Source organism: Arthrobacter sp. KUASC02, assembly GCF_059739395.1.
The window spans coordinates 1,815,592-1,872,895 of sequence record NZ_AP046053.1 but is presented as its reverse complement, the minus strand read 5'-3'; the positions used below and the strand labels follow the sequence as shown (position 1 = coordinate 1,872,895).

55 protein-coding genes, 1 other RNA gene and 1 riboswitch (2 of these 57 running past the window's edge) are annotated in these 57,304 nt (G+C 64.5%); of the genes, 29 read left to right on the top strand and 27 right to left on the bottom strand.

Annotated features, from left to right (window positions below; all coding sequences use genetic code 11):
* The 6 genes from AC6JAC_RS08565 to AC6JAC_RS08540 all read left to right on the top strand — a co-directional run.
* On the top strand, positions 1–1,050 hold the 3' portion of the coding sequence (locus AC6JAC_RS08565; protein ID WP_497964273.1) for a multifunctional oxoglutarate decarboxylase/oxoglutarate dehydrogenase thiamine pyrophosphate-binding subunit/dihydrolipoyllysine-residue succinyltransferase subunit. The gene continues 2,757 nt to the left of window position 1, outside the view; only the last 1,050 of its 3,807 coding nucleotides appear in the window; the start codon falls outside the window, past its left edge; the stop codon is at positions 1,048–1,050.
* 175 nt (positions 1,051–1,225) lie between these two features.
* Positions 1,226–1,825 carry a GDSL-type esterase/lipase family protein gene (locus tag AC6JAC_RS08560; RefSeq protein ID WP_028270134.1) on the top strand — a complete coding sequence of 200 codons (600 nt, stop codon included), beginning with the start codon at positions 1,226–1,228 and terminating at the stop codon, positions 1,823–1,825.
* 79 nt (positions 1,826–1,904) lie between these two features.
* Positions 1,905–3,194 (top strand): serine hydrolase domain-containing protein, encoded by a 1,290-nt coding sequence (locus tag AC6JAC_RS08555; RefSeq protein ID WP_497964271.1) that lies wholly within the window; start codon positions 1,905–1,907, stop codon positions 3,192–3,194.
* A gap of 100 nt (positions 3,195–3,294) precedes the next feature.
* Positions 3,295–4,122, top strand: coding sequence for a DUF4097 family beta strand repeat-containing protein (locus AC6JAC_RS08550; RefSeq protein ID WP_028270135.1), 828 nt, complete (start codon positions 3,295–3,297; stop codon positions 4,120–4,122).
* Positions 4,123–4,746, top strand: a complete 624-nt coding sequence (locus tag AC6JAC_RS08545) for a PadR family transcriptional regulator (RefSeq protein WP_497964269.1) — start codon at positions 4,123–4,125, stop codon at positions 4,744–4,746.
* A gap of 83 nt (positions 4,747–4,829) precedes the next feature.
* Positions 4,830–4,904, top strand: coding sequence for a 50S ribosomal protein bL37 (locus AC6JAC_RS08540; protein ID WP_369299106.1), 75 nt, complete (start codon positions 4,830–4,832; stop codon positions 4,902–4,904).
* Between the two features lie 135 nt (positions 4,905–5,039).
* On the opposite strand, the gene rsrA is transcribed toward AC6JAC_RS08540, so the two are convergent.
* Together rsrA and AC6JAC_RS08530 are read right to left on the bottom strand one after the other, a co-directional pair.
* Positions 5,040–5,300, bottom strand: a complete 261-nt coding sequence (gene rsrA, locus AC6JAC_RS08535) for a mycothiol system anti-sigma-R factor (RefSeq protein ID WP_028270137.1) — start codon at positions 5,298–5,300, stop codon at positions 5,040–5,042.
* The gene (locus AC6JAC_RS08530) at positions 5,297–6,106 is read right to left on the bottom strand and encodes a sigma-70 family RNA polymerase sigma factor (RefSeq protein WP_497964266.1); all 810 of its coding nucleotides are present in this window, start codon (positions 6,104–6,106) and stop codon (positions 5,297–5,299) included. The genes rsrA and AC6JAC_RS08530 overlap by 4 nt, the downstream gene beginning before the upstream one ends.
* A gap of 362 nt (positions 6,107–6,468) precedes the next feature.
* On the opposite strand from AC6JAC_RS08530, the gene AC6JAC_RS08525 reads away from it, so the two are divergent.
* The 11 genes from AC6JAC_RS08525 to AC6JAC_RS08475 all read left to right on the top strand — a co-directional run bounded on the left by AC6JAC_RS08525 (position 6,469) and on the right by AC6JAC_RS08475 (position 15,251).
* Entirely contained in the window at positions 6,469–7,017 is a 549-nt protein-coding gene (locus tag AC6JAC_RS08525) for a DoxX family protein (RefSeq protein ID WP_028270139.1), read from the top strand.
* A 6-nt stretch (positions 7,018–7,023) separates the two neighbouring features.
* On the top strand, positions 7,024–8,400 hold the full coding sequence (aroA, locus tag AC6JAC_RS08520) for a 3-phosphoshikimate 1-carboxyvinyltransferase (protein ID WP_497964264.1): 1,377 nt from the start codon (positions 7,024–7,026) through the stop codon (positions 8,398–8,400).
* Positions 8,390–9,505, top strand: coding sequence for a ribosome small subunit-dependent GTPase A (rsgA, locus tag AC6JAC_RS08515; protein ID WP_347895654.1), 1,116 nt, complete (start codon positions 8,390–8,392; stop codon positions 9,503–9,505). The genes aroA and rsgA overlap by 11 nt, the downstream gene beginning before the upstream one ends.
* A 64-nt stretch (positions 9,506–9,569) precedes the next feature.
* Positions 9,570–10,382, top strand: coding sequence for a histidinol-phosphatase (hisN, locus tag AC6JAC_RS08510; RefSeq protein ID WP_028270142.1), 813 nt, complete (start codon positions 9,570–9,572; stop codon positions 10,380–10,382).
* Between the two features lie 216 nt (positions 10,383–10,598).
* Positions 10,599–10,712: riboswitch (SAM riboswitch) on the top strand.
* A gap of 35 nt (positions 10,713–10,747) precedes the next feature.
* On the top strand, positions 10,748–12,160 hold the full coding sequence (locus tag AC6JAC_RS08505; protein WP_497964261.1) for an aminotransferase class V-fold PLP-dependent enzyme: 1,413 nt from the start codon (positions 10,748–10,750) through the stop codon (positions 12,158–12,160).
* A gap of 79 nt (positions 12,161–12,239) precedes the next feature.
* On the top strand, positions 12,240–13,028 hold the full coding sequence (locus tag AC6JAC_RS08500; RefSeq protein ID WP_497964259.1) for a class I SAM-dependent methyltransferase: 789 nt from the start codon (positions 12,240–12,242) through the stop codon (positions 13,026–13,028).
* Positions 13,029–13,059: 31 nt separating this feature from the next.
* Positions 13,060–13,773 carry a metal-dependent transcriptional regulator gene (locus AC6JAC_RS08495; protein WP_497964257.1) on the top strand — a complete coding sequence of 238 codons (714 nt, stop codon included), beginning with the start codon at positions 13,060–13,062 and terminating at the stop codon, positions 13,771–13,773.
* A gap of 15 nt (positions 13,774–13,788) precedes the next feature.
* The gene (locus AC6JAC_RS08490; RefSeq protein WP_497964255.1) at positions 13,789–14,205 is read left to right on the top strand and encodes a fluoride efflux transporter FluC; all 417 of its coding nucleotides are present in this window, start codon (positions 13,789–13,791) and stop codon (positions 14,203–14,205) included.
* Positions 14,202–14,570: a fluoride efflux transporter FluC gene (locus AC6JAC_RS08485; RefSeq protein WP_028270147.1), complete on the top strand. Its 369-nt coding sequence runs from the start codon at positions 14,202–14,204 to the stop codon at positions 14,568–14,570. Before AC6JAC_RS08490 ends, AC6JAC_RS08485 begins: the two co-directional genes overlap by 4 nt.
* Before the next feature lie 95 nt (positions 14,571–14,665).
* Entirely contained in the window at positions 14,666–15,037 is a 372-nt protein-coding gene (locus tag AC6JAC_RS08480; RefSeq protein ID WP_028270148.1) for a hypothetical protein, read from the top strand.
* A gap of 79 nt (positions 15,038–15,116) precedes the next feature.
* The gene (locus AC6JAC_RS08475) at positions 15,117–15,251 is read left to right on the top strand and encodes a hypothetical protein (protein ID WP_268760395.1); all 135 of its coding nucleotides are present in this window, start codon (positions 15,117–15,119) and stop codon (positions 15,249–15,251) included.
* A 114-nt stretch (positions 15,252–15,365) separates the two neighbouring features.
* On the opposite strand, the gene ssrA is transcribed toward AC6JAC_RS08475, so the two are convergent.
* The 13 genes from ssrA to AC6JAC_RS08410 form a co-directional block, all read right to left on the bottom strand.
* Positions 15,366–15,734: a transfer-messenger RNA gene (gene ssrA / locus AC6JAC_RS08470) on the bottom strand.
* 137 nt (positions 15,735–15,871) lie between these two features.
* Positions 15,872–16,342: an SsrA-binding protein SmpB gene (smpB, locus tag AC6JAC_RS08465; protein WP_028270149.1), complete on the bottom strand. Its 471-nt coding sequence runs from the start codon at positions 16,340–16,342 to the stop codon at positions 15,872–15,874.
* Positions 16,343–16,434: 92 nt separating this feature from the next.
* A complete protein-coding gene (locus AC6JAC_RS08460) occupies positions 16,435–17,823 on the bottom strand; it encodes a M23 family metallopeptidase (RefSeq protein ID WP_028270150.1) in 1,389 nt (462 codons plus the stop codon).
* Positions 17,824–17,850: 27 nt separating this feature from the next.
* Positions 17,851–18,765 carry a permease-like cell division protein FtsX gene (gene ftsX / locus AC6JAC_RS08455; RefSeq protein ID WP_028270151.1) on the bottom strand — a complete coding sequence of 305 codons (915 nt, stop codon included), beginning with the start codon at positions 18,763–18,765 and terminating at the stop codon, positions 17,851–17,853.
* Positions 18,762–19,559 carry a cell division ATP-binding protein FtsE gene (gene ftsE, locus AC6JAC_RS08450; RefSeq protein ID WP_028270152.1) on the bottom strand — a complete coding sequence of 266 codons (798 nt, stop codon included), beginning with the start codon at positions 19,557–19,559 and terminating at the stop codon, positions 18,762–18,764. Before ftsE ends, ftsX begins: the two co-directional genes overlap by 4 nt.
* Positions 19,560–19,746: 187 nt before the next feature.
* Positions 19,747–20,862: a peptide chain release factor 2 gene (gene prfB / locus AC6JAC_RS08445; protein WP_028270153.1), complete on the bottom strand. Its 1,116-nt coding sequence runs from the start codon at positions 20,860–20,862 to the stop codon at positions 19,747–19,749.
* A 54-nt stretch (positions 20,863–20,916) separates the two neighbouring features.
* Positions 20,917–21,330: a pilus assembly protein TadG-related protein gene (locus tag AC6JAC_RS08440; protein WP_028270154.1), complete on the bottom strand. Its 414-nt coding sequence runs from the start codon at positions 21,328–21,330 to the stop codon at positions 20,917–20,919.
* A gap of 44 nt (positions 21,331–21,374) precedes the next feature.
* Complete coding sequence (locus AC6JAC_RS08435) at positions 21,375–21,872, bottom strand: hypothetical protein (protein ID WP_028270155.1); 498 nt, start codon at positions 21,870–21,872, stop codon at positions 21,375–21,377.
* Positions 21,853–22,227, bottom strand: coding sequence for a TadE family protein (locus AC6JAC_RS08430; RefSeq protein ID WP_043437952.1), 375 nt, complete (start codon positions 22,225–22,227; stop codon positions 21,853–21,855). The genes AC6JAC_RS08435 and AC6JAC_RS08430 overlap by 20 nt, the downstream gene beginning before the upstream one ends.
* A gap of 75 nt (positions 22,228–22,302) precedes the next feature.
* Positions 22,303–22,554, bottom strand: a complete 252-nt coding sequence (locus AC6JAC_RS08425) for a hypothetical protein (RefSeq protein ID WP_028270157.1) — start codon at positions 22,552–22,554, stop codon at positions 22,303–22,305.
* A 95-nt stretch (positions 22,555–22,649) separates the two neighbouring features.
* Positions 22,650–23,591, bottom strand: a complete 942-nt coding sequence (locus AC6JAC_RS08420; RefSeq protein ID WP_028270158.1) for a type II secretion system F family protein — start codon at positions 23,589–23,591, stop codon at positions 22,650–22,652.
* On the bottom strand, positions 23,588–24,442 hold the full coding sequence (locus AC6JAC_RS08415; RefSeq protein WP_028270159.1) for a type II secretion system F family protein: 855 nt from the start codon (positions 24,440–24,442) through the stop codon (positions 23,588–23,590). The genes AC6JAC_RS08420 and AC6JAC_RS08415 overlap by 4 nt, the downstream gene beginning before the upstream one ends.
* A complete protein-coding gene (locus tag AC6JAC_RS08410; protein WP_028270160.1) occupies positions 24,442–25,665 on the bottom strand; it encodes a TadA family conjugal transfer-associated ATPase in 1,224 nt (407 codons plus the stop codon). Before AC6JAC_RS08410 ends, AC6JAC_RS08415 begins: the two co-directional genes overlap by 1 nt.
* A 589-nt stretch (positions 25,666–26,254) precedes the next feature.
* Here AC6JAC_RS08410 and AC6JAC_RS08405 point away from each other — a divergent pair.
* Both AC6JAC_RS08405 and AC6JAC_RS08400 read left to right on the top strand, forming a co-directional pair.
* Entirely contained in the window at positions 26,255–28,474 is a 2,220-nt protein-coding gene (locus AC6JAC_RS08405) for a lysozyme (RefSeq protein WP_442853336.1), read from the top strand.
* 119 nt (positions 28,475–28,593) lie between these two features.
* Complete coding sequence (locus AC6JAC_RS08400) at positions 28,594–29,856, top strand: lipopolysaccharide biosynthesis protein (RefSeq protein ID WP_156037077.1); 1,263 nt, start codon at positions 28,594–28,596, stop codon at positions 29,854–29,856.
* 8 nt (positions 29,857–29,864) lie between these two features.
* Here AC6JAC_RS08400 and AC6JAC_RS08395 read toward each other — a convergent pair whose 3' ends face one another.
* The 4 genes from AC6JAC_RS08395 to AC6JAC_RS08380 are packed head-to-tail and all read right to left on the bottom strand — an operon-like array spanning position 29,865 to position 34,116.
* Positions 29,865–30,857, bottom strand: a complete 993-nt coding sequence (locus tag AC6JAC_RS08395) for a glycosyltransferase (RefSeq protein ID WP_051628769.1) — start codon at positions 30,855–30,857, stop codon at positions 29,865–29,867.
* A gap of 11 nt (positions 30,858–30,868) precedes the next feature.
* A complete protein-coding gene (locus AC6JAC_RS08390; protein ID WP_028270163.1) occupies positions 30,869–32,293 on the bottom strand; it encodes a sugar nucleotide-binding protein in 1,425 nt (474 codons plus the stop codon).
* A gap of 3 nt (positions 32,294–32,296) precedes the next feature.
* Positions 32,297–33,295: a dTDP-glucose 4,6-dehydratase gene (gene rfbB / locus AC6JAC_RS08385; protein WP_028270164.1), complete on the bottom strand. Its 999-nt coding sequence runs from the start codon at positions 33,293–33,295 to the stop codon at positions 32,297–32,299.
* A 50-nt stretch (positions 33,296–33,345) separates the two neighbouring features.
* Entirely contained in the window at positions 33,346–34,116 is a 771-nt protein-coding gene (locus AC6JAC_RS08380; protein WP_028270165.1) for a glycosyltransferase, read from the bottom strand.
* A 146-nt stretch (positions 34,117–34,262) separates the two neighbouring features.
* Between AC6JAC_RS08380 and AC6JAC_RS08375 the strand changes: the two genes are divergently transcribed.
* The 6 genes from AC6JAC_RS08375 (at position 34,263) to AC6JAC_RS08350 (ending at position 40,459) form a co-directional block, all read left to right on the top strand.
* On the top strand, positions 34,263–35,012 hold the full coding sequence (locus AC6JAC_RS08375; protein WP_043437974.1) for a glycosyltransferase family 2 protein: 750 nt from the start codon (positions 34,263–34,265) through the stop codon (positions 35,010–35,012).
* Between the two features lie 3 nt (positions 35,013–35,015).
* A complete protein-coding gene (locus tag AC6JAC_RS08370; protein WP_028270166.1) occupies positions 35,016–35,459 on the top strand; it encodes a DUF2304 domain-containing protein in 444 nt (147 codons plus the stop codon).
* Positions 35,460–35,462: 3 nt separating this feature from the next.
* Positions 35,463–36,350, top strand: a complete 888-nt coding sequence (locus AC6JAC_RS08365) for a glycosyltransferase (RefSeq protein WP_347895688.1) — start codon at positions 35,463–35,465, stop codon at positions 36,348–36,350.
* A 25-nt stretch (positions 36,351–36,375) separates the two neighbouring features.
* Positions 36,376–37,470, top strand: coding sequence for an NAD-dependent epimerase/dehydratase family protein (locus AC6JAC_RS08360; protein ID WP_051628770.1), 1,095 nt, complete (start codon positions 36,376–36,378; stop codon positions 37,468–37,470).
* Positions 37,471–37,482: 12 nt separating this feature from the next.
* Positions 37,483–38,382: a glycosyltransferase gene (locus AC6JAC_RS08355; protein ID WP_028270169.1), complete on the top strand. Its 900-nt coding sequence runs from the start codon at positions 37,483–37,485 to the stop codon at positions 38,380–38,382.
* Positions 38,383–38,560: 178 nt separating this feature from the next.
* Positions 38,561–40,459: a hypothetical protein gene (locus AC6JAC_RS08350; RefSeq protein ID WP_028270170.1), complete on the top strand. Its 1,899-nt coding sequence runs from the start codon at positions 38,561–38,563 to the stop codon at positions 40,457–40,459.
* A 21-nt stretch (positions 40,460–40,480) separates the two neighbouring features.
* Here AC6JAC_RS08350 and AC6JAC_RS08345 read toward each other — a convergent pair whose 3' ends face one another.
* Positions 40,481–41,563 (bottom strand): acyltransferase family protein, encoded by a 1,083-nt coding sequence (locus AC6JAC_RS08345; RefSeq protein ID WP_051628771.1) that lies wholly within the window; start codon positions 41,561–41,563, stop codon positions 40,481–40,483.
* Positions 41,564–41,646: 83 nt separating this feature from the next.
* Between AC6JAC_RS08345 and rfbA the strand changes: the two genes are divergently transcribed.
* Both rfbA and AC6JAC_RS08335 read left to right on the top strand, forming a co-directional pair.
* On the top strand, positions 41,647–42,510 hold the full coding sequence (gene rfbA / locus AC6JAC_RS08340) for a glucose-1-phosphate thymidylyltransferase RfbA (RefSeq protein WP_028270172.1): 864 nt from the start codon (positions 41,647–41,649) through the stop codon (positions 42,508–42,510).
* 56 nt (positions 42,511–42,566) lie between these two features.
* Positions 42,567–44,564 (top strand): DUF6541 family protein, encoded by a 1,998-nt coding sequence (locus AC6JAC_RS08335; RefSeq protein WP_028270173.1) that lies wholly within the window; start codon positions 42,567–42,569, stop codon positions 44,562–44,564.
* Between the two features lie 4 nt (positions 44,565–44,568).
* Here the strand turns inward: AC6JAC_RS08335 and AC6JAC_RS08330 are convergent, their stop codons facing one another.
* From AC6JAC_RS08330 to glf, 5 genes are all read right to left on the bottom strand, one after another.
* Positions 44,569–46,713: an acyltransferase family protein gene (locus tag AC6JAC_RS08330; protein WP_028270174.1), complete on the bottom strand. Its 2,145-nt coding sequence runs from the start codon at positions 46,711–46,713 to the stop codon at positions 44,569–44,571.
* Between the two features lie 124 nt (positions 46,714–46,837).
* The gene (locus tag AC6JAC_RS08325; protein ID WP_028270175.1) at positions 46,838–47,563 is read right to left on the bottom strand and encodes an ABC transporter ATP-binding protein; all 726 of its coding nucleotides are present in this window, start codon (positions 47,561–47,563) and stop codon (positions 46,838–46,840) included.
* On the bottom strand, positions 47,564–48,445 hold the full coding sequence (locus AC6JAC_RS08320; RefSeq protein ID WP_028270176.1) for an ABC transporter permease: 882 nt from the start codon (positions 48,443–48,445) through the stop codon (positions 47,564–47,566).
* Positions 48,442–50,457, bottom strand: a complete 2,016-nt coding sequence (locus AC6JAC_RS08315) for a glycosyltransferase (protein WP_028270177.1) — start codon at positions 50,455–50,457, stop codon at positions 48,442–48,444. Before AC6JAC_RS08315 ends, AC6JAC_RS08320 begins: the two co-directional genes overlap by 4 nt.
* Positions 50,454–51,641: a UDP-galactopyranose mutase gene (gene glf, locus AC6JAC_RS08310; RefSeq protein ID WP_028270178.1), complete on the bottom strand. Its 1,188-nt coding sequence runs from the start codon at positions 51,639–51,641 to the stop codon at positions 50,454–50,456. The genes AC6JAC_RS08315 and glf overlap by 4 nt, the downstream gene beginning before the upstream one ends.
* 198 nt (positions 51,642–51,839) lie before the next feature.
* Between glf and AC6JAC_RS08305 the strand changes: the two genes are divergently transcribed.
* Entirely contained in the window at positions 51,840–55,898 is a 4,059-nt protein-coding gene (locus tag AC6JAC_RS08305; RefSeq protein WP_051628772.1) for an FtsK/SpoIIIE domain-containing protein, read from the top strand.
* On the opposite strand, the gene AC6JAC_RS08300 is transcribed toward AC6JAC_RS08305, so the two are convergent.
* Positions 55,855–56,250, bottom strand: coding sequence for a hypothetical protein (locus AC6JAC_RS08300; protein ID WP_028270179.1), 396 nt, complete (start codon positions 56,248–56,250; stop codon positions 55,855–55,857). The genes AC6JAC_RS08305 and AC6JAC_RS08300 overlap by 44 nt on opposite strands.
* 349 nt (positions 56,251–56,599) lie before the next feature.
* Between AC6JAC_RS08300 and AC6JAC_RS08295 the strand changes: the two genes are divergently transcribed.
* Positions 56,600–56,848 carry a WhiB family transcriptional regulator gene (locus AC6JAC_RS08295; protein WP_003804966.1) on the top strand — a complete coding sequence of 83 codons (249 nt, stop codon included), beginning with the start codon at positions 56,600–56,602 and terminating at the stop codon, positions 56,846–56,848.
* A 94-nt stretch (positions 56,849–56,942) separates the two neighbouring features.
* On the opposite strand, the gene AC6JAC_RS08290 is transcribed toward AC6JAC_RS08295, so the two are convergent.
* Positions 56,943–57,304 carry the 3' end of a sensor histidine kinase gene (locus AC6JAC_RS08290; RefSeq protein WP_028270180.1) on the bottom strand. Its footprint extends 1,108 nt past the window's final position, so only the last 362 of its 1,470 coding nucleotides appear in the window; its start codon lies beyond the right edge, outside the window; its stop codon occupies positions 56,943–56,945.

Below are 57,304 nucleotides of genomic sequence, written 5' to 3'. Positions count from 1 at the left end.
CGTGAACAGATGTCCCGCGAAGGCGGCATCGACTGGGGCTTTGGCGAGATCGCGGCCTTCGGCTCCCTCATCATGGAAGGCGTTCCGGTCCGGCTCGCCGGCCAGGACTCCCGCCGCGGCACCTTCGTGCAGCGCCACGCCGTGTTCCACGACCGTGCCAACGGCAATGAGTGGCTGCCCCTGGGCAACCTCTCCGATGACCAGGCCAAGCTGTGGATCTACGACTCCCTGCTGTCCGAATACGCTGCCATGGGCTTCGAATACGGCTACTCCGTCGAACGCCCTGACGCCCTGGTGCTGTGGGAAGCGCAGTTCGGTGACTTCGTCAACGGCGCGCAGACCATCATCGACGAGTTCATCTCTTCGGCCGAGCAGAAATGGGGCCAGCGCTCCTCGCTGGTGCTGATGCTGCCCCACGGCTATGAAGGCCAGGGCCCGGACCACTCATCCGCCCGGATCGAGCGGTTCCTGCAGATGTGCGCCGAAGAAAACATGATCGTGGCCAACCCCACGACGTCGGCCTCCCACTTCCACCTGCTGCGCCGCCAGGCATACAGCCGGCCGCGGAAGCCGCTCATCATCTTCACGCCGAAGCAGCTGCTCCGCCTGAAGGCCGCAGCGTCTTCCGTGGAGGACTTCACCACCGGCACCTTCAAGCCCGTCATCGGAGAGCACGAACAGCTGCAGGCGGACGCCGTCGAGCGTGTGCTGCTGGTGTCCGGCCGCCTGTACTACGATCTGCTGTCCACGCGGCAGAAGACCGGCGACAAGACGACGGCGATCGTCCGCGTCGAGCAGCTTTACCCGCTGCCCGCCGCTGAAATCGCCGCCGAGCTCGCCAAGTACCCCAACGCCGACGTGGTGTGGGCACAGGACGAACCGGCCAACCAGGGCCCGTGGCCGTTCATGGGCCTGAACCTGCCCGACGCCCTGGACCGCCGGGTGCGCCTGGTCTCGCGTCCGGCTTCGGCCTCCACGGCTGCCGGCTCCATGAAGCGGCACGCTGCGGAGCAGGACACCCTCCTCAAGCAGGCGTTTGCCCGGAAGTAGCCTGGACGCTGCCCGGCCGGAACTCGACATTTTCGTCTCCGGCCGGGCAGCGCTGCTTAATGGAAGGGGTGGCGCTGCCCGACGCACGTGTCGCCCGACGCCGGTCGCGGAGTTGGCTGGCAGCCCCTTTCCATGGAACGCTGAACCAATTGCATATTGAGGTAAAGAGGTAGTCGTGGAAGACAGGAAGCTGCGGATTGCGGCTGTTGGAGATGAACTGTTGGCCGGCCTGGGCGATCCCCGCGCGCTCGGCTGGCTGGGCCGTGTGCTGGCCCGCACTCCGCAGGACGGCATCACCGTTGAGTGCTACCCCCTCCCCTGTCCGCAGGAAGGCACCGAGGGCCTGGCCGCGCGCTGGCTCGATGAGGCGGGCCGCCGCTTCGGCAACAACCACGAAAACCGGCTTGTGATCGGCCTGAGCGGACGCGACGTCGAGTTTGGCCTCTCCACGGCCCGCAGCCGCCTGAACCTTGCCAATATCCTGGACTCCGCGTCCCAGAACAAGATCGAGGTCTTTGTGGTGGGTCCGCCGCCGTCCCTGGACCCCTCGCAGAACCGCCGGCTGGGCGAACTGAACACGGCCTTCGCCGACGTCACCACGCGGCGCAAGCACTTGTATGTGGACACCTTCTCCCCGTTGCTCAACCATGAGCAGTGGCGGCAGGATCTGGCAGCCAACGGCGGAACGCCGGGACAGGCCGGCTACGGGCTGATGGCCTGGCTGGTGCTGCACCGCGGCTGGTTCCAGTGGCTGGGTATCGCCGCCCCGGAGTAGATCCGGAGGTGCTTGACACCTCACGCCCGAACGTGACCCAATGGGGCCCATAACGCCGTCGACATAAGGTTGTGGGTCCATGAACGTTCCCGGAATCCCCACGGGCTCCCCCGCCCCGGCAGCGCTGGCCGCAGCGCTGATGCTTGCCGTGGCAGGTTGCAGTGCGGGCCCGGCGCCTGCCCCGTCTGCTTCCTCCCCCTCGTCCGCAGTCTCCTCCCCGGCAGCTTCGTCCCCCGCAGCCTCCTCCCCCGCCGCCTCGTCCGACGCTGCGCTGCAGGAGTTCGACCAGGCGGCGCTGGAACAGACCTTTAGGGATGCCGCCCAGGAACTGCGCGTCCCCGGCGCGGTGATGTTGCTGCGGACCCCCGGCGGGAACCTCACCTACACGTACGGAGTGAGAACCTTCGGCGGAACCGACCCCGTGACCCCCGCGGACCACGTCCGGATCGGCTCCATCACAAAGACCTGGACCACCACTGTGATCCTGCAGCTGGTCCAGGAAGGGAAGATCAAGCTCCAAGACGCGGTGGCGGACTACCGTCCGGACGTGCCCAACGGCGCCAACATCACCATCGAACAGTTGCTGACGATGCGCAGCGGCCTCTACAACTACACCGAGGCGCTGGACGTGAACCAGGTCCTCGATGCCGATCCCGGTAAGGCGTGGACTCCCGAAGAACTGCTCGCCGCCGCCTTCCGCCACCCGCCCTATTTCGCTCCCGGCGAGGGCTTCCACTATTCCAACACCAACACGGTGCTGCTCGGCCTGATCGCGGAAGCCCTGGACGGCAAACCGCTCACCGCAGCGTTCCGCGACAGGCTGTTCACCCCGCTCGGACTGACCGGATCCGTCTTTCCGGAGCAGGCATCCAACGCCATTCCGGAACCGCACCCGCAGGGGTACATGTACGGGAACAACGTGCTGACCCTCGACCACCCGGCCCTCCCCGAGGACATGCAAAAGTCCGCCGCCGACGGGACGCTCCAGCCCACCGACCAGACAGCCATGAACCCCTCGTGGGCCTGGGCCGCCGGGTCCGGAATCTCGACCGCGGAAGACCTGGCAACGTGGGCGGAGGCACTCGGCGGCGGAAAGGTCCTGAACCCCGCCCTGCAGAAGCAGCGCCTGGACAGTCCACAGCCCGTCAAGGCCGACGACCCCGGGGGCGCGCTCTACGGGCTGGGGATCGCAAAATTCGGGAAGCTCTTCGGGCACACCGGTGAACTGCCCGGCTTCAACAGCTTCGCCGGCCATGACCCCGCTGCCCAGGTCACCCTAGTCGTCTGGACGAATCTGGCCCCGACGCCGGATGGCCGGGATCCGGCCACCACGATTGCCCGGACGCTCATCGGAAAGATCTACCGCTAGCGGCCGCCGTGCATTGCTTTTGGGCACGACGTATTGCTTTTGGGCAAGACGCGATATAACGTCGGATCATAGTCACGATATATCGCAACTTGGAGGCGCAGTGGACGAGAACACCTGGACCGTCACCGGTCCGCAAACGATCGACGTCGACGGCGTCAGGTCACTCAAACTCGGAATCATCCGGGGACGGTTCGATGTGGTCACCCACGCCGAGGATGTCACGCGGATCGAGGTGTCCGAAATTCACGGGGATCCGCTGACGGTCACCCTGGTCAACGGCCGGCTTGAGGTCCGCCATCAGCTACAGGGCGCCCAGGGCTGGTTCAAGAACCTGATGGACACAGTCAACAACAGCAGCACCAACTCCGTGGTCATCAGCATTGCGTTGCCTGCCGGCGTGGAAGTGGAGGCCGGCACCGTCAGCGGGGACGGCCTCGTCTCCGGCATCAGCGGCCACACCAAGCTCAACACAGTCTCCGGATCCGTCATGGCGGACGGCACCCGCGGCGAACTCCATGTCAACACGGTCAGCGGTGAAGTCATCGCCCGGAACCACGACGGCGTCCTTACCGCCAAGAGCGTTTCCGGTGAAGTTACCGCGTCCGGCCGGTTCAGCAACATCCGCGCCAACACCGTCAGCGGCGACATGAGCTTCGACCTTCACGGGTTCACCCACGACTTCGGAGCCAATTCGGTATCGGGCGACCTGACCCTCCGGCTGCCCCAGGACGTCGGCGTGGACGTCGTGGCCAAATCCGCCGGCGGCACCGTGGTCATCGACGACCAGAAGTACGTCCATCCGGGCGGCAAGGTCCAGACGATCGCCGGCCCGGACGCGCAGCTGATGATTGTTCGAACCAACTCCGTCTCCGGAAAGACGTCCATCATCCACAGCCTGTCGCCCGCGGACACCGAAACGGACGCCTAGATGCCTCCGGTCTTCGCCCACGGCGCGCTTCGCCTTTACCTGCTTTCCCTGCTGGAGTCGGGCCCCAAACACGGCTACGAACTGATCAAAGCGCTCAGCGAGCGTTTTGGGGGGACTTACTCCCCCAGCGCCGGGACGATCTATCCGCGCCTCGGCAAGCTGGAGGAAGAAGGGCTCGTGGCCACGGAAGCCGAGGGGCGCCGCACCAACTACCGCATCACCCCTGCCGGCCTGGTGGAGCTCAACCGGCGCAGGGACGAACTGGCCGGCGTGGAGAATGACATTTCCGCCTCCGTTCGCCGGCTGGCCGACAACCTGCGGGAGGATATCCGCGTCAACATGCGCGGGCTCCGGGCCGACCTTGCCGCCACTGCCGAAGCCGCGCGCACGTCTGCCCGTTCCGCAGGGTTCACTGACCGCGGTACGCGGCACACTCCCGAAGGCGACCGCACGCTCAAAGAGGCGGAAATGCTGGTGCAGGCCTTCAGGGACAACCTCCGTGTGGAGCTCCGGGTAAAGGCCAGCGCCGCACCCATCAGCGGCGTCACGCTAGAGACGATCCGGACGGTCCTGGACCAGGCCGAAATATCCATCCGCAACTCCCTGAACGCCGGCAGTCATTGAGCGGGGCCCGGTTCGCGGGCCGTCGCGTGATGTGGGAGACTTGAGGGCAGCTCTTTTGAGTACCAAGATTAAGGAGGCCAGCTATGAGCAAGCGTGCACGTAAACGTCGTGACCGTAAGCGTGGCGGCGCGAACCACGGGAAGCGCCCCAACACCTAAGCTACGGTTTGGAACATGAGCATTAAAGCGAAGGGCCCCGGAAACCACATGGTTTCCGGGGCCCTTCGCCGTGAATGCCGTGAATTCGGGGAGCAGCTGCCCTCCCGCCCGGCACCCGCCGGGCTCCCGGCGAAGCTAAGCTTCGACAGGACGGATCGAGTGGATCCGGTCCAGGATGGCGTTCTTCAGGTTCTCCGGGGCTGCTTCCGTACAGGAGCGTTTGACCACCTTGCGGATGACGCACTCGAGATCGTACTCTTCAAGGCACTCCGGGCAACCGTCCAGGTGGTCCTTGATCTCGGCGATGTCGCTGTGTGTCAACGCACCGTCCAGGTATTCGTAAATACGTTGCATCCGGGCGTCGTCGCAATCGCCCAGTCCCTGGCAGTCGCTCATTTCCTGTTCTCCTGTGTTGTGCTTTCGGCCGCGGCACCGGAATCGGTTGCGGCTTTGAAACCCCGCTCTGCGGCGTAGTCCGCAAGCATGTCGCGCAGCATCTTGCGGCCGCGGTGAAGCCGGGACATCACAGTGCCGATGGGGGTGTTCATGATGTCTGAAATTTCCTTGTACGCGAACCCTTCCACGTCGGCAAAGTACACCGCGAGGCGGAATTCCTCCGGAATCGCCTGCAGCGCCCGCTTCACATCGGAATCCGGGAGGTGGTCCAGCGCTTCCGCTTCGGCCGAACGCAGGCCGGACGAAGTGTGCGATTCCGCCCGCGCCAGCTGCCAGTCCTCAATGGTGTCGGAGTTCGACTGCAGCGGCTCACGCTGCCTCTTGCGGTAGAGGTTGATGTACGTGTTTGTGAGGATCCGGTAGAGCCACGCCTTGAGGTTGGTTCCCGGCTTGTACTGATGGAACGCCGAGAAAGCCTTGGTGTATGCCTCCTGCACCAGGTCCTCGGCATCGGCGGGATTGCGTGCCATCCTCATGGCGGCCGAATAGAGCTGGTCGACATACTGCATGGCATCGCGTTCAAACCGCAGCCTGCGTTCCTCGGAGGTCTCAGACACGACGTCGACCTCCGCTTCCGCAGCCCGCCCGCCGTTCGGGCTTGCCGCGCCGCCCGTGCTGGCCAAGCCGTCCGGGCTGGCTGCAGCTTCCGCAGTGGCCCCGGCATCCGCCGGGCGCCCGCTGTTGGTCTTGGCGTCGTTACCGGCAGCCTCGTATATGGCCGCAACGGCCGGATCAATGGTGCTCATTGCCTTCAAGTCTACTGTGACGCGCCCCAAGCCCACCGGCGGTTGCCCGCCGGCCTCATCGCCGCGTCCGGAGAACTCCAGTGGCGAAAGGAGTTCCACGCTGTCCCTAACCAATGTCAACGCTCCAACTCCGCTCTATGTCCTTATTGTTGGCGCCCGTCGTGGGGCGCCCGTGCGAACGCTTTCAGCGCCCGGCCTCCGGGCGTCCGCAAGCGCCTTAGGCCGTGGCCAAGCACAGCCCGTGACTCATCGGGACCTGCCTTTCACAACCACGGCCGGCGGGCAAATATTCCGCAAAAGTGCAAGACTAGAACCGGTTCCCCCGCAGATGTTCCGCGGCTCGTCCACCCAGGAGGAAATTCATGTCGTTAGTCCGTATTCTCGCCCGGCCCATGCTGGCCTCAAGTTTCGTTCTTGCCGGCCTGGACAAGCTAAAGAACGCGGATGACACTGCGACGCAGCTCTCGCCCCTGCTGCGCCGGGCTGCGGACTCCCTCCCGTTCGCCACGAACGAAAAGGTACTGGCACGCGTCATCGGAGGCACCCAGGTGGGCGCGGGCGTGCTGTTCGCCATGGGCAAGTCGGCCCGGCTGGCAGCCTCCGTACTGGCCGTCATTTCTGCGCTGAACGCCTTCGTCGAGTGGCGCAGCGCCGACATCACCACCAAGGAGGGCCGGGACGCGCGGCGGACCCAGCTCCTGAAGAACGTCACGCTCACCGGCGGCGTGCTGCTTGCGTCCGTGGATACCGCGGGCAAGCCGAGCCTGGCATGGCGGGCCGAGCACCTGGCAGCCGACGCCCGCAAGGGTGCCAGCCACCTGGCTGCAGACGCCCGGAAGACCACCAGCAAGAATCTCAAAAAGGCCGATAAAGCAGTCCGCAAGGCCGTGGACCACGCCGTGAAAGCATAAGTACGAATGACAGGCACCGCCCCCGCCCCAGTACCGTCCGCCCCGGTTGCGGACAACACCTGGCCCGCACCGTTCGCAGAAGCGCCGGTCGACGCCACGGTCACCGTCCCCGGCTCCAAGTCCCTCACCAACAGGTACCTGGTCCTTGCTGCCCTGGCCGACGGGCCGTCCCGCCTCCGGGCACCCCTGCACTCGCGCGATTCGGCCTTGATGATCCAGGCACTCCGCCAACTGGGGGCCGGAATCCGGGAAGTCCCCGGGGACGGCTCATTCGGGCCCGACCTTGAAATAACCCCCCTCGCACCGGACGCCGCGGCGGCGGACGCCGCCATCGACTGCGGACTCGCGGGTACCGTGATGCGCTTCGTCCCCCCGGTGGCCGCGCTTCGCAGCGGCGCCACAGTCTTCGACGGCGATCCGCACGCCCGCAAGCGGCCGATGGGCACCATCATTGAGGCGCTGGCCGCCCTCGGCGTCGATGTCCGGGCCGCTGACGGTACCCGGCCGTCGTCGCTCCCCTTCGCGGTGGCCGGCACCGGCGAAGTACGCGGCGGGCACCTGGTCATTGATGCAAGCGCCTCATCGCAGTTTGTGTCGGCCCTGCTCCTTGTGGGTGCGCGTTTCACCGAGGGCCTGCACCTGGAGCACGTGGGCAAGCCGGTCCCCAGCCTTGACCACATCAACATGACAGTGGCCGTGCTGCGCGAAGTCGGCGTCTCAGTGGACGATTCCGTCCCCAACCATTGGCTTGTGGCACCGGGCTCGATCCGGGCCTTCGACCGGCGCATCGAACAGGACCTGTCCAACGCGGGCCCCTTCCTCGCAGCAGCCCTGGCAACCGGCGGTACCGTCCGCATTCCCAACTGGCCTGCGCCCACCACACAGGTCGGTGACCTTTGGCGCAGCATCCTGGCTGCCATGGGCGCCACCGTCACGCTGGCCGACGGGACACTCACCGTCACGGGCGGACCGGAAATCAAGGGCGCGGACTTCGCCGACACCAGCGAACTGGCACCGACCGTGGCAGCCCTGTGCGCGTTGGCAACAACCCCGTCACGGCTGACCGGAATCGCGCACCTCCGCGGCCATGAGACCGACCGGCTTGCCGCGCTCGTCACGGAAATCAACCGGCTGGGCGGGGACGCGGAGGAAACCGCCGACGGCCTGATAATCAGGCCAGCGAAGCTCCACGGCGGCATCGTGCACAGCTACGCCGACCACCGGATGGCCACCGCCGGGGCCATCCTCGGCCTCGCCGTTCCCGGCGTCGAAGTTGAAGACATCGGCACCACGTCCAAGACGATGCCGGACTTCCCGCAGCTGTGGGAAGCCATGCTGACACCACAGCCGGCCCGGCAGACGGAACAGGCCAGTGGGGCGTAGCACCGGCACATGGGACGAATCCGATATCCGGGTCCGTCCCAACAAGAAAGGTACCCGTCCCCGGACCAAGGACCGGCCCAGCCATGACGACGCCGTGACCGGCCGGATCATCACGGTGGACCGCGGGCGCTACACGGCCGTGGTGGGCGAAGACAGCGGCAACGAACGCATCGTGGTGGCCGCGCGGGCACGCGAACTGCGCCGTTCGCCGGTGGTGGCCGGGGACTTCGTGTCCCTGGTGGGTGACGTTTCCGGAGAACCGGACACCCTTGCCCGGCTCGTAAAAATCCAGGACCGGCGCACCCTTTTGCGGCGGAGCGCCGATGACACGGATCCGATTGAGCGGGCAGTCGTGGCGAATGCGGACCAGCTCGTGGTGGTGGTCGCCGCCGCCAATCCGGAACCGCGCACCGGTTTCATCGACCGCGCCCTGGTGGCGGCCTACGACGCCGGCATCGAGCCGCTGCTGCTGGTCACCAAGGCGGATGTCAAGGATCCCACCGAACTCCTGTCCAACTACCGGCACCTTGATTTCCCGGTCATCATCAGCCGGACCGCCGACGCCGCCGCCTCCGGCATCGATGCCCGCTCGGACGACGGGCTGTCCGCGCGCCTCGACAGCGACGCCGTCTCGCAGCTCCGTGCGCACCTCGACGGGAAGGTCACCGTCATGCTGGGGCATTCGGGCGTGGGGAAGTCCACCATGGTCAATGCCCTGACCGGCGCTGAGCGGGCCACGGGAGGAGTCAACGCCGTCACCGGGCGCGGACGGCACACGTCGTCGTCGGCACTGGCCCTGCGGATCAGTGACGCGCCGGCCGGAAGCTGGATCATTGACACCCCGGGCATCCGGTCGTTCGGCCTTGCCCACGTCGATCCGGACCGGATCCTGCGTTCGTTCCCCGACCTCGAACCCGGCACGGATTCCTGCGAACGCGGCTGCAAGCATGATGCGTCCGCCGTCAACTGCGGAGTGGACGCCTGGGTGGCCGAAGGACACGCGGGGCCGTCCGGCGCGGCGCGGCTCGCGTCCCTGCGCCGGTTGCTCGGTACCGATCCCCGGATGGAAGCGCAGGAAGCGAAGGAACTCGGCATCGTTTCCTAGCAGGCGGAGGGGCCAGGGACCTGACATCCCGCCCGGCCGGCCACAGAGACGGTAGTTTGGAACCATGACCCAACCCGCTTCGAGCTACAACGACGACCTGCGCCTCGCCCATGTCCTGGCCGACTCTGTCGACTCCCAGACCATGAGCCGCTTCAAGGCGCTGGACCTTCAGATTGAAACCAAACCGGACCTGACTCCGGTCACGGATGCTGACAAGGCAGCTGAAGAGTCCATCCGCGGCCAACTGTCCCGTTCCCGCCCGCGGGATGCCGTCCTCGGCGAAGAGTTCGGCAGTTCCGGGCACGGTTCCCGGCGGTGGATCATTGATCCGATCGACGGCACCAAGAACTTCGTCCGCGGTGTGCCGGTGTGGGCCACCCTGATCGCCCTCGTGGATGAAGGCGAGCCGGTGGTCGGCCTGGTCAGCGCGCCGGCGCTGGGAAAGCGCTGGTGGGCCGCGAAAGGGGCCGGCGCCTATATGGGACGGTCGCTTGCGGCCGCCACCCGCCTGAAGGTTTCGAACGTGTCCAGGCTCTCGGACGCCTCCCTCTCCTACTCGAGCCTTAGCGGCTGGAAGGAGCGCGGCAACCTGGAGGAATTCCTGGGCCTCACGGAGGACGTCTGGCGGACCCGGGCCTACGGCGATTTCTGGTCCTACTGCATGGTGGCCGAGGGGTCCGTGGACATCGCCTGCGAGCCGGAGCTGAACCTTTACGACATGGCCGCCCTGGTGCCCATCGTCACGGAAGCCGGCGGCCGCTTCACTTCGCTGGAGGGAGTGGACGGTCCCTTCGGCGGGAACGCCCTCGCCACCAACTCAATCCTCCACTCCGAGGTCCTCAAACGGCTGAACCCGGACATCGACGACCTCCTCTAACACGCACGGCACCCCCGGGCTGCGGCCATGAGTGAGGCTGATCAAGGCGCTGCTGATTGAACGCAGTGCCGAATAAACGACGGCGGGCGCCCCTCCCAAGGGGGCGTCCGCCGTCGTTTATTCGGCCGCATCGCCCTTCTTCCGGCGCACGTAACAATCCGCTTAATAATTGCCGCAGCTTTCCCGCGGCGCCGTCAATGTCCTAATCTCGAAACAGGTCACGAGTGCCAGCGCTAAACCCCGGTTTGCTGGCCGGCAACCCTCCATTCGCGGTGGGGTGCCCCGGGTGACGACCAGGCCGGTCCGGAACGGACCCGGCAAGCGCGGATCCCCGGAGTGAGGGGTCCCTTTACAGTGAGGTCCCCATGACTACTGCCACGTTTCCCGCCAACCCCGGAACCGCCCCCGCCACAGCCCGCCTGGACGAGCGGTTCAGCGTCGCCCGGCGCCCCCTCTCGGCCGTGACCGGCGCGGAGATCCAGGCTCCATTGATCCAGGGCGGCCATGTCCGCTACGCGAACCTGGATTACGGCGCGTCGGCACCGGCACTGTCCGTCGTCTCGGCGTACCTCAACGAGATCCTGCCGTACTACGCCAGCGTGCACCGCGGCGCCGGCTACGCCTCGCAGATCAGCACGTCCGTGTACGAAAATGCGCGGAACATCGTCCGCGGCTTCGTCGGTGGCAGGCCGGACGATTCCGTCATTTTCACCAGGAACACCACCGACTCCCTGAACCTGCTGGCTGGCTGCCTGCCGGTGGCGGACGGCCGCCACACCGGTGAGGTGCTCTACCTCGACATCGAACACCACGCCAACCTGCTCCCCTGGCAGGGCGTGCCGCACCGCAGCGTGGTTGCCGCCCCCACCCTGAAGGCCACCCTGGAAAGCCTCCGCACTGAACTCCGGCAGGGCGACATCAGCCTGCTGGCCGTCACCGGTGCCTCCAACGTCACCGGCGAAATACTTCCGATCCGCGAACTGGCCGCACTTGCGCACGAATACGGCGCACGGATTGTGGTGGACGCGGCTCAGCTGGCCCCGCACCGCCGCATCGATATCGCAGCGGACGACGTCGACTACCTCGCCTTCTCGGGTCACAAGCTGTACGCGCCTTTCGGGTCAGGCGTTCTCGTGGGCCGGCCGGACTGGCTCGACGCCGGGACTCCCCACCTGGCAGGCGGCGGAGCCGTCCGCGAGGCCCGGCTGGATTCCGTCAGCTGGGCCACGGGACCGGCACGGCATGAGGGCGGCTCCCCCAACGTGCTCGGGGCTGCCACGCTTGCCCGCGCCACCCAGGTCATCGGCGCTTTGGACCAGGAGCTGTGGCACGCCCATGAGACCGCCATCCGCTCCTTCCTGGTGGAAGGGCTGCAGAGGATCGACGGCGTCACCGTGCACCAGATCTTCAGCGACACCAATGACACCATCGGTGTGGTCAACTTCTCCGTTGCCGGCTACGACGCCGGCCTGGTTGCGGCCTACCTCTCCGCCGAACACGGCGTGGGCCTGCGGGACGGCCGCTTCTGCGCCCACCCGCTGCTCAAGCGGCTGGGACTGCCCTCGGGCTCGCTCCGCGCAAGCTTCGGCGTCGGCTCCCGGCTGGAGGACGCCCAGCGCCTGCTTGCGGGCATCGAGGAACTCCGCCGCACTGGCCTGGGCTGGGACTACGTTGTGGACGCCGGCCGCTGGGTGCCGGCCAACGACACCCGCAGCTACCCCGAGTGGGCTCCCAACACCCCAGGCACCGCCGGCGCGGCACCCTGCACCGACGACTAAGGCCCGGGGCCCTGCGGGCCGCGGTCCGTGCGGTAAATTCGAGGGGTAAGAATTCCAGCCTGCCCGAAGGAGACTGCACGTGGCACGGGGAGGCCCCAAACTGCACCACCAGCGCCGCTACGAGCTCGGCCAGAGCTTCCAGGACGGCGGTGAACACTATGACCGTGTCCGCCCAAGCTACCCTGGCGACTCAGCGGACTGGCTGATCCACAGCGCCGGGGGCGCAGCCGGGGCCGGCACAGCAGGCGTATCCGACGCCGCTGACATCGGCGCCGGGACGGGCAAGTTCACCGCGTTGCTGGTGCAGCGCGGCCTGGCAGTCTCCGCAGTGGATCCTTCACCGGACATGCTTGCCCAGCTGCGGCTCGTCCTGCCGGGAGTTCCTGCGACAGAGGGCACAGCGGAGGCAACCGGACTCCCCGACGCGGCGTTCGACGTCGTCGTTGTTGCCCAGGCCTGGCACTGGTGCGATCCGCTCGTGGCAAGCACCGAGCTGTCCCGCATTCTCCGCCCCGGCGGGGTGCTGGGACTGGTGTGGAACCAGCTGGACACGTCCGTCCCCTGGGTCCACCGCCTCTCCCGGATCATGCACGCCGGGGACGTGCACAAGCCGGACTTCCGCCCAGCGATCGGGCCGGAGTTCGCCGGGCTCGAGAGCCACCTGACACGCTGGGAAGACCCCGTGACCACCGGAGACATCGTCGAGCTGGCAAAGTCCCGCAGCTACTACCTCGCAGCCGGCGAGAGTACGCGCGCAAAGGTCCGCCACAACCTGGACTGGTACCTCCACGAGCACCTGGGCCATTCCCCGGCGGACACCATCGGACTCCCTTACCTCACCCAGACCTGGCGGGCGTTCAAAGCATGAGTGCCGCAGCCAAAGCGGTAGGCTTGGACTCGTGAAGACCAGCGCGCCCTCCTCCTCCATCGAGGACTACGTCAAGGTCATCTACTCCTTCACGGAGTGGCAGGACAAGCCCATCACGTCCTCGCAGCTGGCCCAGCGGCTCGGAGTCGCCAACTCCTCGGTCTCGGAGATGGTCCGCAAGCTCAAGGACCAGGGCATGGTTGACCACAAGCCATACAGCGCCATCACGCTCACGGCGGACGGGATCCGCCTCGCGCTCTCCATGGTGCGGCGGCACCGCCTGATCGAGACCTACCTCGTCCAGGAACTCGGCTACAGCTGGGATGAAGTCCACGACGAAGCCGAACTCCTGGAACACGCAGTGTCGGATACCTTCATTGAGCGGATGGCCCGCAAGCTCGGCAATCCCCTGCGCGACCCGCACGGCGACCCCATCCCGGCAGCGGACGGCACGGTACACATGCCGCACGCCCACCGGATGAGCGAACTCGACGACGGCCACACCGGCCGGATCACCCGGATCAGCGACGACAACCCCGAACTCCTGCGCTATCTTTCCGCCCAGGAGATCGACCTCGATGCGGACATCGAAGTGCTCGGCCGGAAGCCGTTCGGCGGCGCACTGGTGGTCCGGATCGGCACCGCCGGCGCCGGCCGCGAATTCGACCTCGCCGATGAGGTGTCGTCAGCGCTGTGGGTCTACAGCGATTCACTCCACGCCGGGTGCCGGCTGGCGGACGCCTGAATGCGTGCCGCCTGAATGAAGGCCCTTGGAAGCGCCGGCTGGCGGGCCTGGACGGCAGTGGCTCTCGGGGCACTCGTGGGGACGGAACTCCGCTATGGCCTGGGCGTCCTGTTTGCGGAACCCGCGGGTGCCATCCCGTGGACCACTTTAGCCATCAACGTCTGCGGAAGCTTTGTCCTTGCCGCGCTCACCACCCTGTGGATCGCACGCCCCAGGACAGCATTCTGGCTGCGGGCCGGGATCGGGCCGGGGTTGCTGGGCTCGTTCACGACTTTCTCTGCGGTGGTCTTTTCCGTTGACCAGCAGGCACGTTCCGGCCAGCACCTGACCTGGCTGACGTATCTCGGTCTCTCGCTGGTTCTGGGGCTCGGTGCGGCCGCCGCGGGCTGGAAAGCGGGCAAGGCCCTGAGCGACCGGACAGGCGGATCGTGACAGCGCTGCTGGTGGGAATCTTCGGCGTTGCGGGAGGCCTGCTCAGGTTCTCCATCGATACGTGGTTCGCGCACCGCGCGGGCGACCGCCGGCACTGGCCCTGGGCTACGCTGGTGGTCAATGTCTCCGGGTCGCTGATCATCGGCCTTTCCCTGGGCGTCACCGGCAGGCTCGGGCTCGGCGCGGAATGGCATGCGGCGATCGCCACCGGGCTGGCCGGCGGGCTGACAACCTTCAGCTCCTGGACCACGGCCACCATCCGTCTCGTCAGCGAGGTGAGGTACGCGGCCGCCGCCCTGAACATCACGGTCAACCTCGTGGCCGGGCTCGCCGCGGCCGGCGCGGGCATTGCCCTCGCCGGGTGAAGCTCGCCGGCTGACAGCGTGTGGAGACCCGGCCCCGGCACCGTTGTCCCGCCGTCGTGAACGTGGAGCTGCTCCGCATCCCGTATCGTTAAACGATGGTTACGCGACGTGAAGCAGCTCAGATCCTCGACATCCCGCTGGAAATGGCACACCGTCACGGTATCCCCGCCAGGCTTTCCGACGCCGAGCTTTCCGAACTCCTGGACAATCCCCCGGCCTGGCTTGTCCAGTCCAAGGCAAACCGGACCGGCAAGCGGCCAGTCTGGGTCCAGCTGACCTGCGCCGTCTGCGGCTTCTCGGAAGCCGCCCGGCCCAAGAAATGGTGGCCGCCGTTCACGTACGTCTGCTGCGTCCACCACGCGGCGTCGGACCTGCCCCCGGTTCTGCCGGGTCTGGTCCGCAGCGAATACGAGGGCATCGGGAGCCGGTTCGTGGGCATCGTCGACGTTGAAGTGCCGGGTTCCTGACCAGTTACATTCGGAGCAAAACAGGCGTACCTTACAAGCACGGGGCCTATTCGAGGGCCCCGATGTTAGGGAGGGCGACATGCCTGACAAATCGCCGCACCGGCAGGTTACCAAGAAGTCGGACAAGTCCATCAAGCAAAAGAGGGCCGAAAAGAAGTCCAAGCATGAGCTGGACACCCACGTGGACCCAGTCGCGCATATCAAGAAGCGCTGACCCGGGGCCGCGGACGGCCGCTGGAGAATGCCAGATCGGTGCCGAAAACAAAAGGCCGGAAGCTTCCGCTTCCGGCCTTTTGCACGGGGTGGGACCGCGTTGCCGCGGTCCCGATGGTGGAGATGGGGGGAATTGAACCCCCGTCCGATGTCGTGTTGTCAGGGCTTCTCCGGGCGCAGTTTGCGTCGGATTTTCTCGGCCCCAGCTATCCTGCAAACGAGTAGCTGATCCGGGCCCAGTCATTTAAGAGTCCCGTTCACCCCAATGACGAAGGTAAACAGCAGTGGCTATCTTAATGACGCCAGGATCCGGGACGATAGCAATCCCGGGCTGACGGACTGTCTTACTGCTTAGGCAGCGAGAGCGAAGTCAGTGCGCGTTTGTTTGGCACTTATTGTTTTGCAGACAGCGTTTACGAGATAATTCTGCATCCTCGGCCCGCTTCACCTGTCGCGACTAACATCGTCGAAACCGATCATCCCCGTATTTTGTTACCAAACCGGTCAGGTTCCTTGCGGACTCCTTGCGGACTCCGCGCCGTTCCTTCCCGGACTACCAATCATAACGCACTGCCGCCCGGAATCATTCCCCGACGTGCGCAGCCCGCTCCGCAGCAAGGTTCAGCTGCGGTTCTTTTCCCGCATGACGCGCAGAGCTTCGCGCTTGTCCTGCTGCTCGCGGAGCGTCTGCCGCTTGTCGTATTCCTTCTTACCGCGGGCGACGCCGATCTCCACCTTCGCTTTGCCGTCCAGGAAGTACAGCTGGAGCGGCACGATAGTGAAGCCTGATTCACGGACCTTGTGCGAAATCTTGGTCAGTTCCTCGCGATGCAACAACAGTTTGCGCCGTCTGCGGGCGGAGTGGTTCGTCCAACTCCCCTGGTTGTATTCGGGGATATGGATTCCCTCCATCCACAGCTCGTCGTTGTAGAACGTGCAGAACCCGTCAACCATGGACGCGTGGCCCTCGCGAAGGGACTTAACCTCTGTCCCCATCAAGGCAATGCCCGCCTCGTAGGTGTCGAGGACATGGTAGTCATGCCGGGCCTTCCGGTTGGTGGCCACTACCTTACGGCCACTTTCTTTCGGCACGGTGGAACTCCTCAGCTCTTGGTCTGGATGGTTGCCCCCGCCCTTGAGGCTCGGGGGCTATTTAATTCTACGGCAGCCGCAGCGCCTGCCCGTCAGAGCAGGATCATCGGATCGACGGCCTGGCCGTTGAGCCAGGTCTCGAAGTGTGAGTGGCAGCCGGTTGAGTTGCCGGTTGTACCCGAATACGCGATGAGCTGACCCTGGCTGACCTGCTGCCCCAACGAGACCACCACGCTGCTGTTGTGGTAATAGATGGTGGTCAGCGAGTTGCCCTGGACGACGCCGTGCGAGATCTTCACGTTGTTGCCGCCGCCGTCGTTGCTCCACCCCGCCGATACGATAGTGCCTGCCGCCGGGGCGTAGACCGGGGTCCCGCAGCTGGCGCCAAAGTCGATACCGGTGTGCATGTAGCCGCCGGAACCGTAGAAGTCGACCGTGCCGGGCGGCGTCGCACGCCAGCCGAAACCGGAGGTGATGGGGACGTCGGCCGAGAACGGATGCCGAAGGCCGAAGGCCGAAGGCGGTCCGACCTGCGGAACGTAGGGCTGGGCCGCCTGGCCGGCTGCCCTGGCCGCCGCGGCCGCGGCTTCGGCGATGCGGCGCTGCTCGGCCTCCCACGCTTCGCGCAGTTTCCGGTCACGTTCGACGATTTCCGCGGCCACCGCATCCTGGGCTGCCTGCACCTTGGAGAGCTGGCTCTGGATGCCAGGCTTGGCCGCCTGGAGTTCGTTGTTGATGCGGGTGGTGTCAGCAATCAGCTTGTCCACCTGTTCCTTCTTGGCGGCGGCTTCATCCCGGGCGGCCTTTTCCCGGGCCAGCGCGGCATCCGCCTTGGCCTTGAGGTCCTTGATCTCCGCCTCAACGGCCTGCAGGCGCGCCTCCGAATTAACGTTCGTTGCGTTCTGCTGGGACAGCTTGTCCATGGCGGAGTTCTGGCTACGCATGGCCTGGTCCGCCAGGTCCATGGTGTCGGTCAGGCTGCCGCCGCCCTTGGAGCCGAAGAAGAGCGTGAGGTTCGAGGGCACGCCGCCGGACTTGTAGGCCTGCGTGGCGATCTGGCCGATGAGTTTCTTGGTGTCGGCGATCTTCTTTTTGTCGGTCTCGAGCTGCTGCGTGATCTTGGCCTTGTTCTGCTGCGCCAGGTCCACCCGGGCAGCCAGTGCCTCGACTTCCTTGACTGCACTCGCCACCCGGCCCTGCGCCTCAAGCAGTGCCTGCTGTGCGGCCGGGAGCTGGCCCTGGTAGATCACCAGGTCGCCGGCTGCCTTGGCTATCTTGGCATCCACGAATTCAAGGGACTGCTGAACGCGGGCCGCTTCGGCTTCCAGCGCCGCCTGTTTGTCTTCCAGTTCGTCCGCGAAGGCCACAGGGGTCGAGGCGCCCAGGCTCGCGGCCAGGAGCAGTGCCAGGGCAGCGCTGATGATGCGGCTTCCCCGTCCCGCGGTCCGGTGCCGGCGGGCCTTGCGGTCCAGATCTGTCATGGTCATTCCTTCGTTGGTATGCACAGCCTAGACCCGCAAATATCTACGTAAGGTCAAGAGAGACGAAATTCCCGCCAAAGTTGCGCCCAGGCCGAGCAGCGCCGGAGCCAGAATCAGGGTCTGCGCAGGAGAGATGAACGCCGTGTCCGGATACTGCTTTGACATGTATTCGCCGAGGAAGAAATGGGCCACGGCCCAGAGCGTGCCCGAGGCCAGCGCCGCGCCGATCACGGCGGCGATCACGCCTTCGAGGATGAACGGCAGCTGAATCACGGTCTTGGAGGCGCCCACCAGCCGCATGATCCCGGTCTCCCGGCGCCGGCTGAACGCGGACAGCCGGATGGTGGTGGCGATGAGCAGGATGGCGCAGACGATCATCACGCCGGCGATGATGACTGCGACCAGGGAAGCCGCGTTCATCACCGAGAAGAGCCGTTCCAGGACCTGGCGCTGGTCGATGACCGTCTCGACGCCGGGCTGGGAGGAGAACGTCTCGCTGATGATCTGGTACTTTTCCGGATCCTTCATGTTGATCCGGAAGGAGGCGGGCAGCTGGTCCGGGGTCACCGAGTCAACGATCGGCGAGTTGGAGAACTGCTCCTTGAAGTGCTTGTAGGCGTCGTCCTTGGACTCAAACTGGAAGTCGTTGATGTACTGGGCCACAGCGGGTGATTCCAGCAGGGTGCGCAGGTTTTCCTGCTGCTCCGGCGTCGCCGTCCCGGTGGCGCAGCCGGCCGCCGTCGATCCGTCACCGCAGAGGAAGATGGCCACCTGGACCTTGTCGTACCAGTAGCCCTTCATCTGGTTGATCTGGAGCTGCAGCATGCCGGCGGCACCGACGAAGGTCAGCGACACAAAGGTCACCAGGATGACCGAGACTACCATGGACAGATTGCGCCTCAGGCCGCTGCCGATCTCGCTGAGGATGAAAGCCAGCCTCACAGCTCCTCCCCCGACTGGGTGGAAGCGACCCCGTCACCCGGGTCCGCTGCAGACCCGTCCGGGCGTCCGCTGGCGTCCTTGAACCGGCGGGACTGCCCCACCACCGGCATCATCGATGTGTACAGTGCCCGGGCTTCGTCGCGAATGACGATACCGTTCCGGAGTTCAACCACACGTTTGCGCATCTCGTTGACGATGTCGTCGTCGTGCGTTGCCATCACCACTGTGGTGCCGTTCTGGTTGATCTTGTCCAGGACGCCCATAATTCCCATCGACGTCGTGGGGTCAAGGTTTCCGGTGGGCTCATCCGCCAGGAGGATCCCCGGGCGGTTGACCACGGCACGGGCGATCGCGACACGCTGCTGCTCACCGCCGGAGAGTTCGTGCGGCATGCGGTGCTCTTTGCCTTCCAGGCCCACCGTCTTGAGGACTTCGGGAACTGTGTCCCGGATGATGCTGCGGCTCTTGCCGATGACCTGCATGGCGAAGGCAACGTTCGCGAAGACGTTCTTTTGCGGGAGGAGCCGGAAGTCCTGGAACACGACGCCGATCCCACGGCGCAGCCGCGGAACGCGCCAGCTTGAAATGTTCGCCACGTTCTGGCCGGCAACGTAGACAGCGCCGGAAGTGGCCCGGTCTTCCTTCAGCACCAGTCGGAGGAAAGTTGATTTGCCGGAACCGGAGGCGCCCACAAGGAACGCAAACTCACCACGGTCAATTTCAAGGTTGACAGAGTCCAGCGCAGGCCGGGCTGTCTGGTCGTAGACCTTGGTGACATTCTCGAAACGGATCATTGCCCTAAGAACCCTGCAGGACATGGCTTATGGAGCCCAGTACTGCAGCCGGTGCACGGGCTTTCTTTTGGGGGAAGTAGAGCTCCGGCTCCTCGACTATACGCACCGGCACCTGCAGAAAAGCTGGAGTTACCTGGCGTGTCGCAGGATTTCAGCCACCGAATGGAGAGCCCCGCCGGTCCAGGGCCTAGTCGGCGGCGTTGCGGTTATCTGTCCGCCAGCGGATGCCGGCATCGATGAAGTCGTCGATTTCGCCGTCGAACACTGCAGAGGTGTTGCCCACTTCGTGCTCGGTGCGGAGGTCCTTGACCATCTGGTACGGGTTCAGGACGTAGGAACGCATCTGGTCACCCCACGAGGCCTTGACGTCGCCCGCGAACGCCTTCTTCTCCGCGTCTTCCTGCTCCTTCTTGAGCAGCAGGAGCCGGGACTGCAGCACGCGCAGGGCCGCCGCACGGTTCTGCAGCTGGGACTTCTCGTTCTGCATCGAGACCACGGTGCCGGTGGGGATGTGCGTCAGGCGCACCGCCGAGTCAGTGGTGTTGACTGACTGGCCGCCGGGGCCGGAGGACCGGAAGACGTCCACGCGGATTTCGTTGTCCGGGATCTCGATGGAGTCCGTCTGCTCGATCAGCGGAATAACTTCCACGGCCGCGAACGACGTCTGGCGGCGGCCCTGGTTGTCGAAGGGGCTGATCCGCACCAGGCGGTGGGTACCGGCCTCGACGCTCAGTGTGCCGTAAGCATAGGGTGCGTTGACCTCGAACGTGGCGGACTTGAGCCCGGCTTCCTCGGCGTAGGAGGTGTCCATAATCGTCGTCGGGTAGCCGTGGCGTTCCGCCCAGCGCAGGTACATCCGCAGCAGCATCTCGGCGAAGTCCGCGGCATCCACGCCGCCGGCGCCGGCACGGATCGTGACCACTGCCTCGCGTTCGTCGAACTCGCCGGACAGCAGCGTCACCACTTCAAGGTCCTTCAGGGACTTCCGGATGGACTCGAGCTCGGCCGCGGCCTCGCCCATGGAAGCCGCGTCGTCCTCGTCCTGGCCGAGTTCCACCAGGACCTCCAGGTCGTCAATCCGGGCAACGAGCTTGTTGAGGCGTTCGAGCTCGCTCTGCCGGTGGGAGAGCCTGGAGGTGATCTTCTGCGCCGCCGCCGGGTCGTCCCAGAGGTTGGGCTCGCCTGCGCGCTCGCTCAGTTCAGCGATGTCTTCCTTCAGCTCCTCAACATTCGAGACGTTTTCGATGGAGGTGTAGGTGGCGCGCAAAGCGCGGATTTCTGCGGAAAAATCTATTTGAGCCATGGTTGTTAAAGCCTACGCTATGGTTCCTAGCCGCCCGGCACCGGCTCAGCGGCACTACCGGACCAGCCGGGAGCGTGCTGTGGAGGTGGCCTCAATCCTGATTCCGTCCGGAATGAGGAAGTTCACGATCGGAGGATGCACCTCGGCGCTCAGCACAACGACGGCGGTGGATCCGTCCGGGCTCCCGGTCTCCGGCGCCACGGCGAGCCCGTCGAACCTGGCAAAGGCGCCGTTCCGGCTGAGGTAGTCAGCGGCGACGCTGCGCACGCGCCCGCCGTTGAGGACCGCGGACGGGCTGCCGGCGCCTGTCTCGACCTGGCCAAGCGTGTAGCTGTCGGCCGCTGCCACCGATGCCCCGTCAGCCGCGGACAGCAGCTTCTTGTGTTCAAGGTAGAGCGAGGATGCCGCCATGACTACGGTGGTCACCAGAAGCGCCAGGAACACGTAGCCGATGATCAGGACCATCATCTGCCCCTCTTCCCGGCGTGGTTCAGTGTCACGGTGTTGGGACGTTATCGGAATCGCCCCACAATCTGGGTGGCGGAGGCGTCCAGCCTGCTCGCGTTGAGCCGCATCGAATCGCTAAACGGTACAAAAGGCAGCGGCACCGTGAGGTGGACGGTAATGGTGACGGCCGACCCCGGGGCGAGGCAGTCCGAGGGCTGGCAGCTCGCGTCCATGCTCGCGTTGTCCGCCGGATGTCCGTAGTCCGCGAGGGCGAGCATGACTGCCTGCTCGGCTGCAAGACGGCCGCTCTCCGCGTCGGGCTGGGCAACGTACACCTTGGCGGCCTGGTCCGCCGCGCCGACCACAGCGAAGGCGCCGCCCTGGATCTGCCCGACGGTGATGATGAAATACACGAGGGGCACCATCAGGAGCAGGGCAAGGAACGTGAATTCGACGACGGCGCTTCCGCGCTCGTCAGAGGCGGCCTCCCCGCTCCGGGCCAAGGCTTCCCCGCTGCCGGCCCGGGAAAGCCTGGCCGCGATCTTACGGCTGGATGGCAGCATGGCCTTTCACCTCCAGAGCCTCCCGGGGACCGATCAACCCGATCACCGGCAACGGCGCCCTGACCGTGACTTCGAGGGCGCGGATTCCCTGATAAGTGACCTCCGAGGTGGTCACGTCCTGAGCGAAGTCGGCGTTGAGCGCCATTCCGATGAGCTCGGTGGTGCGGTCCCCCGCGTCGGCCGCGTTCCGGTCGGCCAGCGTGCCGTATCTGGCTCCGGAGGCGGCGGCGTCGATCAGGGTGTTGCGGACATGCAGCACCAGCGTCAGCTGGATGATTGCCAGGAAGAACATCGTGAGTAGCCCGCCGACCAGTACGAAGTCCACCACCGCGGAACCCCGTTCCCGCGGGGACATGGCTCCGCGCTCAGCCGGGTTCCCCGATGTCCGGCAAGCCTGATCGTCCGCCGCCGGGACCGCCGGAGGCATCTGCTAGTTTCCGACCTTGTCCATGGCCTGGTTGAACAGCCCCTCGAGGGCAGGTCCGGCCAGGGCCAGCAGGGCAGCTACGAGCACGGCCGACATCAGGGTGATCATTACCCAGCCCGGCACGTCGCCTCGTTCCGGGTGGTCCGCGGTCCGGGCCGGACCGCGGCGGCTGTTCCCGACGAACTCCGCCGTTGTCCGGAGCAGCAGGACGATGGGGAGGATGACTGCCAGGGCGCGGATTCCTATGTGCTTCATCGAGGTTCCATTCTGTGGGTTCGGGCTGTGGGTTCGGGCTGGAGTTCGTTTCCGGCGGTCCGGGTGATCGAGGTGTCCGGGTGATCCAGGTTCAGTCATAGGCCGATGCTGATGGCGGCGAGGCCGGGAAACACGGCAAAGATGACCGTCAACGGGAGGACGCCAAAGACCAGCGGGACCATCATGGCGATCTCCTTCTTTCCGGCCGATTCCATCAGCTCACGCTTGGCGGTGTCGCGAACATCCTGCGCCTGGGCCCTGAGGACGTCAGCAAGGGGTGTCCCCCGCTCCACTGCCACGATGATCCCGTCGACGAATCGCACCAAGGGCCCCAGGTCGGTCCGCGCCGAGAACCGCTGCAACGCTTCGACGAGCGGTTTTCCGGCCCGGGTTTCCCCAAGAACCAGCTCAAATTCCGCGGCGAGTTCGCCGTGTGATGTCCTGCAGACCCTGTCCAGGGCGCCCGAGGCACTTTCCCCTGCGCTGACGGCAAGCGCCATCAGCTCGGCGAGGCTAGGGAACTCGGCCATCATCCGCTTTTCCCGCCTGCTGATCTGGGCGCCAAGCCAGTAGTCCCTGAACAGGAATCCGCCAAGGCCGCTGCCGAGGACGGCCACGACGGCGAGGAACGGATTGAACTGTCCTGCGGCCGCTCCGACCAACACCAGGCCCGTGGCAACGACGAACGCCAGGACAGCCCACAGCAGCTGCTCTGCCCTGAAGTCGACAACAGACTTTCGGATTCCGGCCTGCGCCAACCTGCGGCTCAACGCCGAAGACCCCAGGTTGAACCGCCCGAGGAACGCGTGCGCGTCCTTGAGCATCGGGCGCAGGATGCGTTCGAGCGGACCGAAAGGCGTGAGGTTGCCCGCAGGGGCCATAAGCAGCCGGGACTCCAGGTTCTGGGACTTGAGTTGCGGTTCAATGCGTTCCGCAAAGCTCATGGGCCGCATGAACGGCAGCCGGACCACCAGAAGCCAGAGTCCGGCTCCGAGAAGGAGGCCGCAGATCACGGCAGCGGCTGCGGGCGACGTCATCGGAGCACCCGCTCGTCTTCGGGAAGGGCCCCGATGCGCAGCATGACGGAGTAGCAGATGGCAGACACGACCAGTCCGCCGAGGAGCACCGCAGCCCCCATCGCCGTGTTGTATGCGGCGACCGCTTCGGGTCTGGTGGCCAGGAGGACCATGACAATCCACGGAGCAGCCACTGCGAGCCGGGCGGCATTCACCGTCCAGGACTGCCGGGCTTCGAGCTCGCTTCTGGTCCGTGCGCTTTCCCGCAGGAATTCGCCCAGGGTTCCCAACAGCCGGCCGAGGTCGGAGCCGCCCACTTCGCGCGTGAGCCTCAGGGCTTCGACAATCCGATCGGCGACGGGATCCGCAAGCCGTTCTTTGAGCCTGTTGAGTGCCGGATCGAACTGGCCGCCGGCGCGGTAGTCGGATCCAAAATCACGAAAGACGTGCCGCAGTTCCTCAGGACCCTTGTCGCCCAATTGGATCAGCGCCTCCGGCAGGGACAACCCTGCCCTGATTGCGGAGCGAAGGTGGTCAACAACATCGGGCCAGAGCTGGCGCAGCGTCGCCGTACGCTTGCGGGCCCGCCACCTGACAACTGCCATCGGAAGCCATCCGCCAAACAGGCCGAAGCAGGCGGAGATGGGCCAGGACCTGGTCACGGCGAAGAACACCAGACTCACGAATGCCCCGAGGCCAAGGCACGTAGCTACCAATCCGGGACCGGAGACGTTTTCAATGCCCGCTGCCCGCAGCAGGTCCTGGAGCCGGCTGGAGCGGGGAGGCCGTTTGGCGGTCTGCGGCTGTTCCCATGCTGACCACCAGATGAGGAACAAACCTGCACCGAGAACCACCCCCAGCACGGGGGCCATCAGCGGACCTCCAGCAGTGCCGCAACGTCGAAGCCCGCAGCGGCGAACTTCTCGACGGCGGGCATGGAGTTGGCTCTGGGCTGCAGCTGGCCGTCGGCCATTGAGAAGACCATCGACGACTCGATGATGCCGTTCTCAACCCGTCTGCCGAGGGAGAGGATCTCTGTCACCTGGCGGCGGCCGCTCGCGTGGCGGCTGCAGTGGACCACCAGATCAATGCATGAGGCGACCGTCGGCACTACGAACGCACTGGAGATGTTGTCACCGGCCAGCAGCGGAAGAGTGCACAGCTTGGTAACGGCGTCGTGCGCCGAGTTCGCATGCACAGTACACATGCCGGGAAGGCCGGAGTTGAGCGCGATGAGCATATCCAGGCTTTCCGCCTCGCGGACTTCGCCCACCACCAGGCGGTCCGGCCGCATCCTTAGCGCTTCCTTGACAAGCCTGCGCAGCGGGATCTCTCCTTCGCCCTCAAGGTTCGGCTGGCGGCACTGCAAGCCCACAACATCACGCAAGGGAAACTGCAGTTCGAAGATTTCCTCCACCGTGATGACTCGCTCGCGCGCCCCGATGCTGGCAGCCAGGCAGTTCAGCATGGTGGTCTTCCCGGCCTGCGTCGCCCCCGACACCAGGATGTTGAGCCCGCTGGCTACCGCGGCACCCAGGAACCGGGCCGATTGGGGCGTGAGGGTGCCGAGCTCCACGAGGTGGTCGAGCCGGCTTGCCTTGACCACAAACTTTCGGATGTTGACCGCCCAGTGGCGCCTCGTAACGTCCGGGATGACAACGTGGAGCCGGGACCCGTCCGGGAGGGCCGCATCCACGAACGGCGAAGACATATCGAGCCGGCGGCCAGAGCTTTTCAGCATGCGTTCCACCAGGTCCCGAACCTGCTGATCCGAGAGACTCAGGGATGTGAGTTCAGATTCGCCGTTCCGCGCCACGTAGATTTCACTGGGTGCGTTGATCCATATTTCTTCGATGGCGGGGTCATCCAGCAGTGGCTGCAACGCGCCGAAACCAGCAACGGCGTCGTACACGTGCCGGCGGGCTGTCTCCAGGGGGCCGATCGGAGGAAGCGGTCCCATGAGCGCACGCTCGTCGTAGTCGCTGACCGCCGCTTCGACCAGGCGCCTGACCTCGCCGGCCTGCCGAAGCGGGTCCAGGCCTCGGCGCCGAATCAGTTCGCGGACCTCGTCCTCCACAATTCGAACAGCATCCATGAGTTCCCCAATACGACTGCCGCCCCCGACTGAGGCAGTACAACTGCGTTAACGCTATGGGACTTGCACATGTCAGCCAAGTCACATCGGCAAAGCTGTGGATAAAGCGAAAATTCGAGTGAATTCTGATTCACATTGGTAACACCAGAACCACTAGTCGCTCCATGCACACTGGTGTTATGGTAGGCGCGTTAAGTCAGACATATCTCACAGTTCGGTTATTCCTGCGGGATTCAGCTGTAGATGCGACCTAGTGACCTGTTCTTCGGGGCATGTCATTATTCCGGAGCGAAAAATGAAGCGGAACCCAGAACCCTTCCCACCCAACCATTGCATCCGGTTGGGGTCGCTACTGCTTGCTATGGCCTTGCTGACGGGTCCGGGCCTTGCCGTTCCGGCCAATGCCGTTGAACCGGCACCGACGGCAACCTCGGCCACTCCTACGGAAACCGCATCGCCGACTCCGGCACCATCGGTCCCTCCGACATCATCTCCCGCTCCAGCGCCGGTCGGGACGCAGGCACCGGCGCCCGCCCCGACTGCCCAGACCGCTCCCGTCGCCAAACCGGCCACCACGGCAGAACCGACCGTGGCCGCCCCCGTCCCGGACCCGAACTCCGACGCCGGCCGGGCAGCGATGGCGACGGCTGTCGGTCCCGGAGGAGCCGAGATGGGCCAGCGGTCCGCACGCGTCACGGCCTCCGCCAAACTGTTGCAGGGCACGAAGTCATTGACGACGCAGTCACTCGAAACCCAGGGCACCTGGTCCCCGACGTTCGGCGTCAAGGGACTGGACGTCAGCGCCTACCAGTCAAGCGTTGACTGGCTGCAGCAATGGAACATGGGGGTCAGGTTCGCCTACGTCAAAGCATCCGAAGGCAATTACTACACCAACCCCTCCTACAGCTCCCAGTACGACGGCTCGCGGAACGTCGGCATGATCCGCGGCGCCTATCACTTCGCCATCCCCAACTGGTCCTCGGGGGCGGACCAGGCCCGCTACTTTGTGCAGAACGGTGGCGGCTGGAGCCCCGACGGCTATACCCTCCCTCCCGTCCTGGATTTCGAATTCAACCCTTATGAGGGCCGGACCATCAACGGGTTCTACTTTGGCAACACGTGCTACGGAATGTCACCGGCGCAGCTGACCAGCTGGGTGCGGGACTTCGGCAACACCATGCTGGCCATGACCGGCCGCCTCCCCATGATTTACACCAATACATCCTGGTGGAAACAGTGCACGGCGGACGCCGCCGGCTTCGGCGATTATCCGCTGTGGATCGCCGCCTACCCGAGCTCCGCCACGAACGACGCCGGACCGGTTCCGTCCAGCTGGGACACGTACAGCATGTGGCAGTACAGCAGCACAGGACCCTTCGCCGGCGATTCGAACGTCTGGAACGGCGACTACGCTTCCCTTTCACTGTTCACGGGCACGCGGCCGCAAGGCTCGTTCGACACGGCAACCATCGAACGCACCGGCACCACCACCGCCCTCAAGATTCGGGGGTGGGCACTGGACCGGGCATTGCCAGGCGCCACCACGGAAGTGCATGCCTACGTAACGGCACCGAACGGGACGAAGACCCTGCATGAGTTCCCGGCAACAACGTACCGGCCCGACGTCAACAAGGTCCTGGGGCTGGGCGACTATCACGGCTTCGACAACCAGATTCCGATTAACGTGTCCGGAAAATACACCATCTGTGTCTACGCCATCGGCAAGTTCATCAACCCTGGCATAGGCTGCAAGTCGCTCACGGTGGACGGCGCCGAACCACCTATCGGCAGCCTGGACGAAGTGTCCGAACAGCGGTCTCCGGACAAGGAATCAATCAAAGTGCGCGGCTGGGCCGTGGATATGAGCCGTCCCTCGGTTACCGCCGAAGTCCACGCCTACCTCTACAGCCCGGACGGGAGCAGCACGCTCTACAAGATCCCCGCAAATACCTCGCGGCCGGATGTGGACCGGATCTGGTCAGTCGGCTCCAACCACGGCTTCGAAACCAATATCGACATCAAGAAGGCCGGCAATTACAAGCTCTGCGCCTATGCGATCGGGCTCTACCTCCACTCGGAACTTGGCTGCCGGTCCATTAGCATCGCTCCGGGCACGACGCCCGTAGGAACCTTGGATTCGGTCAGCGTTAAGAAGACCAGCACCCAGGCAGCTCTCAGCGTCCGCGGTTGGGCGATCGACTACGGCAACACGTCCGCGCAGATCCCGGTGCACGCCTACGTCCTGGCACCCGACGGCACCAGCACGCTGCACGAGTTCACGGCGACAAAGCCCCGCGCTGACGTCAACAGGATTCTCGGTGTGCCGGGCGACCACGGCTATGAAGCCGACCTCCCCATCAAAGCTCCCGGCAAGTACCGGGTGTGCACCTACGCCATAGCACTCAGCCCGGTCTCCCCCGGCAACCCGCTCCTCGGCTGCAGCTATATTGACGCCGGCTTCAGCGCCAGCCCGATCGGATACCTGGATTCGGTGGGAATCGAAACGGCTAATGGCGTTGCATCAGTCGTTGCTGCAGGCTGGACCGTGGACCGCGACGTGCCAACTGAGTCCCTGAGCGTTCACACCTATGTCACAGCACCGGACGGAAGCACCACCAACTTCGCGGTGATGGCCAACCAGCCTCGGCCGGACGTGAACCAGATTCTCGGGATCAGCGGCAACCATGGCTACACGGCAAAGAAAGCAATCAGCCAGCGCGGCAATTACCGGATCTGCACTTATGCCATCGCGGCCTCACCGTTCACCACCGGCAACTCGCTGCTGGGCTGCAAAAACATCTCGTACTAGGACGGGAAGTTGGTGCGGCACGGTTCCTGGCCGCCGCAACACGCGGGGTAGGATTCAAACTGGCCTAAAGCCGACTCGCATGGGCCACATGCCTGGACCCATAGGATCGGAGATCTCGCGTGGCTTCGAAAGCTGCACCCGCTTTGTTCCGCCGTTTTGGCGGTTTCGCAACATCGCTCGTGTTCTCTACCGTCATCAATCTCCTCGCCATCCCGTTCGTTATTTCCACGTTGGGCAAGGAGACCTGGGGCGAACTGGCATTGGCCCAGGCCACGGCAGCAATTTTCGGGATCGCCGTCGCCTTCGGCTGGGGAACCGTCGGAGCCGCCCTGGTGGCCTCACTGCCTGAGCGGGAGCGCCCGCAAATGTTCCTCGACTCCCTGGTCAGCAGGGCTTATCTCTTCCTGTTCGCCGCGCCCGTGATGTACTTCGTGATGCTGCTGATGGGCAAAATCGATCCTCCGGTAGCAGCCCTGGCGTCAGTGGCCTACGTTCTGCCGTTCGTCGGTGCCTCGTGGTTCTTCATCGGCCAGGCAAAACCGTGGAAGCTGTTCCTCTGTGACGTGCTCCCCCAGGGGCTCGGTATCGTGGCGGGCGTTGTGCTGATCCAGTTCTTCCCGCAGCCGGTGGTTTTTGTGCTTGCACTGCTGGTCTTTAACCTGCTGGCAGTCGTCATTGGCGCCGGCGGCGCACTCTCACGCGCAGGGCATCCGGTGAAGGCGGATCTTCGCGTCGTTCCGGCCATGAAACGCCTCCGCGACCAGAAATACGGCGTGATCGCGGCAGGCACGGGAAGCCTCAACAGCAACCTGCCGCTGCTCGCGGTGGGCCAGGTGGTTGCTGCCGCGCTCCCCCAATACGCCCTGGCAGACAAGCTTTTCCGCTTTGCTGTCGCCGGGTTCGGTCCCATCCTCCAGGTGATTCAGGGGTGGATCCCGGAGGCCGGACCGGCGAGAAGCTCCCACCGGATCCGGACCGTGGCCAGGATTGCCCCGATCGTCGGCCTGTTTGCCGGAGTCCTCCTCGCGCTCCTCACCCCCTGGGCGAGCCCGCTGTTCTCCGGCGGAGTCATCACTATCGACTACAGCCTCAGCATCCCCTTTGGATTGATCCTCGCCGGCGTCATTGTTGCCCAGGTAGTGGGCCTCGCCTGCCTCATTCCGCTCGGCAAGGGAGCCGCCCTGGCTAAATCGACAGCCATCGGCGCAGCCTTCAACGTTCCGATGATGTTCGTCCTCGGCATCTTCTACGGCGCCCCCGGCGTCGCCTGGGCGGTCGGCCTGGCCGAACTCGTCGTCGCCGGCTACCAGATCATGGTGGTCCGCGACAGCCTCAAGCACCTGGTCCAGCCGCCGGTCCCCACCGCGGAACAGCCACACTAGGCCGGCAGCTACTTCCGGCGCCCCTTGGTGAAAAGCTCAACCGGAACGCCGGCCACAAACTCAACGAAGCACGGCAGGGCAATGTCGCCGCTGCGAAGGCCGGAGACAAGCGCACGCGCAGTAGGCACCCACCCGTGGCCTGTTTCAAAAACAGCCACGCCACCTTCCAGTCCGGGAGTGCCCGCAGCAACCCGTTCCCGCAGGGCGTCAGCCATGACCCGGCGCCATCCGAAGCTCAGGTCGTTGGCCGTCCTGAGCAAGGCGAGCGGGCTGCTGCTGCCCTGGAATTTCCGGGACAGCGCAGTGACATGTTCGAAGGATTTGGCGATGCTCTTCCTGCCGCCGACTTCGCCGAGGACATTGCCGCCGTGCTGGACATAGTCCTGGACAACGTCTTCGACGACGAGCGCACCGCCGGTTGCCTTGGCGCAGACGGCCAGCCAATGGTCGTGTACCTGCGAGATGGTGTTCAAACGGGGAAACGGCAACGCCAGGTCAAGAAGATCCCGGCGGAAGACGCAAAGGCTTCCTGTCACCTGGTTCTGGGCAAGAAGCGCATCGAGACCGACATTCTGGCGCTGCGTTGATTCGGTCACCACCTCGTTGCCGGGCAAGCGGACAACGCGTGCCTGCCCGGCCACGAGGCTGACCTCGTTCAAACGCGGGAGCATCGATTCAATCTTCGACGGATACCAGGAGTCGTCCTGGTCCGACAACGCGATCCACGCCGCTTCGGCCGGAACGTGCTGCAGGACGCGTTCGAAGTTGCCGTAGAACCCCAGCCTGTCCTCGAACCCGAGTACCCGGAACCGCTCGTCGCCGCCGAGTTCCCGGTCCACGAAGTCACGAACTTCGGCAAAGCCGCCGTCCGCCGAAATGAGGCATTGGAACTGCGAATGCGTCTGGTTCTGGATGGATCGAAGCTGGGTCCTGAACAGTTCCCAGTCCGGCTGGTAGGCCGCCAGGGCGACCACACCGAAGGTAGTCGAATCGAAGCGCATGGATCGGACCGCTATTCCGCGGCCGTCCGCCGGCCGAGGTACGTCTCCAGAACGTCCTGGGAAGGCCTCGGCTTGAAACCCGAGTTCTTGATCTTGGTCAGGTCCAGCACGCTGTTCAGCGGCCGGGGCGCGGCCGCCTTGCCTTTGAAGTAGTCTTCCGTGCTGACACCGGTAACAGCGGTGCGCGGTTGTCCCGAGAGCTCATAAACGTCCGCGGCGATGTCGGCCCAGGACTGCGGTTCGCCGTCGTTGCTCAGGTTGTAGGTGCCGTAGTCGGCGCCGGATTCCAGGAGGTGCTGGATACCTGCGGCGATGTCTTCGGTGAAGCTGAGCCGGCCGATCTGGTCGTTGACCACGGACGGTTCGATGCCGCGGCCAGCCAGGGATGCCATGGTGCGGACGAAGTTGTTGCCTTCACCGATGACCCAGCTGGTCCGCACGATGTAGTGGCGCGGCACCACACTGACGACCGCGTCGCCGGCGGCCTTGGTCTGGCCGTAGACACCCAGCGGGGTGAAAGGCTCGGTTTCGTCGTGGCTCTCTCGGACGCCGTCAAAGACGTAGTCCGAGGAGACGTGCACCAGGGTGAGGTCATGTTCGACGGCGGTCCGGGCCAGCCGTGAAACGGCGGCAACGTTGACGGCCCAGGCAGCTGCCCGGCCTTCCGCAGTTTCCGCGGTGTCGACGGCGGTGTAGGCCGCGGCGTTGATGATCGTTGAGTAGTTCTTCCAGTTCCGCTCCGTGAACGACGCTTCGCTGCCGAGGTCGAAGCCGGCACGGCCGGCGAACTCAACGGTCGCGTCGCCGTCGTACAGTTCCCGGAGCGCCTTGCCGAGCTGGCCGTCGGCACCGACCACGAGGATCTTCTTCGCCGGCATCGGCACAACGTCCGCGAGGCGGGGGTGGGCCTTGTCCTTGTCGGAAAGCTCAGCCTCCTCCAGCGGGACGGGCCAGGCGATTGCGGCCGTCTCGTCCGCGAGGTTCAGGAATGTGTACTGGCCCTGCGCGTCGGCCGACCAGTGGTCGTTGACCAGGTAGGTGTAGGCGGTGTTGTCTTCCAGGGTCTGGAAGGCGTTGCCCACGCCGCGGGGAATGAAAATGGCCTGGCTCGGGTCCAGTTCAGCCGTGAAGACAGCCCCGAAGGACGGTCCTTCGCGCAGGTCCACCCAGGCGCCGAAGATCCTGCCCGTGGCCACGGAAATGAATTTGTCCCACGGTTCGGCGTGGATACCGCGGGTGGTGCCGGCTTTTTCGTTGAACGAAATGTTGTTCTGCACAGGGCGGAAGTCCGGCAGCCCGAGGGCCACCATCTTCTCCCGCTGCCAGTTTTCCTTGAACCAGCCACGGTTATCACCGTGGACCGGGAGGTCGTAGAGGACGACGCCGGGGATCGGGGTTTCGTGCGCGGTCAGCTTCTTGGAGAACTCGATCGACATCGTCTACTGGCCCTGTTCCTTGTACTTGGCTTCGGTCTGGGCCTTCTGCGGGCGCCACCAGTTTTCGTTCTCGCGGTACCAGGCGATGGTGTCTTCGATGCCGGCGTCGAAGTTGGAGAATTTCGGTTCCCAGCCGAGCTCGTCGCGGAGCTTGGCGGAGTCGATGGCGTAGCGCAGGTCGTGGCCGGGACGGTCCACGACGTGGTCGTAGGCGTCCGGGGACTGGCCCATGTGCTTGAGGATGAGCTCGACGACGTCCTTGTTGTTCTTCTCGCCGTCAGCGCCGATCAGGTAGGTCTCGCCGATCTTTCCCTTGGCGATGATGGCGAGCACGGCCGAGGAGTGGTCGTTGGCGTGGATCCAGTCGCGGACGTTCTCGCCCTTGCCGTAGAGCTTGGGCCGGATCCCGTCGATCACGTTGGTGATCTGGCGCGGGATGAACTTCTCCACGTGCTGGTAGGGGCCGTAGTTGTTCGAGCAGTTGCTGATGGTGGCCTGCAGCCCGAAGGAGCGCACCCAGGCACGGACCAGCAGGTCGGAGCCGGCCTTCGTGGAGGAGTACGGGCTGGAGGGGTTGTACGGCGTCTCTTCGGTGAACCGTTCCGGGTCATCGAGTTCGAGGTCGCCGTAGACCTCGTCGGTGGAGATGTGGTGGAAACGCTTGTTGTGCTTCCGGGCGGCCTCGATCAGCGTGTAGGTGCCGATGATATTCGTGTCCAGGAACGGGCGCGGGTCATGCAGGGAGTTATCGTTGTGCGACTCGGCGGCGTAGTGGACCACGACGTCGGCGTCTGCCACGAGCGTGTCCACCAGCGCGGCGTCGCAGATGTCACCCTGCACGAAGCGGAAGCGCTCCTCCGGGAGCCCGCTCAGGGATTCCAGGTTGCCTGCGTACGTCAGCTTGTCCAGGACAGTGACGTGATCATCAGTGTTCTCAAGAACGTAGTGGACAAAATTGGAACCGATGAAGCCGGCACCGCCGGTGACAAGGAGTTTCTGCATTCAGCCAGCTTACCGGTTGAGCAATGGCGTCCTAATCAGGACGGGACTCATTAGGACGGCCGGTGAAGGCGGCGCCATGCCTGCCCGATACAACGGAGCAGCATGATGCGTGCGCGGAGGATCACAGGCAGCGAGCGCCAGCTCCGCGGCGTGGCGTTGTCATCGTGGATCCTGCGCAGCAACGTTGACTTGTCCAAGTGCCGCATGGAGCCGGCCAGGTTTCCGCAGATGGCCAGCCAAAGGTCGTGGGACTCGTTCACGTAGCGGGGAACGGGCGTGAACACTGAGAGCATGTCGCGCCGGAAACCCATGCCGCAGCCGTAATAAGCCCGGTATCCCACGAGGATTCCGAGGATATTTGCGGCATGGCGCCGGCTGTCCCCGCCCCGGAGCCGCGGAATGTTCGGACGCGGGCCGTCTCCGAGCACGTCGAAATTGGAGGCCACCACCCTTGATGTCTGCAGCGCACCAAGCATAAGTTCAAGCCTGCCCGGCACCCACACGTCATCCTGGTCGGCGAGCAGAATGTATTGTCCCTTCGATGCCAGGGCTGCCTGTTCGAATGACCGGACGTAACCTTGGTTCACAGCCGCTTCAATGAGGCGGATCCTTCCGTCGTGGAAGGTCCGGATGTGTTCGACAGTGTCGTCAGGTGAAGCGTCGTCTACGATTACCAGCTCATCGTCCGGGCCGAGCTGGGCAAGGATGGATTCGAGCTGCTCCCTGATGTAGCGCCCGCCCCGGTAGCTCGCGAGGCAGACACTTACCCTCGTTTCCCCCTTGCCGGTGGTGCCCGGGACGTCCGTAGGATCTGTTCTCAATCTGGTCCTTCCGCCTGCGCAAGATAGTTCCGGGGCTCGCCGGGTGACGTCCGGAGGGCCCGTCCCATCTTAGGCTGTACTGCTCGGGCTCTCCCCCGCGGCGCCGCCGCCGACCCGAATCATGGAATTGATATAGTTTGGACACCATGGAATCCACCCCCAATCCGCGCGTTCTGGTCATCATGCCTGCCTGGAATGAATCGGAAGCCGTCGGTAATACCGTGCGGGAAGTGCTGAATACAGACTCCCGGTACGACGTTCTTGTCGTCAACGACGGATCCACCGACAACACTGCAGCCGTTGCCGCCGAGGCCGGTGCTACGGTGCTCAACCTTCCTTTCAACCTTGGCGTCGGCGGCGCTATGCGGGCAGGCTTCAAGTACGCACGCCGCTGTGGCTACCGCCAGGTGATCCAGGTGGATTCCGACGGCCAGCACGATCCGCGGAGCATCGACGAAGTCCTCGCAGGGCTTGCCCATGCCGACATCTCGATCGGTGCCCGGTTCGCGGACCGCGGGGACTACAAGGTCACGGGCCCGCGGAAGTGGGCCATGCAGCTGCTCGCCAAGGTAATTTCCGGGCTGGCCAAGACCCGCCTCACCGACGTGACCAGCGGGTTCCGTGCCGCCAACGTACGCGCTGTGGACCAATACCTTGACCACTATCCGGCCGAATACCTGGGCGACACCATTGACTCCCTCGTGGTCGCCATTCGCTCGGGGTGCACCGTGACTCAGGTGCCCGTGGAAATGCGTGCCCGGCAGGGCGGAAAACCCAGCCATAATCCGGCCAAGGCCGCCATATACCTCGGAAGATCGGTGTTCGCCCTGTTGTTTGCCCTGACCCGGAAGCGGTCCCACCTGGCCGTACCTGCTCCGCAAGCATCGGGAGCCTAGAGCATGGGAAACATTGCTGCCTTCCTGCTTGCCCTGGCTATTGTCGGACTGGTTGTCGAAATGCTCCGCCGGAAGAAACTCCGGGAGAAGTACGCTGCCCTCTGGCTGATCGTCGGCGTCGCCACGCTTGTCCTGGCAGCTTTCCCCCGCCTGCTCAACATCGTGGCGGAGTTCGTCGGCGTCCAGCTGCCCTCCAACTTGCTCTTCGCCATGAGCATCCTCATGCTCCTGGGCGTATGCCTCCACCTCTCGTGGGAAATCTCGGTCGTCGAAGACGAGACACGGACCCTGGCCGAGGAAGTGGCGATACTGCGGGTCCAGGTTGAAGCGCTCAGCACTGCGGCCAGCACCGACTCGCAGGTGCCCTCCGACTCGCTGGCAACAACGCCTGATACCGCCGGACCCCACGCGGCGAAGCCCGACACACAACACAAAGGTTCGGATTAACACATGCCACTGGATATTTTCATTCCCTACTGGGGCGATCCGGATTACATGAAGGAAACCGTCAACAGTGTCCTGGCCCAGGACAGCGATGACTGGCTCCTCACCGTCGTGGACGACGCCTACCCCGGCCATGAGATCAAGGACTTCATGGCCGGAATCTCCGATCCGCGCGTCAAGTACATCCGTAAGGACCAGAACGCAGGAATCACGGAGAACTACCGGACCTGCGTAGCCATGGCCACCGAAGAGGTGCTGGTGATCCTCGGCTGTGACGACGTCCTGCTGCCGAATTACGTCTCCACCATCCTCGATGCCCACAAGCGGTACCCCGGGGCGGCCTTGATCCAGCCTGGGGTGCAGGTCATCGACGAAGCGGGCCAGGTGGTGGTCACCCTTGTGGACACCGTCAAGCAGAAGCTCATCAAGCCCAGGGGCGGCGGACGCCAACTCGTCTCCGGCGAGGCCATCGCCTCCAACCTGATGCACGGCGACTGGCTCTACTGGCCGTCGCTGGCCTTCCGGACGGATAAAATCCGGCAGGTGGACTTCCGGGACGGCTTCCCCATCATCCAGGATCTCGCCCTGATCATGGACATGATCTACAACGGTGACCAGCTCCTGATCGAGCCGACCGTCTGCTTCCAGTACCGCAGGCACTCCAACAGTGCCTCATCCACCAAGCTTGTGGACGGTTCACGGTTCGCCGGCGAGCGGGAGTATTTCGCCGTGGCTGCCGCGCAGGCACAGGAACTCGGATGGAACCGGGCCGCCCGGTCAGCACGGCTGAGGTTCACATCGCGTGCGCACGCGGCGTCCCTGCTCCCCAAGGCAGTGCTCAGCAAGAACTCCTCTGCCGTCAAGGCCCTGGTCCGCCACACCTTCGGCAAGTAACACCGTTCGCTACGAAAGGTCCCAAGTGACTTCCTCTTCAACTTCCGCCCGTCCTGGCGGCACCGTCCTGGTCACCGGCGGCGCCGGGTTCATCGGCTGCGCCATCTCCGATGCCCTCGTCAGCGCATTCGACCGTGTGGTCGTCGTCGACAATCTCCACCCGCAGATCCATGCCACGGGCGAGCGTCCCGAGCAGCTGAACCCGGCAGCCGAACTGGTCGTTGCGGATGTAACGGAGGCGAAGACCTGGGACGCCGTCCTACAGGACGTGACTCCCGACGTCGTCATTCACCTCGCGGCGGAAACCGGAACCGGTCAGTCCTTGGAAGAGTCCACCCGGCACACTCTCGTCAACGTTGTGGGGACGTCGCAGCTCCTGGACGGCCTCAACCGCCACGGCAAGCTTCCCCGCCGGATTGTCTTGTCCTCCAGCCGCGCCGTGTACGGCGAAGGCGCCTGGAAGGATGCCGACGGCCGAGTCTTTTACCCGGGTCAGAGGACAAGCGAAACCCTCGACAAAGCACAGTGGGATTTCCCGGGTGCCTCGCCTGTTGCAATGAAGGCGTCCGAGACTTTCCCCGCCCCAGTGAGCGTCTATGGTGCCACGAAGCTCGCCCAGGAAAATGTCCTGCAGGCATGGGCGAAGTCCTACGGCGTGGAGACCGTGATCCTCCGCCTTCAGAACGTATACGGTCCGGGCCAGTCGCTGATCAACCCCTACACGGGCATCATGAGCCTGTTCTGCCGGATGGCCATGGGCGGCAAGTCCATCCCCCTTTACGAGGACGGCGAAGTGCGCCGTGACTTCATCCTGATCGACGACGTCGCGTCGGCCATTGTTGCCGGTGCGGTCTCCCCCACCGTCCAGGGCGAACCGATGGACATCGGATCTGGCGAGTTCCAGACCATCGGCACCGCCGCCAAGCTGATTGCGGAGCACTACAACGCTCCCGAGTCGCACGTGACCGGCCAGTACAGGCAGGGCGATGTGAGGCATGCTTGGGCCGACATCACCGCCGCCGAAAAGGTGCTGGGCTGGACGCCGAAGTACAACCTTGCCCAGGGAATCGAACTGCTGGCCACATGGATTGACGCGCAGCCAGACGTCAAGCCTGCCTGATCCGGCGAGCGAATGTCGTCCAACGCGACCACTGCGGTTGTCAGCCTGTTCAACGCCGACGAGCACGTCCTGGCCAACGCCTCCGCCCTACTGGCCCAGGTCAACCGTGTGGTGGTCGTTGACGACGGCAGTTCCCGGGACCCCGGCCAGATTCTTGGGCAGCTTCAGGATCTCGGCTGCACCGTGGAGCGGCTCGCCGTAAACTCGGGCATCGCCGCGGCGCTGAACGCCGGGATTGCGGTGGCCCTGGCGTCAGCAGAACGGCCCGCCTTCATCCTCACCATGGATCAGGACAGCCTGCTCGACGGCGGCTACGTCGCCGCTCTCGAAGAGTCGGCACTGGCCGCTGAACAGGCCGGAGTCCGTGTCGGCATGGTCGCTCCGGCCTCGATCAGGGGGCTCCCGACCCGGCGCGCCGGCGTCGTGAACGGCGTGCAGCTGGGGGGCGAGCCGATCCAGTCGGGTCTGCTGCTGCCGGTTTCAGTCATTGAGGAACTCGGGCCCCTGCAAAGCGACCTGTTTATCGACGGCGTGGACACCGAATATTTCCTGCGGACCCAGTCAGCCGGTTTCAAGACCGTGATTGCTCCGAAAGCAGCCCTTGGCCACTCCCTGGGAACCATGACGCAGGCCCGCCTGTTCGGTACGGACCTTGCCCTGCGGGGCCGCCCCGTCAGGGTGCGGACCGCAGCATCGTGGCGCTATTACTACCTGTTCAGGAACCGTATCCTGCTCGCGAGGAAATACGGACGCCAACACCTTTGGTGGGCGATCAAGGGTTTCCTGGCAGACTACCGGCACCTGGCGATCGTGACGCTGCTCGCCCCGAACAGGTGGGAACGGTTGTCCTCCGCCATGGCGGGGATTGCCGACGGCATCGCAGGTCGGGCCGGAAAACGACGCGTCAGCTAGATTCAGGGGCACGGCACGCCGGGTAATTACGATTGGGGGCAGGTCCGTGAGGTCAGCGTTGCAGCAGGAGTCGCGGCGTCCGCGCCGGGCTGCCCGGAAGTTCGAGGCAAGCGCTCAAGGGCGGGGACCGAAGTTTCGGTCCCTCCGCGGACCAGCCGCGTTTGTCGCGGCGGCATTTGTGATCGTCGTTCTCCGCCTGAACGGCCTGCTGGACGGAATCCTGGGCCTGTTTTTCGCAGCCGCACTTGTTGTACTCCTTCCGACGGCGAAGCGATTATCCCTCCGGCTGCTCCTCAACGGCCTCCTGGCCATGGGATTCGCGCCTCTCACCTGGTGGGTGCCGGAACGCGTCCTCGGAATCGACCACGGCACACTGCTGATGGCCCTGACAGCCGGGACGATTTCATGGTGGATTCTTTCGACGAAGCCATCCCGGCCGAGACTCCGGCGCCTGATGCCGGGGGTGAAATGGATCGACGCTGTTCCCTTCCTGGCCGGAGGGCTCGCCGCAAGTTCGCTCGGCACCATGCTGGCGGTCAGGTCGGCCCAGGATGCTTTGTCGCTCATGACCGACAAGTGGGACTACCAGTCGCACTTCAACATTTACTTCATGATCCGCAGCCATGGCGGCGTCATTCCGACTATCCCCGGTCCTTCCTCCGGGGGCACATGGGGCTTCGCGGAGTATCCCCAGGGATTTCATGCCCTGCTGGCAACCTTCGCTGACCTCATCCGGCCCGATAGCGGCTCCCTCGACGCCGAGTTGATTTCCTTTGTTAACCTCCAGGCCGCCGTCTGCGTGGTGACGGTTGTGCTGGTCATGGCCGGGCTCTGTGCCCTGCCCGCGATCCGGCGGCGTCCCGCCGCGATGGCGCCGGTCACCGCCGTGGCTGCAAGCGCCTGGATCTTCGGTCCAGGTTCGCTTCCCGTCTACGACGGCTTCGCCAACTTCTACCTCGCATGCGGCCTGGCGACCGCAACGGTGCTGGCTCTGCTGAATTTCCCCCGCAGGATTCCGCTTTGGGGGCTGGCTGCCGTTGGCGCCGGCCTGGTCGGTGTCGCCAACAACTGGGTTTTGCTGGTCAGCCTCGTTGCGGTCGCTTGCATGGGCCGGCTCTGGCATGTCCTTCGGCGGCCAGGGACCTATCCACGGTCATGGTGGTGGCCGGCCGGCGTCGTGGCAGCGTTCACTATCGCAGGGGTGCTGCTGCCGGTAATCCAGCTATCCCCGCTGGTGCGACAGAGCCAGCAGATACTCGGCCTTACCGGGGGAATCGAACTTCCCGACTTTGGGATAGCCCTCGCAGTCATCACGTTCGCGGTGGCCCTCGGATTCGCCAACATCGCGGTTGCCGTGGCCAGCCCATCGCTTGAAGCCGAACGGCGAGGATCGGCATTGGCATCGTTCGGGCTCTTTGTTCCCATCGGGCTCTGTCTCTGGCTCGCCGTCTCGCAAAGCGCGGACGGCGGCGCTGTTTCCTACTACTTCTACAAGTACTTGATTGCCGTACTGCTGTTTGCATGGCCGGTGGCCGTGGCCGCAGTGGCATCCATCCTGCCTCCGCCGTCGTCCGGGTTCGCCCCTGGAAACGACAAGCGTTTGACGGCAGCCTTATGCGTCCTGGCCCTGGCGGCAACCCAGTTCTTCGGTTTCTCGGTGACAGGCCTGGACGACGCAGGGCTCCCGCCGACAGCGCGGGCCATATCCCAAATGGAAAAGCAGGCGGCACGGCTGGAGGCAACGCCGGACTACGTTGCCCGGCTCCTGGCCAGTGCACGCCAGCCGCAACCGGACGAAACCATCTACATCGTGGCGCAGGGCACGATGGACAGGGTGCTTGCGGCCCGGTGGCATTGGACCCTGCGTGGAAACTCCACGTCAAAGACGACGGCATTGAGCCCGGCGATCGGTGCCATCTACAAGGACTACAGCCACGCACCCGAAATCATTGCGCAGCTCCTTGCGGACGATCCGGCTGTCTCGGTGATCGTTGACCCGGAGCTCTACGAACCCGTCCGCCAGCACCTGATCCTGAAAGGCCTCGAAGGGCGGCTGATACGCCTTGCCGGCTTTTAGCCCGTCACAGGCGACAGGCCTCTAGACGCTTTTCTTCGCCCGGCGCATTACCGGGCGTTCAATGAACAGCCAGCTGGCGGCTGCCAGCGGAATAGTGCACAGGGTCGCGGCGATGGTGAACCACCAGACTCCCCAGTGATACGCGCCGAAAACCGCGAGCAACTGCTGAACGGGAAACGCGTAGATATACGCCCCGTAGGAGATGTCATTCTTTGCGACCATCGCAGGCTGCGGCAACCAGGTGGATATCCACAGGAGTCCGTACGCAATAAACGGCGCCGCGAGCTGCCCGCCGAACCCCGGAACCCACAGAATCAATGCAGCAGCTATCGCGACAGCCACGGGACCTGCCACCCGGTGGATGCCAAGACGTGAACTCAGCACCTGGACTACGGCACCGCCGAGGAAGTACGGGATCAGCCGGGCCGCCAGTTCAAAGTCCAGGTTGGACTGCATGTAGGGCTTGAGCATGCCGATATTTGCCCACAGCACAACGCTGAGTCCAAACGCGGCAATGACGGGCCACGGGGTCTTCTTGACGATCGGCAGGAACCCGAGGAAGGCCACGAGCAGGTAGCACATGAACTCGAAATACAGCGTCCAGAGCGACCCGTTCCAAGCTCCCGGGTAGGGAACCGCTGCAGGTGTGCCCGCGATGTCGTAGCTGACAATGCGGAGCGAGAGGTTTGCGAATATCGAGTTCAGCGGCGTGGTGGGCGTGGACATGAACCCCAGCAGGTTCCCGCGCTGCACCAGGTAGGCAACCGGTGCAAAGACAAAAGCCATCATGACAAGGCACACGATGAACGCCGGGAAGATCCTGGCCACACGGTGCACCAGGTACGGGCCGATCCGGTTGCTGAACCTGCTTGCCGTGATCAGATAGCCGCTGATGCCAAAGAACCCGGCGACGGCCCACCCGCCCAGATTCTCCCCTTGGAAGGTCGGCCCATTCCCCGCACCAACGATGTGCCAGCTGTGCGCGAACAGCACCGCCAGTGCAAGAACCAGCCGGATAAGGTTGAGGCTGTTTCCCCTGGGGTCGAGTGCCCGCCCCAGTTGGGGCGCCGGAACGGCCTTGGGTTTCAGAGTGAGAGTGCTCAAACCTTTGCTTCCTTTGGGTGTCGGCAGACGGTCCATTCTACAGCGTTTGGCGTCTCGGCCTTCGGTACGGGAGGATGGGGACCATGCGTGGAATTATTCTGGCCGGCGGAACTGGGTCCCGGCTGCACCCGATTACTCTTGGCATCAGCAAGCAGCTTGTCCCTGTTTACGACAAGCCGATGATCTACTATCCGCTGTCCACGCTCATTCTTGCCGGCATTCGCGACATTCTCATCATCACCACTCCCCACGATGCAGATCAGTTCAAGCGGCTGCTCGGAGACGGTTCGCAGTTCGGTATCAACCTAACTTACGTGCAGCAGCCCTCTCCGGACGGCCTGGCACAGGCGTTCATCCTTGGAGCAGACCACATCGGCGACGAGACGGTCGCCCTGGTGCTTGGTGACAACATCTTCTATGGCCAGGGCATGGGCACCCAGCTCCGGCGCCACGCTGACATCAAGGGCGGTGCGGTGTTCGGCTACTGGGTCAATGATCCGAAAGCGTACGGTGTCGTTGAGTTCGACGACGACGGCAAAGCACTCTCCCTGGAGGAGAAACCGGCAAAGCCGCGCAGCCACTACGCCGTTCCCGGCCTCTACTTCTATGACAACGACGTCATCGACATTGCCCGGAACCTCAAGCCCTCCCCTCGCGGCGAGCTCGAGATCACCGACGTGAACCGTGCCTACCTGGAGCGCGGTGATCTTCAGGTGGAGATCCTCCCCCGCGGTACAGCGTGGCTGGACACCGGAACATTCAACGACCTCAGTGACGCCTCGAACTTCATCCGTACGGTTGAAAACCGCCAGGGACTCAAAATCGGCGCCCCCGAAGAAATCGCCTGGCGCCAGGGTTTCCTGACCGACGACGAACTTCGCGAACGTGCTGAACCGCTGGTCAAGAGCGGCTACGGAAGCTACCTTCTGGGCCTCTTGGAGAACTAGGGCATCTCCGGCCAGCTGGCGGGACTACCGCCGTCGTATTTTCGAGTGGAGTCTCAATGAGTTGGTTTGCTACCGTGCCCGTCGTTCTGGCGTGCCTGCTTTTGCTGTTTGCGCCGGGCACGCTGGTGCTCGCCGGACTCGGGCTGCAGCGCTGGTCCTACCTGGCCCTCGCGCCCGTTCTGACCGTCAGCCTCGCAGCGGTCACTGCCATAGCGGCACCATATCTGGGAATCGGCTGGTCCCCCCTTCCAGTTGCCGTCACCACTGTTCTGGTCTCCGGCGTGCTCTTCGGAGTCCGCAAGATCCGTAGTCATAGCGCCGGGCCCGGCGCGTCGCTCCGCGCACGTCGGGCACTGCGTAAGCCGGCCAAAGCGGACATCGTAGCTGCCGTGGGCTTCCTCGCAGGCTCGAGTGCCATCGCGCTGCAACTCCACCGGGCTTTCGGCAGGCCGGAAAACATCTCCCAGACGTTCGACAATGTCTTTCACCTCAATGCGATCCGATACATCCTGGATTCGGGCAACGCTTCGTCCCTGACCCTTTCCGGCATGACCAGCGGCGACAGCCCGCCCTATTTCTACCCTGCCGCGTGGCACGGGCTGGCATCCCTCCTGGTCCAAATGACCGGCGCCCAGATCAGCGTCGCCGTCAACATCGTCAACCTGTGCGTTGCCGCGGCCGTCTGGACCGCAGGCTGCATGTTCCTGGCGCGGACAGTCATCGGACCCAACGCCTACGCCGTTGCCTCCGCCGGAGTGCTGGCCGCCGGGTTTGGATCATTCCCGTTGCTGTTGCTGGACTTCGGGGTGCTCTACCCGAACTTCCTGTCCGTCAGCTTGATTCCGGCCGCGCTGGCAAGCGTCAGCATATTCTTTGGCGTCAGCGATGCTCCGGGCCCCATGGGGATGGCACGGTTCGTCCTGGCCCCCGTGGCCGCAATCGGCGTCGCCCTGGCGCATCCAAACGGGTTCATGTCCCTGCTGGCCTTGTCGATCCCCATCCTTCTGGTGTCCTTCGTCGCGTTCTCGCTGGCAAGGTACAGGAACGGTCATGGCCACAGGGGAACCCTTCTCATGGGGGCCGGACTGCTTGGAATTCTCGGCGTCATCGCCGTCATGTGGAAGTACATTCGTCCGCCCGCGGCGGCGGCAACCTGGCTTCCTTTCCAGACACCCGGCCAAGCCGTGGGTGAGATCCTCACCAACTCCGCAATGCAGCGTCCGCCAGCATGGGCTGTCAGCATCCTGCTGATCACCGGCGTTGTGGTCCTGTGCCGCCGTCACAAGCGCATCTGGCTCCTTGGCTCGTTCGCTGTCATAGCCGCCCTGTTCATCGTTGTCTCCGCCGGGCCCACCGGGTGGCTGCGCAATACGCTGACCGGCGTCTGGTACAACGACAGTTACCGCCTTGCGGCCCTCCTGCCCGTTGCCGCCGTCCCGCTGGCAGCCGCCGGAGCGGGCTGGCTTGTCGGAAAGCTTCAGCACATCTGGGTGACGCACCGTGACTCGCTGAAGGCCGTCCCTGCCGGAATCCGGAAATCCCGCCTCATGGTGTCCGCTGTGGTGCCGCTGGCACTCCTTGGCCTGATCCTGGCCGCCCAGACAGTGCCGCTGGGTGCTTCCATCCAGTCGGCCAAGGTCAATTACTCAACAACCCCGGACTCCGCCCTGGTCAGTTCAGACGAGATGGCCCTGATCGACGAGCTGGACGACATCGTCCCCGCCGATGCAACCATCGCCGTCAACCCTTGGACCGGAGGCGCAATGGCCTTTGCGATCGCCGACCGCAACACCACGTCCAAGCACACGCTCACCACGTACACGAAGGCCACCGAACTGCTGAACGACAAGTTGCGGGAGGCTGGCACCGATCCTGCCGTTTGCGACGCCGCCCGCGCGGACAACGTCCGCTATGTCCTCGATTTTGGAACGCGGGAAGTCCACGGCGGAAACCATGGTTTCGTAGGCCTGCAGATACCCGACGCAACGCCCGGGTTTGAACTGCTGGCCCGCCACGGTGACGCCAAGCTGTTTGAAGTGACCGCCTGCTACTGACGTTTTAGAGCCGGAGCATCCTCGCCAGCGGCGATGCGAGCGTCCTGGCATAGCTGTTGGTCATGTGGTTGTCCCGATAGACCATCACGTTGCCGATGACGGACGGGCAGCGGCCGTCGGTGCAAAAGTACGGGTACAGGTCGACTACGTCCACACCGGGAACCCTCGCGGCAGCCGCAGGCAAGGGATCGACCGGGCGGTCCCCGACGGGCTGCTGGATGACGCAGGCGTCCGAGCCGCTGCCGTTCGCCTGCACGCAGTCCGGTGCGGCGAACTCGGGATACGGAATATCCATTACGACCGAGACCCTGATTCCGGCGTCCCGAAGCGGCTTCAGCAGGCCCGCATAGCCCGAGACCAGGGCCTCCGGGTCCTTCCACCCCCACTGAAGGGCCCGTTCGTAGCCTGCGGGCGTCATGCCCGAGACCACTACCAGGTCAGGTTTCAGGCGCAGGATCCGGCCCAGCGTCTCCCGGTTCTGGTTGGAGCAGTTGTGGAAGACCGTGTCTGCGGATTCCGGCGGGGCCAGGGTGAACGGGCAGCCGTTCCGGACCATCGCGTGGACGTTCCAGCCGGACTGCTCCCCCACCAGCAGCAACGGATCCACCAGTTGCGCTGCGTGCGAGTCACCAACGACGATCATGGTCTTCCCGGCGTCGGCACTCCCGTAGCGGCACTTCTCCTCGCCCATTTTCGCCGGGTCGAACGCTCCGCATTCGTTGCCGCCTGTCACGGGAACATCCTTCATCGCCACGGCCGGATCGGGCCGCACCGCCAGTCCTGAAGGCACCGCCGCCGGCCGGTCACCATCGAGCGCCATTGCTCCCGGATACTGACGCAAGTTAAGGGCCCCGTCCAGCTGCTGAGATTTCGCCTCAACGATTCCCCAGGGAGCGAGTGCGGTCAGCGTGGTAGCTGCAACCAGCCCGGCTGCCATGACAAAGGCCTTGCGATGGCCCCTGTGCCTCGACCCTCGGACGGGGACCTCCACGCCACCGTGCCCGCCATCGTGGCGGAACTTCTGCTCGACAAGGTAGTAGGACGCCACCGCCGCCACCAGACTGATGGCGGCCATTGCGGAGCCATGCAGGAGCCCCGGTGCCCTCCCCAGGAAGAACACATACAGTACAACCACGGGCCAGTGCCACAGGTAAAGGGAATAAGAGATGTCCCCGAGGAACTTCGCCGGACCGGTTGAGAGCAGCGAGGACGCGCTGAACCGGCCGTTACCCGGCTTCACTACCGAGGCGGCCGCTGCAGAGTGGTTGCCCGCCGCCGTCGTGCCTGCGGCCAGAACGAAAACGGTGGCCGCAACGGGTAGCAGTGCGACGTAACCCGGGAAGGCCATGGACGTGGAGAACGTGAAGGCGCACCACGTAACGCCCAGTAGTCCGGCCCATCCGAGGAGCATTCGTAACCGCTCCCCAAGCTGGAACCGCGGAAGAACCAGCGCCAGGATCCCGCCCAGCCCAAGTTCCCACATACGGGTAGTGGTGGCGAAATAGGCGACGTCGTGGTCGGAGACCGAGAAGAAGGCGCTGTGGAGGAACGACGCCGCGGACAGTGCAACCAGCAGGTAAAGGCACAGCGACTTCTTGGCCATCCCGGTCCTTGTTGCCCACGCGGCCGCGGCGATCAGGCAGAGCGGGATGATTACGTAGAACTGCTCCTCCACGGCCAGCGACCAGTAGTGCTGGACCGGAGAGACGAGGGCCGTGGCTCCTTCGTAGCTGCCGGAACCGAAGGCCTGGTTCCAGTTCTGCACCTGGAGGGCGGCCATGATCACGTCAAAGGAAATTGACTGCCAGCGGCTCTGCGGGAGCAGCAGCACCATGGCCGCCAGCGTTGCCACCAGGACCAGGCTGGCTGCAGGGAGCAGCCGCCTGATCCGTTTGGCGTAGAAAGACCGGAGTGCGATTCGTCCGGTCGCTTCGATTTCGCGCACGAGCGATCCCACAATGAGGAAACCCGAGATGACGAAGAATACGTCCACGCCGACGAAACCGCCGGGCAGCACCGCCGGCCAGATGTGGTAGATAATCACCAGCCCCACGGCCACTGTCCGGAGGCCCTGGATGTCGCGCCTGGGTGCAGGACGGTTCGGGGCTGGCGGCGCAGCAAGGGATGCGGGCGCGGGCAGAGCGGGCACAACTATCCTTCCGGTTGAGAGCGATAGTTGTCCGCTCCGTTGCTGGACTATCCGTACGAAACGGATTGGTGCCGTGGCTGGCCGGCGACGGCGGCGCCGGAACTCTGGTTAGCCGGACCCCTGGCTAGGAGCGCAGCAGCGCCACGGCGTCGTGAATTGAACCGTCAAACTTTACGACGCCGTGCTCCAGCAGGATTCCGCGGGCACAAATGCGGGAAACAAGGTCGAGGTCATGGCTGACCACCACGAGCGTCTTGCCGTTCTGTGCGAGTTCCTGGATTTTGCTGATGCATTTCCGTTGGAACGGCTCGTCACCGACCGCAAGGATCTCGTCGATGAGGAACACCTCCGGGTCGGTGTGGACCGCCACGGAAAACGCCAGCCGGAGATACATACCCGAAGAGTAGAACTTCACCTCGGTGTCAATGAACTGGCCGATTTCGGAAAACTCGACAATGTCATCGAACCGGTCGTTGACCTGTTGCTCGGTCATGCCCAGGATGGCACCGTTGAGGAACACGTTGTCGCGGCCCGAAAGATCAGGGTGGAATCCCGCGCCCACTTCGATGAGGCCGGCGACGCGGCCCCTGGTCCGCACTGTGCCGGAGTCGGGCAGCATCACGCCGGAAATGTGCTTCAGCAGCGTGGACTTCCCCGAGCCGTTCAGTCCCAGGAGCGCAACCGTCTCTCCCGTTTTTACCTCTACGGAGACATTCTTCAATGCATGGAACTTCTCGGACAGGTCGCCCTTTCGCCCTTTGGCGAGCCAGACGACGGCTTCCTTGATAGACCGTGTGTGGCGAAGCACGAACTGCTTGCTGATGTCAGAGACTTCGATTGCGTTGACCACTCACAGCTCCTGCGCGAAGCGGCCTTCGAGCCGCCGAAAGGTTAATTGGCCCAGGACGAGGACCAACAGGGCAACGCCCAGTCCGACCGGTGTCCAGAGGCTGAACAGGTTCGGCGGAACGGCCGCGGAGCCGTCCGTCGTCGGGAACCAGAAAGCATAGTGGAACAGCTCGACGCCGATCGTCACCGGGTTGGCCTGATAGACCGCGAAAGCCGCGGCGCCAAGCTTCTCCTGCACCATCGTCCATGCGTACATCACCGGCGACGCCCAGGTGGCCACCATCAGCAGCATGTCCACGAGGTTTTCGGAGTCGCGGAAATAGACGTTGGCTGCGCCGAACAACAGCCCCAGACCGGTTGCCAGCAGGCCGACGATCACAAAGCCGGCGACCGCGGCCAGGAGCTGGAACACGTCCGGATGCCATCCTGCGATGAGGCAGCCCGCCACGAGAACCACAAGTTGCGGGAAAAAGTGGACACCTGACACCCAGACGGACGCGACGGGGAACAGCTCGCGCGGGAGGTAGATCTTTTTGATCAGGTTGCCGTTGTTGACTATTGACCGGGCCGCGTTACCCAGCGCCTCGGAAAAGAAGTTGATCAGGACAATGCCCGAAAACAGGTACACGGCGTAATTGGACAATCCCTCGGGGTTCCTCGGACTGCGTTCAAGTCCGAGGAACACCCCCAAAGCCACGTAGAAAACAATGAACTGCACACCGGGCTTCACGTAGGACCACAGGAGTCCAAGAACGGAGCCCCGGTAGCGGACCTTGAGTTCCTTCCGCACCAGGAGTTTCAGCAGGAACCCCGACTGGCGAAGATCGCGCAGGCCGCCGCCCAGTCCGGGCGTGGTTAGTTCCCCAGGAGTAGTCGCGCTCACTTGATCTCGTTCTGAGTGTGCTGCTCGAACGTCTTCCTCCAGGACTCAATCGACGTGAGGTCGTTCATTGCAGCCTTGTACTTCTTGCTGAGCGCCGGCCAGTCCTTCAGGAGTTCAGCGTGCAGCCGTGCGCTTTCAGCCAGCATCTTCCGAAGCTGTTTCGGATCGCGGCGGTACCAGGACGCACCGGTTCCTTCGGCGTTGGACACTACTGCGCTGTCGTACTGGGCCATCCGCCACCAGCGGTTGTCCTGGTGGGCAACAGTCGCCTGCGGCCGCTCGGCGCTGGAACCGCTAACCGGAGTGGCAAGCTGCCGGATGACAGTCTTTGCGGCCCACGGCAGCAGCGATACCTTGGACGGCTGCGATATCCCGTGTCCCCGGCGAGGGGGCTTGTCCATCTTGGGTGCAGGGAATTCATCCGGATCGGGGCGGATCACTGAATCCGAGTAGCCGGACATCATTTCCCGGATCTGCGGCAGCTTGGTCGGGAGCAGCTCCCGCAGGGCTTCGGGGCCCCTAAGGATGTCCTCGAGCGCCCAGCCGCGGCCCTGGGCCGTGGCGTACTGCATCGACACCATGTGCTTCACGTCGATGTACTGTGATTCCCGGACAACTCGTCCGCCATGTTCATAAGGGCTGTGCAGCAGGGCCGCAATGACGCGGTTGCGGGCATGGAAGTAAGCCTGCCAGCCCACCAGGTCGTCCTTGTCGATCCAGGAGACATGCCAGACGGCCGAGCCGGGCAGGGAAACCGTGGGGAACCCGTGGGCCTTCGCCCGAAGACCGTATTCGGAGTCGTCCCATTTGATGAACAGCGGAAGGGAGAGCCCGATTTCGCGAATGACCTTCGTGGGGATCAGGCACATCCACCAGCCGTTGTAGTCCACGTCGCAACGGCGGTGCAGCCAGGACGTCTGGCGGAGGTTCGACGACATGAAGTCGTGCCCCAGGATCATTTCCTCGCTGGGCAGCGAGGGCTGGAACCGGTAGGGGTTCACAATCTCGCCGAACGTGTGCAGAACCGTCCGGTTGTAGAGGTCGAACATGTGCCCGCCCACGATGGTCGGGGTCTTGCAGCGGTCCGCGAAGGTCAACAGGCGGATGATGCTTTCCGGTTCGACAACGACGTCGTCATCCATCAGCAGGACGTAGTCGCTGCCGTTCTCCACTGCCTCAAACATCCCGCGGGCAAACCCGCCGGAGCCTCCGAGGTTGGACTGGTTAATGATCCGCAGTTTCCCCTGCAGGGAATCCTGGACCTCGTCGAAGCCCTCGGCATCCGCGACCTTCTGCGATCCCTGGTCCACGATCAGGATTTCCTTGACGTGCTCCAGTGCCTCGCCGTTCTCGGCGAGGAGCCTCAGGTTGTTGAGGCAGAAGTCGGTCTTGTTCAGCGTCGTGATCTGCAGGGTTACAGAACCGGCATTGCTCTCGGCTGCCGGGCCCTGCCATTCCGCGTCGAGCATGACGAGCGGTTCCGAGCCGGCCACGAGGTCGAACCAGTACCAGCCGCCGTCGCCGAACGGCGCGAGGGACAGATCGAAGAAGTTCTCCGAGATTCCTTCGACCCTGCGGGTGTCCACACGCTGGAGCGATCCCCGGGCGTTGGACTTGTAGACGATGACCGAGCCGGTGCCCTGGGTGCGGACGTGGAGGCGAATTTTCTCAACAGTGGTCCACCGCCGCCAGTAGCTGGCGGGAAACGCGTTGAAGTAGCTGCCGAAGGAAACCCGCTCGCCGGACCGCACGGACGTGGAGAACCGGGAAAGGAAGTCCTCCACATGGGCTTCCTTGGTAGGGCTGCTGAAGGCCTGCGGTTTGCTGGCCTTTCCGTCGCGGTCGCCGACGGTGGGCAACTGGATGCCGGTGGCCGTGCCCATGTCCATGTACAGGGGCACCGTGTCCATCTGGCTGGAGCTCGGCAGGATGACGCGCTGAAGCGTATCCCAACGCTGTTCGCTGGACTCCAGGCTGTCGGTGCCCTTCGGGCTTTCGGTTGAGACACTCATGCGTCTACGCCTCCGCTTTCAAGCTTTGCGCCACTCTCAAAATGCGGCCGGATCTGGTTGTCAAACATGGTCAGGGCTGAGCCGATTGCCATGTGCATGTCGAGGTACTTGTACGTGCCCAGGCGGCCGCCGAACAGTACATCGCTCTCCGCAGCCGCGAGGTCGCGGTACTTCAGCAGGCGTTCGCGGTCGGCGGCAGTATTGATCGGGTAATAGGGCTCATCGCCCTTCTCCGCCGCGCGGGAGAACTCGCGCATGATGACGGTCTTTTCCGTCTGGTAGTCGCGCTCGGGGTGGAAATGGCGCGGTTCGATGATGCGTGTGTAGGGGACGTCGTCGTCGTTGTAGTTGACCACCGACGTTCCCTGGAAGTCGCCGACGTCGAGCACTTCTTCCTCGAAGTCGATCGTCCGCCAGGACAGGTCGCCTTCCGCGAAGTCGAAGTACCGGTCCACCGGCCCCGTGTAGATCACCGGGATCTGGCCGACGACCTTGTTCTTGCTGTACTCGTGCGACTCATCGAAGAAGTCGGTGTTGAGCCGGACCTCGATGTTCGGGTGCTCCGCCATCTTCTCGATCCACGCGGTGTAGCCGTTGGTCGGCAGTCCCTCGTACTTGTCGTTGAAGTAGCGGTTGTCGTAGTTGTAGCGCACCGGGAGGCGGGAGATGATACCCGCGGGCAGGTCCTTCGGATCCGTCTGCCACTGCTTGCCGGTGTAGTGCTTGATGAACGCCTCGTACAGCGGCCGTCCGATCAGCTGGATGCCCTTGTCGTTCAGGTTCTGGGGATCGGTGCCTGCGAGCTCGCCGGCCTGCTCCTTGATGAGGGCCTGCGCCTGTCCCGGCGTGAGGTTAGCGCGGAAGAACTGGTTGATCGTGGCCAGGTTGATCGGCAGCGAGTACACCTCGCCCTTGTGGACTCCGTAGACCTTGTGCACGTAATTCGTGAACGTCGTGAACCGGTTGACGTACTCCCAAACACGCTCGTTGGACGTGTGGAACAGGTGGGCACCGTACCGGTGCACTTCGATGCCGGTCTGCTCTTCCTTTTCGCTGTAGGCATTGCCGCCGATGTGGTGGCGGCGGTCGAGGACAACGACCTTCAAGCCAAGCTCAGTGGCGGCCTGTTCTGCGATTGTCAGGCCGAAAAAGCCCGACCCTACGATGACGAGGTCAGCGGTCACAAAATCTCCTGGTTCGAATGCGGGCAGCCCAATGTTGTGCATTGGCTGCTGCTCTAGCCTACCCGAGACTACGCCGACACTAACGATTCGAAGGACCTGGCAGGGCTTATCCACATAGTGCGTTGGGGGCGATGCCCCGCTGCCCTGCCAGCCGGTAGCTTGGGCAGAAACCACCTCCTCCCCAAGGGAAAGCACCTGATGACGCTCCACTGCACCCTGGTCCGCGGCCCCGATGCCGCCAGTCCGGGACCACCGCTCGAACTGACCGTCGAGGCGCCACCGGGAGGCTCCGGGCTCATGCTGCAGCAGGCATTAGCGCAGGAGTACGATGCCCGTGAACTCTCCGTGTCCGGCCTTCCCTTGTGCAGCCTGGTCGTTGGTCTACCGCCGCTGGTTACCGGGGCGGTCATCGTTGACGGCGCCCGGGAGCGCCCGCCGGACAGCGGCGACGGAAGGGCCGAGACTCTGCTGGTTGCCGTACACAGCGGTCCGGCGGCGGGGACTGTGCTGCCGCTGAGGCGCGGCAGCTACCGGATCGGCCGGAGCGGCACGGAAATCGCCTTACCGGATGCTGCCCTCTCCCGCGAGCACGCCAGGCTGGATGTCACTGACACGGCCGTTACCATCACCGATTTGGACAGTGTCAACGGGACCTTCGTCGACGGGAAGCGGGCGGGGCAGGCAGCGGTCGCAACAGACTCGCTCATCAGCTGCGGAAATTCGACGCTGTCCATTGTGTTCGGGGCTGGTCCTGCTGGACGTCTGCCGGAGTGGGAGGCCGCCGGATCCAGCGTGGTCGACCCCCTCACGATTCCGCACCGGCCGGAAGGCGGCAACCGGGGAATTCTCCTCCTCACAGCGATACTGCCGCTACTCATTGGCGTGGGCCTGGCCGTCATCACCGGAATGTGGATGTTCCTGGCTTTTACAGCCGTATCTGCTGTCTCTGTCCTGGTTCCCGTGCTCGCCGGCCGCCGTCAACGGCGGCGGCTCAAGGCGTTGGTGGCTGCCGCCGTCGACGAAGACCGGGAACGACGACGCCGGGCCGCACCGTCAGCGGCCGAACTCGCCCTGAGGGGGCGCTCGGAACACACCGTCCGGCGGGGCGGGCCAGCCGTGCCCGACGATATCGGGCTCCGACTCGGAGTGGCCGAGCAACGGGCAAACATCAGACTGGACCCGGTCGACCCGGATTTCGAGGCGCCGGCGGCGGGCCTCATGCCGACTATCCTGCAGCTTTCGGACCTTACGCTTGTCCGCGGACCGCGGCAGGACGTGGCCGGGATGGTCAGGTTCATGCTGATGCAGCTCACAAGCTTCAGGTCAGCGGCCCGGACCCGGGTCGTTGTTCATGGAACACCCACCTCCCTGCCGCTGACTGCACGGTACCTAGCGCGGGTCATGCTGTCGTCCAATGCACGGACGACGTCGGAGCTTCTCGAACGCGGCATCGACCTGACCCGGGAGCGGGGCGTGCTGATACTGACACCTGATGCCCGCGGCGAGCCCCGGTCCCACGGCATGACTGCCGCCGCCATCAGCCGGGGCTGGCACGTTGTTGACTGTACCCAGGATGGCGACCCGCAGGAGGGCCACCCCGAATCGGGTGCGGTCATCGAACTGGGAGGAGCCGCCGCAAGGTTGCGGATTGAGGGCACGGCGACGGACTTCCTGCCCGACCTCGTCCCGGAGGGAGTCTTCGACCGGTATTGCCGGAACATGGCCGTGAAGCTTGAGCAGAGCCCGAATGCCACACCCGTCGTGCCGCAGAGTTGCTCGCTGGCTGAAGTCCTTCCTCATGCTGCACAAGACGTCTCGGGCCGCTGGGTTGCAGGCAGCACAAGGCCAGGACTCTGCGTTCCCATCGGGATGACTGCGCATGGGCCCCTCGTGGTGGACCTCGACTCGGACGGCCCGCATTTTCTGGTGGCCGGAACCACCGGGTCCGGAAAATCCGAACTACTCCGGAGCCTGGCCGCTGGACTGGCACTCGGCCACCCGCCGGACCGGATCAACTTCCTCTTTTTTGATTTCAAAGGCGGTTCGGGCCTGGGACCGCTGACCGGGCTGCCCCATTGTGTGGGCATGTTGACCGACCTCACCAGAAATGAACTGGACCGCTCGCTGATCTCCCTGCGTGCGGAAATCCGGCACCGGGAAGAGTTGCTGCAGGCCGCGCAGGCTCCGGACCTGGCTGGCTATCGGACCGTTGGCTCCCCGTCGGGTCCGCTTCCCCATCTGGTCCTCATCATTGACGAATTCCGCATGCTCGTTGAAGACGCCCCCGACGCCCTGAAGGAGCTGATGAGGATCGCGGCCGTCGGACGGTCGTTGGGCCTGCACCTGATCATGGCCACGCAACGGCCCCAGGGCGCCCTTACGGCAGACATCCGCGCCAACGTCACCACAAGCATTGCCCTGCGCGTCCAGTCGGATATGGAATCGGTGGACATTATCAATTCACGGCTCGCCGCCGGCATTCCTGTGGCCAACCCCGGGCGCGCCTACCTCGCCCGCGGGTCGGAGGATCCGGTCGAGTTCCAAGCGGCGACGCTCGCGGGTGCCGGGGCAGCGTTGAGAGCATCGCCGGTCCGGGTTCGCCCTGCAGCCGAGGCCCTTGTGTCGCCAGTGGCCGGCCAGGAGGACGACGCCGACCCGGGGTGCCGGCTGTCGCCGGCCCGGGCGGCCGGTCCCATTGTGGAGTCGCTGGTGCAACTCTGGGACGATCTGGGAGACCCGCCTCGCCGTCCCGTGGCGTTGCCCCTGCCAACGACAGTGCTCCTCCCCGAGGCCGGCAGAGAGTGCGGGCCCGATCCCGGCATCTGGTCCGTACCGCTCGGCCTGCTGGACGAACCGGACAGGCAACGGGTCTCCCGGCTGACGTGGCAGCCGGCCAACCATGGTCACTTGGCCTTGGTCGGCGGAACGGGAAGCGGAGTGGACGAAGCCCTGGACCTAATACTTCAGCAACTGATCCAACATGACACGGAATCGCATCTTTACCTGCTCGATGCAGGAAATGCCTTCAGCTCGGTCCGTTCCCAGCCCCGGGTCGGCGCGGCGGCCGGCCTCCACGAACTCCGCCGGGCCGTCAGGATCCTGGAACGTGTTGCCCTCGAACTTTCAGTGCGGCTCAGCGGCCCGACGGAGTCACTGCCGCCACCGGTCGTCCTGGTGCTTTCCGGCTGGGGTTCATGGGTCTCATCACTCCGGGCCGGGCCGCTGGCCTGGGCGGAAGACCTCGTCCAGGACATCGTCCGGGACGGTGCCAAAGCGGGCGTGACGGTGCTCATTGCCGGAGACCGGGAAGTAGTAACAGCCCGGTACTTCGCCTCCATCCCCAACCGGGCCTACTTCCCCGCCGGCTCCACCGACGAGGGCCGGCTTGCCTGGCCACGGCTCCCCGACATACCGCTAATCCGCGGACGGGCAGTGATGTTCGGCCCGCTGACGGTCAGCCCGGCCTCATCGGCCCAGTTTTACACAGCCCCTCGTGCATCGACGGCAGCCCCTCCCACGGGCAAGGAACCTGCCGTCAGGCCCTTCAGAATTGAGGCCCTGCCCAGGCGCCTCAGCGTTGCGGATGTCCTGGCACGCGTCCCGGGCGTTCCCGCACCACCAGCCGGCACCGCTGCTGCAGCCGGACACGGCAACAGCAGCCGCCAGATACTTGTGGGGCTCGGCGGTGATGAACTTGTCCCGGCTGCAGTCCGTCTTCCGCCGGGAGGCGTCCTACCGGTTCTGGGAGGCCCGTCTTCCGGCAAGAGTTCCCTTCTTGCAGCCATCCCGGAGCTCAACGCTGATGCTCCAGGATGGCTCTGCCCCGGCCCGGAAGATACAGCCGCCAGCTACTGGGCCGGCGTGCTGGCCGACGCTGAGGCGGGGACGCTTAACAAGGACGGGGTCCTGCTCGTGGACGATGCGGACACGCTGACCCCCGAGGCCCACCGGCATCTCGAGGCCCTGCATGGTTTTGGTTTGAGGGTAATCCTGACTGCGGGGTTCAGTCCTTCACTCAGCCAACGCGTCCCGCTGGCTGCACATGCCCGGGGCCAGGGGGCCGGCATCCTGATCGCGCCGCGGCACATCAGCGACGGCGATTTCTTCGGCATTCGCTTTGAGGTGGAAGCCAACCCGCCCGCAGGGAGGGCCGTCATCATTGCCGAGGGCCGGGCAGTGCCCGTTCAGTTGGCGGCCGGACCCGACTCCGGGGTCACAACGCCGGAGGAGCCCCCCCGGCACGTGAAGCAAAGCTGATCACGCGCTTGTTAAAGAGGAGGACCACGGCAAGGACCGCAGGAACCAGCATCGCGAATCCCGCGGCAATGTAACCGCCGGTGAGCGTCGGAAATCCGATCGTCAGAACAAACAGCTGGGCCACCAAAGCCCCCGCCCGCGGCCAGCGGAATCCCCGGAACAGAAAATAGGCAACGGCGTAAAGCCAGGCCGAAAACGACAGCAGAAGTGCCAGGGTAAAAACAGCCCCCCAAAAGGAAACGACGGGCGCTCCCGTGATCAGCTGAATTGCATACCAGCCCGCTGCCGCAAGAAGTGCCGTTGCTTCAGCGGCCACGATCAGGGACAGGACGGTGACCGGCGGCGGCCGGATGGCCCGAACTTCCGGAGAAACAGGGCGCGGGGATGCAACCGAATCGTCGGCGTCGCCCGGCAAGCGGGGCTCGGGTCTGGCGTCGGAGTGGTCCTCTGGGGGTCTTGACACACTGGCACCATACCGGACATAGTCGACTCCGGGGAGAGCGCTGGCGAGCTATGTGACGTATCGCTCACGCTTATAAGGCACTTCGTGGACGATTACCCCTTGTTTACACAGCGTTAACATGACACGCTTAATTCAGATGACCAAGGGGACCCGGCTGGGTCCCTTTCTTATGTTGCTTCTAGTGAATATTTTCACAAGTGGCTAAAACGAGTTCCCAGGAATGGAGTGACTGATCAGCATGGATTGGCGTAACCGCGCAGCGTGCCTCGACAAGGACCCGGAGCTGTTCTTCCCAGTAGGAAACACCGGGCCCGCTCTCCTGCAGATCGAGGAGGCCAAGAGTGTGTGCCGCCGCTGTCCGGTGGTGGACACCTGCCTCCAGTGGGCCCTCGAATCGGGACAGGACGCCGGCGTCTGGGGCGGAATGAGTGAAGACGAGCGTCGTGCCCTTAAGCGCCGTGCTGCACGCGCTCGCCGGGCCTCCTGACCGTCTGAACTTCCGGCCTCCGGCCAAAGTGAAGCGGCCGCGGACTTCAGAGTCCGCGGCCGCTTCCTATTTAAAGGTCGTTAGGGTTTCACGGTCACCGTTTTTGCAGGTTCAGGACGATCTGCACAGCGGTGCCGCCACCCTCGCGGGGTTTCCACTGGATACTCCCGCCCAGCTCACTGGTGACGAGGGTCCTGACGATCTGCAATCCCAGGCCTTCAACATGTGGCGTTTCCGGAAGCCCGACACCGTCATCGGCCACCGTCACGGTCAGGAACTCGTCGCCGTCGTCGCCCTCCGATCGGTCGGCGAGAAGCCAGACGGTTCCGGTCCGTCCCTCCAGGCCGTGCTCGACGGCGTTGGTCACGAGTTCGTTGATAACCAGGGCAAGCGGGGTGGCGAAGTCGCTGGGCAGTTCGCCGAACAGCCCGGACCTGGCGGTTTTGACCTGCTGCG

Coding starts and splice junctions, on each gene's coding strand:
- AC6JAC_RS08555 (WP_497964271.1), top strand. CDS start 1,905: ATGAACGTTCCCGGAATCCCCACGGGCTCCCCCGCCCCGGCAGCGCTG.
- AC6JAC_RS08545 (WP_497964269.1), top strand. CDS start 4,123: ATGCCTCCGGTCTTCGCCCACGGCGCGCTTCGCCTTTACCTGCTTTCC.
- rsrA (WP_028270137.1), bottom strand. CDS start 5,300: ATGAGCGACTGCCAGGGACTGGGCGATTGCGACGACGCCCGGATGCAA.
- AC6JAC_RS08530 (WP_497964266.1), bottom strand. CDS start 6,106: ATGAGCACCATTGATCCGGCCGTTGCGGCCATATACGAGGCTGCCGGT.
- AC6JAC_RS08525 (WP_028270139.1), top strand. CDS start 6,469: ATGTCGTTAGTCCGTATTCTCGCCCGGCCCATGCTGGCCTCAAGTTTC.
- aroA (WP_497964264.1), top strand. CDS start 7,024: ATGACAGGCACCGCCCCCGCCCCAGTACCGTCCGCCCCGGTTGCGGAC.
- hisN (WP_028270142.1), top strand. CDS start 9,570: ATGACCCAACCCGCTTCGAGCTACAACGACGACCTGCGCCTCGCCCAT.
- AC6JAC_RS08505 (WP_497964261.1), top strand. CDS start 10,748: ATGACTACTGCCACGTTTCCCGCCAACCCCGGAACCGCCCCCGCCACA.
- AC6JAC_RS08490 (WP_497964255.1), top strand. CDS start 13,789: ATGAAGGCCCTTGGAAGCGCCGGCTGGCGGGCCTGGACGGCAGTGGCT.
- AC6JAC_RS08480 (WP_028270148.1), top strand. CDS start 14,666: ATGGTTACGCGACGTGAAGCAGCTCAGATCCTCGACATCCCGCTGGAA.
- AC6JAC_RS08475 (WP_268760395.1), top strand. CDS start 15,117: ATGCCTGACAAATCGCCGCACCGGCAGGTTACCAAGAAGTCGGACAAG.
- AC6JAC_RS08460 (WP_028270150.1), bottom strand. CDS start 17,823: ATGACAGATCTGGACCGCAAGGCCCGCCGGCACCGGACCGCGGGACGG.
- ftsE (WP_028270152.1), bottom strand. CDS start 19,559: ATGATCCGTTTCGAGAATGTCACCAAGGTCTACGACCAGACAGCCCGG.
- prfB (WP_028270153.1), bottom strand. CDS start 20,862: ATGGCTCAAATAGATTTTTCCGCAGAAATCCGCGCTTTGCGCGCCACC.
- AC6JAC_RS08440 (WP_028270154.1), bottom strand. CDS start 21,330: ATGATGGTCCTGATCATCGGCTACGTGTTCCTGGCGCTTCTGGTGACC.
- AC6JAC_RS08435 (WP_028270155.1), bottom strand. CDS start 21,872: ATGCTGCCATCCAGCCGTAAGATCGCGGCCAGGCTTTCCCGGGCCGGC.
- AC6JAC_RS08430 (WP_043437952.1), bottom strand. CDS start 22,227: ATGTCCCCGCGGGAACGGGGTTCCGCGGTGGTGGACTTCGTACTGGTC.
- AC6JAC_RS08425 (WP_028270157.1), bottom strand. CDS start 22,554: ATGAAGCACATAGGAATCCGCGCCCTGGCAGTCATCCTCCCCATCGTC.
- AC6JAC_RS08420 (WP_028270158.1), bottom strand. CDS start 23,591: ATGACGTCGCCCGCAGCCGCTGCCGTGATCTGCGGCCTCCTTCTCGGA.
- AC6JAC_RS08415 (WP_028270159.1), bottom strand. CDS start 24,442: ATGGCCCCCGTGCTGGGGGTGGTTCTCGGTGCAGGTTTGTTCCTCATC.
- AC6JAC_RS08410 (WP_028270160.1), bottom strand. CDS start 25,665: ATGGATGCTGTTCGAATTGTGGAGGACGAGGTCCGCGAACTGATTCGG.
- AC6JAC_RS08395 (WP_051628769.1), bottom strand. CDS start 30,857: ATGCGCTTCGATTCGACTACCTTCGGTGTGGTCGCCCTGGCGGCCTAC.
- AC6JAC_RS08390 (WP_028270163.1), bottom strand. CDS start 32,293: ATGTCGATCGAGTTCTCCAAGAAGCTGACCGCGCACGAAACCCCGATC.
- rfbB (WP_028270164.1), bottom strand. CDS start 33,295: ATGCAGAAACTCCTTGTCACCGGCGGTGCCGGCTTCATCGGTTCCAAT.
- AC6JAC_RS08375 (WP_043437974.1), top strand. CDS start 34,263: ATGGAATCCACCCCCAATCCGCGCGTTCTGGTCATCATGCCTGCCTGG.
- AC6JAC_RS08370 (WP_028270166.1), top strand. CDS start 35,016: ATGGGAAACATTGCTGCCTTCCTGCTTGCCCTGGCTATTGTCGGACTG.
- AC6JAC_RS08365 (WP_347895688.1), top strand. CDS start 35,463: ATGCCACTGGATATTTTCATTCCCTACTGGGGCGATCCGGATTACATG.
- AC6JAC_RS08355 (WP_028270169.1), top strand. CDS start 37,483: ATGTCGTCCAACGCGACCACTGCGGTTGTCAGCCTGTTCAACGCCGAC.
- rfbA (WP_028270172.1), top strand. CDS start 41,647: ATGCGTGGAATTATTCTGGCCGGCGGAACTGGGTCCCGGCTGCACCCG.
- AC6JAC_RS08335 (WP_028270173.1), top strand. CDS start 42,567: ATGAGTTGGTTTGCTACCGTGCCCGTCGTTCTGGCGTGCCTGCTTTTG.
- AC6JAC_RS08315 (WP_028270177.1), bottom strand. CDS start 50,457: ATGAGTGTCTCAACCGAAAGCCCGAAGGGCACCGACAGCCTGGAGTCC.
- AC6JAC_RS08305 (WP_051628772.1), top strand. CDS start 51,840: ATGACGCTCCACTGCACCCTGGTCCGCGGCCCCGATGCCGCCAGTCCG.
- AC6JAC_RS08295 (WP_003804966.1), top strand. CDS start 56,600: ATGGATTGGCGTAACCGCGCAGCGTGCCTCGACAAGGACCCGGAGCTG.